General features: G+C 73.4%; 40 protein-coding genes and 1 tRNA gene (1 of these 41 running past the window's edge). 22 read left to right on the top strand and 19 right to left on the bottom strand.

Annotated elements, in window-relative coordinates; genetic code table 11:
* A protein-coding gene (locus ACFQ87_RS10915) for a penicillin acylase family protein (RefSeq protein WP_380610326.1) crosses the window boundary here: on the bottom strand, positions 1-807 show its start. Its footprint begins 1,995 nt before the window's first position; the window shows 807 of its 2,802 coding nt (coding positions 1-807); its start codon is at positions 805-807; the stop codon falls past the left edge of the window.
* A 248-nt stretch (positions 808-1,055) separates the two neighbouring features.
* On the opposite strand from ACFQ87_RS10915, the gene ACFQ87_RS10910 reads away from it, so the two are divergent.
* A complete protein-coding gene (locus tag ACFQ87_RS10910) occupies positions 1,056-2,240 on the top strand; it encodes an SUKH-4 family immunity protein (protein WP_380610325.1) in 1,185 nt (394 codons plus the stop codon).
* A 102-nt stretch (positions 2,241-2,342) separates the two neighbouring features.
* On the opposite strand, the gene ACFQ87_RS10905 is transcribed toward ACFQ87_RS10910, so the two are convergent.
* Together ACFQ87_RS10905 and ACFQ87_RS10900 are read right to left on the bottom strand one after the other, a co-directional pair.
* Positions 2,343-2,939, bottom strand: coding sequence for a DUF1349 domain-containing protein (locus tag ACFQ87_RS10905; protein ID WP_380610324.1), 597 nt, complete (start codon positions 2,937-2,939; stop codon positions 2,343-2,345).
* Positions 2,940-3,018: 79 nt separating this feature from the next.
* A complete protein-coding gene (locus ACFQ87_RS10900) occupies positions 3,019-4,032 on the bottom strand; it encodes a zinc-binding dehydrogenase (protein WP_380610323.1) in 1,014 nt (337 codons plus the stop codon).
* 99 nt (positions 4,033-4,131) lie between these two features.
* Between ACFQ87_RS10900 and ACFQ87_RS10895 the strand changes: the two genes are divergently transcribed.
* From ACFQ87_RS10895 to ACFQ87_RS10885, 3 genes are all read left to right on the top strand, one after another.
* A complete protein-coding gene (locus ACFQ87_RS10895) occupies positions 4,132-4,821 on the top strand; it encodes a TetR/AcrR family transcriptional regulator (RefSeq protein ID WP_380610322.1) in 690 nt (229 codons plus the stop codon).
* Positions 4,822-5,015: 194 nt separating this feature from the next.
* A complete protein-coding gene (locus ACFQ87_RS10890; protein WP_380610321.1) occupies positions 5,016-5,888 on the top strand; it encodes a polysaccharide deacetylase family protein in 873 nt (290 codons plus the stop codon).
* 35 nt (positions 5,889-5,923) lie between these two features.
* Positions 5,924-6,301 (top strand): hypothetical protein, encoded by a 378-nt coding sequence (locus ACFQ87_RS10885; protein ID WP_380610320.1) that lies wholly within the window; start codon positions 5,924-5,926, stop codon positions 6,299-6,301.
* An 85-nt stretch (positions 6,302-6,386) separates the two neighbouring features.
* On the opposite strand, the gene ACFQ87_RS10880 is transcribed toward ACFQ87_RS10885, so the two are convergent.
* Together ACFQ87_RS10880 and ACFQ87_RS10875 are read right to left on the bottom strand one after the other, a co-directional pair.
* Positions 6,387-6,932, bottom strand: coding sequence for a hypothetical protein (locus ACFQ87_RS10880; protein ID WP_380610319.1), 546 nt, complete (start codon positions 6,930-6,932; stop codon positions 6,387-6,389).
* Between the two features lie 98 nt (positions 6,933-7,030).
* On the bottom strand, positions 7,031-7,942 hold the full coding sequence (locus ACFQ87_RS10875) for a LysR family transcriptional regulator (protein WP_380610318.1): 912 nt from the start codon (positions 7,940-7,942) through the stop codon (positions 7,031-7,033).
* A 72-nt stretch (positions 7,943-8,014) separates the two neighbouring features.
* Between ACFQ87_RS10875 and ACFQ87_RS10870 the strand changes: the two genes are divergently transcribed.
* On the top strand, positions 8,015-8,401 hold the full coding sequence (locus ACFQ87_RS10870; RefSeq protein ID WP_380610317.1) for a RidA family protein: 387 nt from the start codon (positions 8,015-8,017) through the stop codon (positions 8,399-8,401).
* An 84-nt stretch (positions 8,402-8,485) separates the two neighbouring features.
* Here ACFQ87_RS10870 and ACFQ87_RS10865 read toward each other — a convergent pair whose 3' ends face one another.
* Both ACFQ87_RS10865 and ACFQ87_RS10860 read right to left on the bottom strand, forming a co-directional pair.
* A complete protein-coding gene (locus tag ACFQ87_RS10865; RefSeq protein WP_380610316.1) occupies positions 8,486-8,854 on the bottom strand; it encodes a DUF4180 domain-containing protein in 369 nt (122 codons plus the stop codon).
* Between the two features lie 135 nt (positions 8,855-8,989).
* Positions 8,990-9,670: a macro domain-containing protein gene (locus ACFQ87_RS10860; RefSeq protein WP_380610315.1), complete on the bottom strand. Its 681-nt coding sequence runs from the start codon at positions 9,668-9,670 to the stop codon at positions 8,990-8,992.
* Positions 9,671-9,865: 195 nt separating this feature from the next.
* Here ACFQ87_RS10860 and ACFQ87_RS10855 point away from each other — a divergent pair, with 195 nt between their 5' ends.
* The gene (locus ACFQ87_RS10855; protein ID WP_380610314.1) at positions 9,866-11,497 is read left to right on the top strand and encodes an ADP-ribosyltransferase domain-containing protein; all 1,632 of its coding nucleotides are present in this window, start codon (positions 9,866-9,868) and stop codon (positions 11,495-11,497) included.
* Positions 11,498-11,682: 185 nt separating this feature from the next.
* Here the strand turns inward: ACFQ87_RS10855 and ACFQ87_RS10850 are convergent, their stop codons facing one another.
* From ACFQ87_RS10850 to ACFQ87_RS10840, 3 genes are read right to left on the bottom strand one after another with little or no spacing between them, the layout of a single operon-like run.
* The gene (locus ACFQ87_RS10850; protein ID WP_380610313.1) at positions 11,683-13,392 is read right to left on the bottom strand and encodes an urease subunit alpha; all 1,710 of its coding nucleotides are present in this window, start codon (positions 13,390-13,392) and stop codon (positions 11,683-11,685) included.
* Positions 13,389-14,102, bottom strand: a complete 714-nt coding sequence (gene ureA / locus ACFQ87_RS10845; RefSeq protein WP_380610312.1) for an urease subunit gamma — start codon at positions 14,100-14,102, stop codon at positions 13,389-13,391. Before ureA ends, ACFQ87_RS10850 begins: the two co-directional genes overlap by 4 nt.
* A gap of 38 nt (positions 14,103-14,140) precedes the next feature.
* On the bottom strand, positions 14,141-15,331 hold the full coding sequence (locus ACFQ87_RS10840) for an agmatine/peptidylarginine deiminase (protein WP_380610311.1): 1,191 nt from the start codon (positions 15,329-15,331) through the stop codon (positions 14,141-14,143).
* A 256-nt stretch (positions 15,332-15,587) separates the two neighbouring features.
* Between ACFQ87_RS10840 and tatA the strand changes: the two genes are divergently transcribed.
* Positions 15,588-15,875, top strand: coding sequence for a Sec-independent protein translocase subunit TatA (gene tatA, locus ACFQ87_RS10835; protein ID WP_380610310.1), 288 nt, complete (start codon positions 15,588-15,590; stop codon positions 15,873-15,875).
* Positions 15,876-15,955: 80 nt separating this feature from the next.
* Positions 15,956-16,621: an RNA-guided endonuclease TnpB family protein gene (locus ACFQ87_RS10830; RefSeq protein ID WP_380610309.1), complete on the top strand. Its 666-nt coding sequence runs from the start codon at positions 15,956-15,958 to the stop codon at positions 16,619-16,621.
* A 203-nt stretch (positions 16,622-16,824) separates the two neighbouring features.
* Here ACFQ87_RS10830 and ACFQ87_RS10825 read toward each other — a convergent pair whose 3' ends face one another.
* Positions 16,825-17,412, bottom strand: coding sequence for a TetR/AcrR family transcriptional regulator (locus tag ACFQ87_RS10825; protein WP_380610308.1), 588 nt, complete (start codon positions 17,410-17,412; stop codon positions 16,825-16,827).
* 160 nt (positions 17,413-17,572) lie between these two features.
* On the opposite strand from ACFQ87_RS10825, the gene ACFQ87_RS10820 reads away from it, so the two are divergent.
* From ACFQ87_RS10820 to ACFQ87_RS10780, 9 genes are all read left to right on the top strand, one after another.
* A complete protein-coding gene (locus tag ACFQ87_RS10820; protein ID WP_380610307.1) occupies positions 17,573-18,820 on the top strand; it encodes an agmatine deiminase family protein in 1,248 nt (415 codons plus the stop codon).
* Between the two features lie 101 nt (positions 18,821-18,921).
* Positions 18,922-19,941 (top strand): agmatine/peptidylarginine deiminase, encoded by a 1,020-nt coding sequence (locus ACFQ87_RS10815; protein ID WP_380610306.1) that lies wholly within the window; start codon positions 18,922-18,924, stop codon positions 19,939-19,941.
* A gap of 77 nt (positions 19,942-20,018) precedes the next feature.
* Positions 20,019-21,674, top strand: a complete 1,656-nt coding sequence (locus tag ACFQ87_RS10810) for an ABC transporter substrate-binding protein (RefSeq protein WP_380610305.1) — start codon at positions 20,019-20,021, stop codon at positions 21,672-21,674.
* A 14-nt stretch (positions 21,675-21,688) separates the two neighbouring features.
* Complete coding sequence (locus tag ACFQ87_RS10805) at positions 21,689-22,654, top strand: ABC transporter permease (protein ID WP_380610442.1); 966 nt, start codon at positions 21,689-21,691, stop codon at positions 22,652-22,654.
* Positions 22,651-23,505, top strand: coding sequence for an ABC transporter permease (locus ACFQ87_RS10800; RefSeq protein ID WP_380610304.1), 855 nt, complete (start codon positions 22,651-22,653; stop codon positions 23,503-23,505). The genes ACFQ87_RS10805 and ACFQ87_RS10800 overlap by 4 nt, the downstream gene beginning before the upstream one ends.
* 37 nt (positions 23,506-23,542) lie before the next feature.
* Positions 23,543-24,499 (top strand): ABC transporter ATP-binding protein, encoded by a 957-nt coding sequence (locus ACFQ87_RS10795; RefSeq protein WP_380610303.1) that lies wholly within the window; start codon positions 23,543-23,545, stop codon positions 24,497-24,499.
* Positions 24,492-25,289 (top strand): ABC transporter ATP-binding protein, encoded by a 798-nt coding sequence (locus ACFQ87_RS10790; protein ID WP_380610302.1) that lies wholly within the window; start codon positions 24,492-24,494, stop codon positions 25,287-25,289. Before ACFQ87_RS10795 ends, ACFQ87_RS10790 begins: the two co-directional genes overlap by 8 nt.
* A gap of 53 nt (positions 25,290-25,342) precedes the next feature.
* Positions 25,343-25,864, top strand: a complete 522-nt coding sequence (locus ACFQ87_RS10785; protein ID WP_380610301.1) for a DUF4436 family protein — start codon at positions 25,343-25,345, stop codon at positions 25,862-25,864.
* A 100-nt stretch (positions 25,865-25,964) separates the two neighbouring features.
* A complete protein-coding gene (locus ACFQ87_RS10780) occupies positions 25,965-27,152 on the top strand; it encodes an agmatine deiminase family protein (RefSeq protein WP_380610300.1) in 1,188 nt (395 codons plus the stop codon).
* Between the two features lie 16 nt (positions 27,153-27,168).
* Here ACFQ87_RS10780 and ACFQ87_RS10775 read toward each other — a convergent pair whose 3' ends face one another.
* Positions 27,169-27,804, bottom strand: coding sequence for a TetR/AcrR family transcriptional regulator (locus ACFQ87_RS10775; protein WP_380610299.1), 636 nt, complete (start codon positions 27,802-27,804; stop codon positions 27,169-27,171).
* A 142-nt stretch (positions 27,805-27,946) separates the two neighbouring features.
* Between ACFQ87_RS10775 and ACFQ87_RS10770 the strand changes: the two genes are divergently transcribed.
* A complete protein-coding gene (locus ACFQ87_RS10770; protein ID WP_380610298.1) occupies positions 27,947-29,128 on the top strand; it encodes an agmatine/peptidylarginine deiminase in 1,182 nt (393 codons plus the stop codon).
* A 213-nt stretch (positions 29,129-29,341) separates the two neighbouring features.
* Here ACFQ87_RS10770 and ACFQ87_RS10765 read toward each other — a convergent pair whose 3' ends face one another.
* The 5 genes from ACFQ87_RS10765 to ACFQ87_RS10745 all read right to left on the bottom strand — a co-directional run bounded on the left by ACFQ87_RS10765 (position 29,342) and on the right by ACFQ87_RS10745 (position 34,941).
* Positions 29,342-30,508 (bottom strand): agmatine/peptidylarginine deiminase, encoded by a 1,167-nt coding sequence (locus ACFQ87_RS10765; protein WP_380610297.1) that lies wholly within the window; start codon positions 30,506-30,508, stop codon positions 29,342-29,344.
* A gap of 50 nt (positions 30,509-30,558) precedes the next feature.
* A complete protein-coding gene (locus ACFQ87_RS10760; protein ID WP_380610296.1) occupies positions 30,559-31,596 on the bottom strand; it encodes an agmatine/peptidylarginine deiminase in 1,038 nt (345 codons plus the stop codon).
* Between the two features lie 241 nt (positions 31,597-31,837).
* Complete coding sequence (locus tag ACFQ87_RS10755; RefSeq protein ID WP_380610295.1) at positions 31,838-32,416, bottom strand: TetR/AcrR family transcriptional regulator; 579 nt, start codon at positions 32,414-32,416, stop codon at positions 31,838-31,840.
* Positions 32,417-32,727: 311 nt separating this feature from the next.
* Positions 32,728-34,122, bottom strand: a complete 1,395-nt coding sequence (locus tag ACFQ87_RS10750; protein WP_380610294.1) for an MFS transporter — start codon at positions 34,120-34,122, stop codon at positions 32,728-32,730.
* Positions 34,123-34,128: 6 nt separating this feature from the next.
* On the bottom strand, positions 34,129-34,941 hold the full coding sequence (locus ACFQ87_RS10745; protein WP_380610293.1) for a glycerophosphodiester phosphodiesterase: 813 nt from the start codon (positions 34,939-34,941) through the stop codon (positions 34,129-34,131).
* Between the two features lie 219 nt (positions 34,942-35,160).
* Here ACFQ87_RS10745 and ACFQ87_RS10740 point away from each other — a divergent pair.
* The 3 genes from ACFQ87_RS10740 (at position 35,161) to ACFQ87_RS10730 (ending at position 39,333) form a co-directional block, all read left to right on the top strand.
* A tRNA-Met gene (locus ACFQ87_RS10740) sits at positions 35,161-35,234 on the top strand.
* 198 nt (positions 35,235-35,432) lie between these two features.
* The gene (locus ACFQ87_RS10735; RefSeq protein ID WP_380610292.1) at positions 35,433-36,854 is read left to right on the top strand and encodes a phytoene desaturase family protein; all 1,422 of its coding nucleotides are present in this window, start codon (positions 35,433-35,435) and stop codon (positions 36,852-36,854) included.
* A 154-nt stretch (positions 36,855-37,008) separates the two neighbouring features.
* Positions 37,009-39,333: a HelD family protein gene (locus tag ACFQ87_RS10730; protein WP_380610291.1), complete on the top strand. Its 2,325-nt coding sequence runs from the start codon at positions 37,009-37,011 to the stop codon at positions 39,331-39,333.
* An 8-nt stretch (positions 39,334-39,341) separates the two neighbouring features.
* Here the strand turns inward: ACFQ87_RS10730 and ACFQ87_RS10725 are convergent, their stop codons facing one another.
* Both ACFQ87_RS10725 and ACFQ87_RS10720 read right to left on the bottom strand, forming a co-directional pair.
* The gene (locus ACFQ87_RS10725; protein WP_380610290.1) at positions 39,342-40,334 is read right to left on the bottom strand and encodes an alpha/beta hydrolase; all 993 of its coding nucleotides are present in this window, start codon (positions 40,332-40,334) and stop codon (positions 39,342-39,344) included.
* Positions 40,335-40,585: 251 nt separating this feature from the next.
* A complete protein-coding gene (locus tag ACFQ87_RS10720) occupies positions 40,586-40,864 on the bottom strand; it encodes a hypothetical protein (RefSeq protein ID WP_380610289.1) in 279 nt (92 codons plus the stop codon).
* A 71-nt stretch (positions 40,865-40,935) separates the two neighbouring features.
* On the opposite strand from ACFQ87_RS10720, the gene ACFQ87_RS10715 reads away from it, so the two are divergent.
* Positions 40,936-57,671 (top strand): SDR family NAD(P)-dependent oxidoreductase (locus tag ACFQ87_RS10715; RefSeq protein ID WP_380610288.1); only part of this gene is annotated, 16,736 nt, incomplete at its 3' end.

The raw sequence follows: 57,671 nt of genomic DNA, 5'->3' as shown, positions 1-57,671 counted from the left end.
CAGCTTGAACGGTTCGATCGAACCGGCGTTGGTGATCGGGTCGATGTGCCCGGTGAGGTCGTACTCGCCGGGGAAGGTGCGGCCGTTGTACGCCTGCGTGACGTACTGGTTGATGCCGTCGAGGTAGGCGTTGGCGTCGGCCAGCGCCTGGGCGGCCCGGCCGCCGCGGGCGGCGAGCGCGTCGATCTGCTGCTGCAACTCGGCCTCGGTGTACGGCGCGGCCTGCCAGAAGCTCTGCTCCAGCTGGCGGTTGGCGGCGGCGCCGCCGGCGAAGCCGGACAGCTCGCCGCGGCCGACGTGCCGGAACAGGTCCATCACCCAGAGCCGGTCCTGCGCGGCGGCGTAGCCCGCGCCGAACTCGGTGCCGTAGCGGGTGGTGCCGGTGATGTGGGGCACGCCGGCGGCCTTGTCGCGCACGATGGTGACGTCCGGGCGCGGGGAGGTGGTGCTGGCCACCTGGTCGGCGGGGACGCCGAAGGAGGCGTCGTTGAAGAAGCCGCGCAGTCCGGCCTCGGTGAGCCCGGGGTAGCCGGAGGCGAGCGCCGCGTACGGGCCGAGCTGGTCGTCGGTGTGCGCGGGGCGGCTGCCGAACATCCGGTTGAGCAGGATCTCGGCGAGCGTCGCGTTGCCGTTCTCGCCGGGCGGGAGGATGTCGGTGCAGTGGCCGCCGCAGTAGTCGGCGGCGGCCGTCGTGGTGCCGGTGGGGACGGCGGTGGCGGTGGTGGGGGTGGTCAGGGCGGCGGTGACGAGTAGGGCCGACGCGAGGGCGGCGGCCGGGAAGCGGAGGCGGTGGGGGCGTGGGCGCAAGGCGAGCTCCTCCGTCGAAGCCACGGGGAGTCGACGGTAGGGGTGCTACTGGACGGTTGGCTAGTGGCGTGCATGCCATTTCGTGGTTTCTGCGCCGGAGTTGACGGTCGGGCGGATCCGGGGTGGGCGGATTGTCAGTGGTGTCGGCTAGGGTCGCTCGCGTCGGTGGAAGATCGTCCGTCGTGAGGGACGGGGCAGGGGGGCGAGCGGTGACGGGGACTGGTGTGGACGTCGGCAGGCTTCGGTTGGTGCCCGAGGGCATCACCCACGGGCCGAGCCGGGAGCTGCTCGCCGCCGGGGAGCTGTGCTGGTCGCACGCGTACCTGGACTTGGAGGCCTCGGGGGACGAGCCGCTCCAAACCGCTGCGTCCTGGTACGAGCGGCAGGGCATTCAGGGCACCGAGGGGCTGTACGTGCTGGGCGAGGCCCGCTACGACGCCTGGACGGTCCACGGGCCGGTCACCGTGCTGTTGGACGGTGCGAGCGGTGAGGTCTACCTGGCCCGCCCGGACGGTGACGACGTCCTCCAGCGGGATCTGCTGGCCACCGGTCCGGACCGCCTGATCGCGCTGGCGACCGAGATCGAGGCGGTCAGTTCGGCCGCCGCCGGCGAACACGACCTGGCGGAGGGTGGGGCGCGGCCACACGGTCCGGCGACCGTCACCGAGATCGGGCGGTTCGTACGGCGGCTGCTGCGCGAGGCCGACCCGGAGCTGTTCCGGCGGACGGGAGACCGGCCCGCGCACTGGGACACGGCGCTGGCGATCCGCTCCCTCGCCTGGGGCGCCGAGCCCGGTGATCCGGGCGAGTTGGCGTACGCCGTCGATCCGGCCCTGGTCGAGGACCTCGCGACGCTGGCCGGCGAGGGCGGCGTTCGCCGGTTCGAGGACGCCGACCTGCCCGCGAGCCTCACTCACGTCCCGACCCGGCGCCTGCTCACCGAGATCGGCCTGCCCGTCTCCGGCCGGTGCATGCTCGACGTCGACGCCGAGGGCCCGCTGAGCACCCTGGCGGAGGACTACCCGGAGAACTTCGACCCCGACGACGAGGGCGAGTTGTCGACCCGCCCGCACCAGGGCGAGTTCCTGGTCGTCGGCGGGTGGATGTACGACTTCGTGGCCGTGCTCGACGGCGCCACCGGCCGGGTCGAACTCCCCGACTGGTGGGACGACGGCGACCCGGCCGCCTACCTGCACCGCGACCTCTCTGCCCTGCTCTACGTGCTCTGGACCTTCGAACGCCTGCGAGCCGAACGGCGCGAGGCGGAACACCCGCGGACCCCGGCGCCGTGGTCGGTGTTCGAGCCGTCCGAACTCCTCGACAGCGCGGCCGAGGCGGTGATGCGGGCCCTCGACCCGGAAGCGTTCGCCACCGAGAGCCACTTCTGGCCGATACGGGTGGACGACGGGCACATGGGCAGCCTGCTGGAGTAGCGGACGAGCGACGCAGCTGCGGACGGTGGAGGGCGCCGGACAGCGGTTGCGGCGCGGGCCGGCAGCCGGGTGCCGGGCTGCCGGTCCGATGCCGCGCCCCGGTCAGGTGGGCAGGTGCAGTGCGGTGTCGGCCGGGCTCTGGGTGAAGCGGGTGAAGCGGACCTGGAGGCCGTCGCGCTCGGGGGAGCAGCAGAAGGGGCCGGCGGTCGCGGTCGCGTCGGGGGCGAGGGGCGCGAGGCGGACCAGGCGCCAGGGGCCGTCCTCGCAGCGGGCGCGGATGGTGATGGCGTCGCCGGTGCGGCTGGCGCGGACGGTGACCGGGCGGGCGTGCCAGTCGGGGACGGGGGCGAGGGACCAGTCGGAGAGGCCGCGGGTGACCACCGCGCCGAGGTGGGGGAGGCCGTCGCTCATCTCGACTCCGGCCTTGATCCAGGTCCGGGGGTCGACCCGGATCAGCAGGCCGGCCTGGTCGTAGAGGGCGGCGAAGTCGGCGACGAAGGTGACCTCGGTGGCGCTGCCCGGCGGGAAGTCGGCGAGCAGTGCGTGGCCGTCGTCGCGGACGAAGCCGTAGCTGGTGGTGCGCCAGAAGTCGCTGCGGGCGCGGGCGGTGACCAGGAGGTCGGTGCCGTCGGTGCGGGTGTCCGCCGGCGGGTTGAGCCAGCTGCCCTCGTGCCAGGGGATGTCGCGGGGCGGGTGCATCGGGCGGTCCTTTCCGGCGGTTGCTGCAAATTTCTGAAAGGACATCCAATCACCCGCCCCGCAGCCCGGGCAGGGGCGGTCAGGGCTTGAGCACCAGCCGGATCGGGTTGCCTTCCTTGCGCTCCAGGGCCTCCACCGCGCGGGCGGCCTCGGCCAGCGGGAAGGTGCCGCTCACCGAACGGGAGAACTCCAGGCGGCCGCCGCGTACCAGGTCGACCAGGTCGATGACGTCCTGGCCCTCGGAGCCGTAGTGGCCGAGGATCTGCTGGCGCAGGTAGCTGACCAGGGTGCCGTTGGTGACGGTCAGCGGCTTGTCGGTGAGGCCGACGAGGACCAGTCGGCCGCGTTCGCCGAGGGTGGCCATGGCCTGCTCGCGCACCGGGGCGACGCCGGCGAAGTCGAAGGCGGCGGAGAGCGGGCGGCCGCCGGTGGCCGCCCGCAGGTGCTCGGTGAACTGGGGGTCGGCCGGGTCGAGGGCGGCGTCGGCGCCGAAGGCGAGGGCGCGCTCGCGGGCGGCGGGGAGCGGGTCGACGGCGACGATCGGGAAGGCACCGACGGCCCGCAGCAGCTGCACGCCGTGGGCGCCGAGCCCGCCGACGCCCCAGACGCCGACCGCCTCGGCCGGGCGGACGGCGCCGGTGGTGGTGATCGCGACCCAGGGGGTGGAGACCGCGTCGGGAATGAAGCAGGCCTGCTCGAAGGGGAGGTCGTCGGGGATCGGCACCAGGGTGGTGGCGGTGGCGAGCGCGTACTCGGCCCAGCCGCCGTCGTAGTCCACGCCCCGGGTGTACACCACGCCGCCGCGGGTCTCGCCGGCCTGCAGCAGGACCCGGTCGCCGACGGCGGCGCCGGTCACGCCCGTGCCGAGGGTGTGGACGGTGCCCGCCACCTCGTGGCCGAGGGTGACCTTGTCGCCCTCGAGGTGGAGCGGCTTGAGCATGCCCTCGATCAGGTGGACGTCGGAGAGACAGACGCCGGCGGCCTCGACCTTGATCAGCACCTCGCCGGGGCCGGGCGACGGGACGGGCACCTCCTCGACGGCGAAAGCACCCTTGGTGACGTCGAGTCGGCCGGCGAGCATCGTGGCGGTCATCGGGACTTCCCTTCTGCCGGGGCGGCGAGGCCGGGAAGCGCCTCGCCGTATCAAACTTGCTTGTTGTCCAACAAGCAAATTCAACCCTAGCATGGTGATATGTCCACGCACGATGAAGCGGTCGCCCCGATGAAGGCACCGCAGGACGCCGTCCGGCAGGAGTCCCCGCCGCAGGAGCCGCCGCCGCGCCGCACCCAGGCCGAGCGGCGGGCCCGCGCCGAGGCGGCGCTGCTCGCCGCCGCCGCCCGGCTGATCGCCGAGCACGGCAGCACCGGGGTCACGCTCGCGAAGGTCGGGGAGGAGGCGGGCTTCAGCCGCGGCCTGGCCACCCACTACTTCGGCTCCAAGGCCGCCCTGCTGGCCCGGCTCCAGGAGGAGGCACTGGCCGAGGCGATGGCGGCGGCCGCGCCGGAGCGCAGCGGCGCCGGGGCGGTGGCGGAGCTGTGCGCCTTCGCGCGCGGCTGTCTGGAGGGGGTGCGCAACCCGACCGACCTGGGCCGGGCCTTCGTGGTGCTGGGCGCCGAGGCGCTCGCCGGCTCCTCGGAACTGACCGCTGCGGTGGCGGAGTTGGACGAGCGTACGCGCGGCTGGGCGGCGGAGGTGGTGGGGCAGGGGCTGGCCGAGGGCGAGGTGCGCGCCGGGGTGGACCCGCGGGCGTTCGCACTGGCCTTGGTAGGCCTGATCAAGGGGCTGGTGGTGCAGGCGGCGGCCGCTCCGGAGGCCTTCGACGTGCCGGTGGCGGTGGGGGAGGCCGAACGCTGGATCCGGTTGGCGCTCACCGGGGTCTGACGGGGCGTTCCAGCGGCCTTGTTGAGCCAAGTGCCCGCTCGGGGGCGTCCCCGGGACGCACTCTCCGGCCCGGGATCACAGCAGCGAGTCGCCACCGACCGGCTACGCGCGTCAAACTGAGGGAACCCTTCCGATTCAGTTGACGTCATGGACCTTGGAGAACATGCAGTTGCAGTCGGGGGGAGTGGCCGTTGATGGACTTCAAGGCGCGCATGGGGAAGCTGGGCAACCGTTCGAGGGTGGCCCTTGCTGTAGCGGTCGCCGTCGTGGCGGCGACCGCCTGGGGGGTTCCGACGGTCACCGGGTCGATTCCCGCCTCCCACCAGAACGCCGCACACGGGCAGGACGGGACCGCCGACGGCCACGGCGGCCAGGACGGCTCCCAGGACGGCTCCCAGGGCAGCTCCCAGGGCAGCTCCCAGGGCAGCAGTGGCGGTACGCAGCAGGGCGGCATACCGGACGGCATAGCCCACGCCTCCGAGGCCGGAGGCAACGCCGTCAACATCACCATCGACGACGGACCTGACCCCGTCTGGACCCCGAAGGTCCTCGACGTGCTCAAGCGGTACGGCGTGAAGGCGACGTTCTGCATGATCGGACCGCAGGCCAAGGCCCACCCCGACCTGGTCAAGCAGGTCGTCGCGGGGGGCCACCGGCTCTGCGACCACACCGTGGACCACGACACGTCCATGGACAAGAAGCCCGTCGCCTACCAGGAGAAGGAGATCCTGGACGCGAAGAAGATGATCGAGGAGGCCGCGGGCGGCGGCGCGAAGGTGATGTACTACCGGGCTCCCGGCGGCTCGTTCACCCCCGACAGCCGGCGCATCGCCGCCGCGAACGGCATGCGTCCGCTCGGTTGGAACGTCGACTCGAAGGACTTCACCAGGCCCGGCACGGCTGCCATCGTCGACACGGTCAAGAAGGAGATCGGCAACGGCCCGACCATCCTGTTCCACGACGGCGGCGGAGACCGTCAGCAGACCGTCGACGCCCTCGGCCAGGTGCTCGGCTGGCTGAAGGAGCAGGGCCGCCCCACCGGCTTCCCGGTCCAAACCGCACCGTGACACACCGTCCGGCGGCGAACCGCGAAGATGAGCGCATGCCTGTCGTGCCCATCGAACCTCGTCCGCTGAACGACTCCGAGCGAGCCGTGCCGGAACACCTCCTGGCGGCCGACTTCGTCGGTGCCTCGGCGCTGCGCAGCCAACTGGACCGGACCGAAGTGGTGGCCACCTGGGGAGCGGAGTCGGCGAGTGTCGACCTTCGGGTGCGCGGTTCGGTGCGCCGGCCCGCCTTGGCATCCACGCCCCTGCCGGTCGATGCTCCCGTCCACGACGGCTCCGGCGAATACATCGGCGAACTGCTGGTGTGGGCCGAGGGCGGCACGACCCTGTCGGCGCTGGAGTACGCCTGGGTCACCGACGAGATGCCGACCTCCCTGCCGTCCGTCGACCGGATCCGGCTCACGGCCGAGTGACCTCGTAGGGGCTGGTCAAGCTTCGTCGGGATCGGTGAAACCTCAGCTGGACGGGTCACCCTTCGACCATGCGCGATGCCGCACGTCAGCCCCGGTCCGCCTGGGACAGGGCCTCGGCGATCAAGCGGGTGGCGAAGCCGGGGTCGTCGCTGCCGGACACCCGGTTGACGTGCTCCGCGAGCAGGACGGTCACCGCCTCCAGGGGATTCATCTCGGCGGCGGTCCAGTCCCCGTACTGCGCGCGCCACAGGTTCGGGCTCAGGCCGGTGCCCGCGGCGATGAGCAGGCCGGCCATGGTGGGGATGACCTCGGGACGGAAGGTCTTGGGCATCATGCGCATCGTGGCCACCAGGGTGGGCACCACGTACTCGACGACGTCCTCGTCGTGCTGCTCGAACGCCGTCCGCAGCCAGTTCATGTACATGTAGATGAGCGTGCACGCGCCGTCCAGGAGCGCGGTGAGCCCGGCGGCGCCGCCCAGGGAGGCGGCGAGCTCCTCGACCATCCGCTGCTGTTCGGGGTCCGACTCACTCCTGCTGTCGTGGATGGCCTTGAGCCGGGAGTCGATCATCATGAGCGCTGCGCTCACGTCGCCGGCGGGAGCGAATTGGGGATCACAGGGAGACGACACGGGACTCCTTCTCAGTTGGCTACAGAAAGTAGCGCGGTACGTCCGCAGGGTAGTCCGTCGATCCGGGCGGCGTCAGGCGAATCGGGTGGATCCGGTGGCTAGCCGACGGTGGGGCCGGCCTGGCTGACGGCCGTCAACAGGTGGGCCACCAGGGGGTTCCGGTCGTTCCGGCGCCAGGCGACGGCCACCCGGGTGCCGTCGGTGGCGGGCTCGATCCGGCGGAACGCGACGCCCTTGAGCCGGATGCGGCGGATGCTCGCCGGGGCGAGCGAGACGCCGAGGCCGGCCTCCACCAGCGCGCACACGGTCTGCCACTCCACCGCGTGCTGCCCGATCCGCGGGGTGAAGCCCGCCGCGGTGCACAGGCCGGTGATCCGGTCGTACAGCTGCGGGCCGACCGCGCGGGGGAGCAGCACGAACGGTGAGTCCGCCAACTGGGCGAGCAGGACGCTCCGTTGGGCGGCGAGCGGGTGGGTGGAGGGGAGTACGGCGACGAAGCTCTCGCTGAGCACGGTGCGGAAGCAGAGCTCCGGCTCGGTCTCGGGCGGTTCGCGCAGAAGGCCGAGGTCGATGCCCCGGTCGTGCAGGGCGGCGAGCTGCGGCGCGGTGGTCATCTCGCGGATGTCCAGATGCACGCCCGGGTGTCGCTCCCGGAAGGTGTGCAGCAGGCCGGGCAGGACGGTGAGCGCGAGCGAGGCGGAGAAGCCGATCCGCAGCCGGCCCGTCTCGCCGCTGCCGACGGCGCGGGCGGAGGCCAGGCCGTCCGCGAGCTCGGTCAGTACCCGGCGCGCGGTGGGCAGCAGCTCCCGGCCGGCCGCCGTCAGCGTGATGCCGCCGGGTTCGCGGTGGAACAGCGGATGCCCGACCTTCTCCTCCAGGCGGCGGATCTGCTGGCTCAGCGGCGGTTGGGCGATGCCCAACCGGGCGGCCGCGTGGCCGAAGTGGAGTTCCTCGGCGAGGACGGTGAAGGCGTACAGCTGGCGGAGGGGGAGTTCGGGGAGCTGCTCCATACGCTCAGGGATATCATGTCATGCCCAATCGCGTATTGGACGTATCGGTGCAGGCCACCTAGCGTTCCGCGCATGACAGAGCGACGTGCGATCCTCAGCGGTTCGATCTTCGAGGAGCAGATCGGTTACGCCCGTGCCGTGGTGGACGGTGACTGGGTGCATGTGTCCGGCACGACCGGGTTCGACTACGCCACCATGACGATCTCCGAGGACGTGGTGGAGCAGGCCGAGCAGTGCCTGCGCAACATCGGGGCCGCGTTGGCCGAGGCGGGGTGCGGCTTCGGCGACGTGGTGCGGGTGCGCTACCTGCTGCCCGAGCGCGCGGACTTCGAACCCTGCTGGCCGGTGCTGCGCCGCTGCTTCGGCGACGTCCGGCCGGCCGCCACCATGATGGTGTGCGGTCTGGCCGATCCTCGGATGAGGATCGAGATCGAGGTGTACGCGCGGCGGGCCGCCTGACCGCAGGCCCCGGTTTCGGCGACGTCGACGACGGGCCCGGATCCGACGGCTGTCGTCGGATCCGGGCCCGCGGTCGGGGTGCCGTCAGGCGCGGCCCGTCAGGCGGGCGGCGAGGGCCTCGGTGTCCGGGAGGAACCAGATGTGGTCGGCCGTGTTGGACTCCTGGACCAGCGAGCGCAGCGCCGAACTGGCCTCCAGGTGGCGGGAGATGTCGCCGATGACGGCCAGCCGGACATGGTAGTTGACGAACTTCTGCATGACCTCGCCGGCGAACCCGGTGCTCAGGACGAAGAACTTGTCGTCCAGTCGGTCGACGGGCACGGCGACGATCCCGGCGCCGACGTAGGTCGCGCCGATGAGATCCAGTGCGTCCTGCACGGTGGTGATCGCGGGCCCGGCCGCGTCGCACACGAGCACCTTCACCCCGCTCAGTTCCTGCACTGTGTCTGCCATGGCGCTCTCCTGCCGGTCGGGCGTGACGATCCGGATGTGATCATCCGTGTACGAGCCCCAATGTAGGTGGAGGGGCCCGGCGCCCGGAACCGATTTACCGGCCCGCCGCGGGTCGCGTACCGGGGGCCGCCGCGGCTACCGCCCGGACCGGCTGCGGCCCGTGGGCGCGGAGATGCGCACCCGCTGGGTGGCGGGAGCCTTCTCGATGTCGTCCAGCTGGGCGAGGATGGTGGCGCGCAGCTCCTCGTCGCTCTCGAAGCTGTGGTCGTTGAACAGCGTGTAGCCCGTCCACATCAGGTTGGCGCACACCCGTGCCGGGACCCGGCCGGTCTGGGCTCCCATGCCGACCAGTGCCACCGACCGGATGCTGCCCGGCGCCAGCCGGTTCTGCCGGTGCACGGCCTGGAAGGCGGCGGCGCAGGCGAGCGCCACGTTCAGTGTCTCGCTCACGTTCTGCGAGGAGGCCTGCATCGTGGGCGCCGAGATCAGGAACTTCGGGTTGACCGCTCCGGACGGCACGCAGACCGCGCTGCCGACCGGCAGCGTGCCCGCGTAGCGGTCGCGTATCGCCCGCTGCACCCGCAGCTGGATGCCCGCCCCCAGGTGCCGCTTGATCGCCGCGTCCGTCCCGCCGTCCATCCGGCCACGGGAGTTGGTCGGGCTGACCCAGGCGTCGACCTCCTCGGCGAGGATCGAGCCGTGCCGGATCTCGATGCCGGGGGTGTCGGCGAAGGCCGCCCGCCACGACTCGACCACCGTCGTGTTGAGGTCGGTCAGCACCACCCTCAGCGGGGACTGCGCGCGGTCCGTCGTCATGTAGGAACTCCTGTCGTTCGTCGAGCTGTTTCCCGCTGTCGATCAGGACGTTAGCGCGCACCACTGACAATCCGTCCGCCGCCGACCGGCGGCCCGGGACTGTCGGTCCCGGCTGCTAGGAATGTGCTGTCCGCCGGAAAGCTGACGGACAGTCATCTCCATTTTTCCGTGATCCGATCCAGCCGGAGTACCACCATGAGCGCTGCCGACACCACCGCTGCTGCCCAGTCCGAGCCGAACGACCCGAACGACCCGCTGGCCCTCGCGGAGCTGTTCCGGGGCGGCGGCGAGCCGTGGCTCCCGCTGCTGAAGCCCGTCATCGAGGCGCAGCCCGGCGCGGCCTCGTTCATCGGTCCGGGCCGCAGCCCGGAGGTCGTGCCCGTCCGTGAGCTGACCTTCCAGGCGCTCAAGCCGCACGCGCCGCACAAGTGGAAGGTCGTGGTCTTCGGCCAGAACCCCTACCCGCGGCCGGAGAGCGCCACCGGCATCGCCATGTTCGACAACACCTTCCACGACTGGAAGGACAGCCAGTTCGGCCGGGTGATCAGCATCCGCTGCCTCATCAAGGCCGCGGCGATGTGGAAGTACGGCATCCCCAAGAAGACGCCGATCGCCGACATACGGGCGCTGCTGAAGGAGCGGGAGACCGTCCAGCCGCCGGAGTGGTTCCAGGCGATGCTGACCCAGGGCGTGCTGTTGCTGAACGCGGCCCTGACCGCCAGCGCCGACGGCGCGATGGGGCCGGACCAGCACACCGGGTTCTGGCGGCCGGTGGCCGAGCGGATCATCGAGGAGATCCTCCGGGCCAAGCAGCAGGCCGACGAGGAGGACCGGGGCGTCGTCTTCGCCTGGTGGGGCGCGCACGCGCGCAGCCTGAAGAACATGGTGCTGCGGCTGCAGAAGAAGTACCCCGAGGTCGAGGTCCGCCACATCGACCACGCCAACCCGGCCGCCCAGGGCGACATCTTCTGCGACGGCGACCACTTCGCCACGGTGAACGCCGCGCTCGCCTCGCTCGGCTCCGAGGAGGTCGACTGGCTCCCCAGCACGGGCTGGAACGCCGGTGCGGCGCAGGGCGGGGGTGCGGACGGCGGGGTCGCCGAGCGGATGGGCGCGTTCATCGCCTCGACCATGGAGCTGCACCAGCTCTACCTGGACCGACTCGCGAGCGTCAAGGACGAGGGCCTCGAACTCCCGGCGATCAGCGGGGTGTTCGACACGCCGCTGATGGACTTCCGGGGGGCCGTGGCCCCGGTGGCCGAGCTGCTCCGGGGCCTGGACCGGCACGTCGCGCTGTCGCACGACTTCGGCAAGCGGCGCGCCGACGAGGGGGAGTCCGGCCTGTCCGCCGACGCGATCGCGGCGCTCTACCTCTACACCTGCGAGTCCGCGTTCTACCGGGAGATCAACGCGGTACTGCGCTCGCCGGACCGCGGCCGGCTGGTGCCGTACCTGCCGTACCTGCGGCTGCTGTTCGCGGCGGTGTCGCAGCTTCCGGTGCGCACCGAGCCGCTCTGGCGCGGGGTCTCGCTGGACCTGCGCAAGCAGTACCCGCTCGGGCGGACGGTGACGTGGTGGGGCGTGTCCTCCTGCACCTCCAAGCTCGGCGTGGCCCAGTCCTTCCTGGGCAGCCGGGGCAAGCGGACGCTGTTCGAGGTGCGCCCGCTGCGGGCCACGGGCATCCAGCGGTTCTCGGCGTTCACGGGGGAGGAGGAGTTCATCCTGCTGCCGGGCACCCAGCTGAAGGTCACGGACGTGCAGGCCCAGCGCGGCGGGCTGTGCACCGTGACGCTGACCGAGGTCGAGGAGGCGCCCCTGGTGTCCTGAGCCGACCACAGCGCCCCCAGTGTCTTACCCGGTTAGGGCTCCGCCTCGGCGATGGCGGCGGGCTCTACGTGGTGCTGACCCGGGCGGTGTTCCGGCTGGACGTCCTGCACTCCCGGCCGCTGCCGGTCCACCTGAGCTGACGAACCGGCGGTTCGGCACTGTGCTTGTAGTCAGATGACTTGACGTCAGAGGAAGTAGAGCCGGCTCAGGGCGACCTCCTGGGCGGGCTCGGAGCGCAGCGGGGTGCCGTCGAGGGTGACCAGCCCGGTCCGCGCATCGACCAGGACCTCACCCAGGCGGCTGTTGCGGACCATGTCGGCGGGCCCGATGCCGCGGGTGTTCCGGACGGCGACGCGGCGGCGGCGCGTCGTCATGCTGTCGTACGGGCGGTCGCCGCTGCCGGACTCGGCCGCGGCGCGGCTGGTGAAGGCGACCGAGAGGTCGGCCGGGGTCGCGCCGTGGGCGCCGAACAGTGGCCCCAGGACCAGGGGCTGGCAGGTTTCGGTGGCCGCGTTCGGGTCGCCGGTGACGCCGTACGCGGGGAACCCGGCCTTGAGGACGAGCTGCGGCTTGGCGCCGAAGGAGGCGGGGCGCCAGAGCACGATGTCGGCGAGCTTGCCGACCTCGATCGAGCCGACCTCGTGGATGAGCCCGTGCGCGATGGCCGGGTTGACGGTCAGCTTGGCGATGTAGCGGAGCACCCGCTCGTTGTCGTCGTCCGGCCCGTCGCCCTCCAGCGGCCCGAGTTCGGCCTTCATCTTGCCGGCCATGGCGAAGGTGCGGCGCACCGTCTCGCCGGCCCGGCCCATGCCCTGGGCGTCCGAGGAGGTGATGCCGATGGCCCCCAGGTCGTGGAGGACGTCCTCGGCCCCCATCGTCCCGGCCCGGATCCGGTCGCGGGCCATCGCGGCGTCGCCGGGCAGGTCGGTCTTGAGCCCGTGGACGGAGACGATCATGCCGTAGTGCTCGGCCACCGCGTCCCGGCCGAAGGGCAGGGTGGGGTTGGTGGAGGAGCCGATGACGTTCGGCACGCCCGCCATCTTCAGCACGTTGGGGACGTGCCCGCCGCCGCAGCCCTCGATGTGGAAGGCGTGGATGGTCCGGCCCTCCAGCACCCTCAAGGTGTCCTCCACCGACAGGCACTCGTTCAACCCGTCCGTGTGCAGGGCCACTTGGACGTCGTGCACCTCGGCCACGGACAGTGCGGTGTCCAGCGCGCGGGTGTGGGCACCCATGTCCTCGTGTACCTTGAACCCGCAGGCGCCGCCCTCGGCCAGGGCTTCCACCAGCGGAGCCGGGTGCGAGGACGAACCCCGTCCCAGGAAGCCGATGTTGACGGGCCAGGCGTCGAAGGCGTTGAACGCGTGGCGCAGCGCCCAGGGGGAGTTGACGCCCACGCCCCAGGCCGGGCCGACCTCCTGGCCGATGATGGTGGTGACGCCGGAGGCCAGCGAGGCCTCCATGATCCGCGGCGACATCAGGTGGACATGGGTGTCGATGGCGCCCGCCGTGGCGATCAGCCCTCCGCCGGAGACGATCGTGGTGCCGGTGCCGACCACCACCTCCACCCCGTCGAGCGTGTCGGGGTTGCCCGCCCGCCCGATCGAGGTGATCCGGCCCTCCCGGATGCCGATCGAGGTCTTGCGGATGCCCTGGACCGCGTCGATCACCAGCACGTTGCTGATCACCACGTCGCAGGTGTCACGGACGGCGGCGGCCTTGAGGTGCAGGCCGTCCCGGGCGGTCTTGCCGAAGCCCACCAGGAACTCGTCCCCCGGCCGCTGGGAGTCCGACTCGACCCGGACGACCAGCCCGCTGTCGCCGAGCCGGACCCGGTCCCCGGCGCGCGGGCCGTGCACGGCCGCGTACTCGGACGCCTCGATGCTGCTGCTCATCGCTCGGTCTCCTCTGCGTCGTCGTCACCGCTGACCCCGAGGTAGCCCTGCACGGCGGCCCGCCGCAGGGCCTCCCGCCGGACCCGGGGCGAGTCCAGCGGGCCGTCCACCAGCCCCGCGAAGCCGATCGCGACCCGCTCGCCGCCGATCGGCACCAGGCCGACCTCGACGACGGCGCCCGGGTCGAAGCGCACCGAGGACCCTGCCGGGACGGCCAGGTGCATCCCGTACGCGGCCGCCCGGTCGAAGTCCAGCCGCGGGTTGGCCTCGAAGAAGTGGAAGTGCGAGGTGACCGAGACCGGCACCTCGGCGGTGTTGCGCACGGCCACCGTGCGCTCCGGCCGCGGGGCGGGGTCGCAGTGGTCGGCGAGGAGGACGGCGCCGGGTGCCGCCTCGCCGAGGCCGCCGCCGCCGAACGGGTCGGCGATCACGGCGAGGCGGGTGCCGTCCTCGAACACCGCCTCGACCTGGATCTCGGTGACCAGGTCCGGCACGCCGGGCAGCACGTCGTCGGGGGAGAGGACGGACCGCCCGCGCGCCACGGCCTCGGTCAGTCGCAGGCCGTCGCGGGCGGCCTCGCAGACGGTGTCCGAGATCAGCGCGGTGGCCTCGGGGATGTTGAGCCGCAGGCCGCGGGCGCGGCGGGCGCGGGCGAGTTCGGCGGCGGTGAAGATCAGCAGCCGGTCGCGTTCGGTGGGGGTCAGCTGCACGGGGGTGGGCTCTCCCTCGGGGTGCGGGGTGGTCGGTGTCAGCCGGCGGGCTGGTCGTGGGTGGAACAGTGGATGCCACCGCCGCCGGACGCGATGGTGTCGATCTGCAGCGGGACGATCTCGCGGTCGGGGAACTGGTCCTTGAACACCTCCTGGGCGTGCCCGTCGGCCCGGGAGTCGCCGAACAGCGGCAGGTAGACGCCCTTGTTGCCGATGTAGAAGTTCATGTACGAGGAGACGAAGGAGTCGCCACGGCCGGTGATCTTGTCCGGGTCCGGCTGGCTGATCTCGACGACCTTCAGCTTCTTGCCGGTGGCGTCGGTCGCCTCCGCCAGCACGGCCCGGGCCTGGTCGGCCGAGCGGGACCAGACGTCGGCGGGGGTGCCGGGGAAGGCCCGGTCCAGGAAGACCACGCCGGGCGCGGCGAAGCGGGCCAGGCAGTCGACGTGGGCGTCGGTGATGTCCTTGCCCTTGACGCCCGCCAGCCAGATCACCTTGGTGACGCCCAGGGCCTGCTTGAGCTCGGCCTCGACCTGGTCGCGGTCGCGGCCCGGATTGCGGTTGTCGTTGACCACCGAGCTCTCGGTGACCAGCAGCGTCCCCTGGCCGTCGCTCTCGAAGGAGCCGCCCTCGGCGACCAGCTGGGTCGCGACCCGCTCGATCCCGTACTTGTCCAGCACCGCCCGGGCGATCCGGGCGTCATTGCCGTGCTCCTGCTTGCCGCCCCAGCCGCTGAAGTTGAAGTCGACGCCCTTGACCTTCCCGCTCTCCTCGACGAACACCGGAACGGTGTCGCGGGCCCACAGGTCGTCCACCGGGACGGACAGCAGCTCGACGTCCTTGCCGCAGGCGTTGCGGGCCGAGTCCTCCTGGCCGGGACGGACCAGCAGGACCAGCGGCTCGCGCTGACCGATGGCCCGGGCCACGGCGGCGATGTCCTTCCGGACGGCGCCGAGCTGCTCGCCCCAGACGTTCTCGGAGGCGGGCCAGGCCATGAAGGTCCGCTCGTGCTTCTCCCACTCGCCGCCGAGCCGGCGTCCGCGCGTCGGGGCGGGCGCCGAGGGGTTCGCCGAGGCCGGCCCGGACGGCTGCTCGGCGGCACCGGAGGACGGGGCGGCCGGATCGGCCGGGTCCTGGTCGGCGGCGCAGGCGGTCACGCCGAGGGCGAGCACACCGGCACCGGCGAGCGAGCGCAGCACCGTGCGGCGGGCGAGGGAGGACTGGGACACGGTGATCTCCGGTGGGGCCGAGGGTGGATCGAGGTGCGGTGGCGGCGTGCCGGCGGCGGTCGATGGCGGATCGGCGGACGCGAGTGGTCGGGGGCCGTGAGTCGACGGGAGTGGTCGGCAGCGCCGGGAGTGAACTCTCGCATTGACTGAAAAATCAGTCAAGCTCTACGGTGAAGCCACCCAAACCACCCCGAGACGACCCGGGCCGCCCGCACGCGGCTCCGGTCCCGACGATGAAAGGCCGGGTGAGGCGGCGATGCTGCGCAATGGTCTGGAGCCCTGGCACCTCCTGATAGTGCTGGCGGTCGTGGTGCTGCTCTTCGGATCCAAGAAGCTGCCCGACATGGCGCGCGGACTGGGCAAGTCGATGCGCATCCTCAAGGCGGAGACGGCGGCCATGCGGGAGGAGGACCCGCCCGCTGCCGGAACGGCGGCCACCGGGACGTCTGTCGGAACGGCCACCACCGGAACCCCCGCGGCCGGCATGCCCACCACTGGAATGTCCGCGGCCGGAACGGCCGAGTCGGCCCGGCGGTCGGCCTGACCGGTCGCGCAGCGACCCCGGAAGCACCGAGAGCCCGTCGGCCCCCCACCAGCCGGTGGAGGGACGACGGGCTCTCGGCCGTGCCGACCGGGTCAGCCGTTGCGGTGGTAGTGGTCCAGCGACACCCTGACCGGCCCGTCCGCGCCGGCCGTCGACAGCACCCGGACCACGGCCAGCTCCCGGCCGTCCGCGGTCAGCTCCTCGAAGACAGGCTGGAGGGCGAAGGGTTGCCAGCTGTTGTCAATTTGTTGACGACCGCGCTGGCTCGCGAGTACGGCACGGTCGTGGTGGAAGACCTGAACGTCGCCGGGATGGTCAAGAACCGCACACTTGCCCGTGCGGTCTCCGATGCCGGGTTCGGCGAGATCCGCCGCCAGCTCACCTACAAGACGGTGTGGAACGGTGGCCGTCTTGAGGTCGCCGATCGGTGGTTCCCCAGCTCCAAGACGTGCTCCGGATGCCAGGCAGTGAAACCCGAACTGCCGCTGCGGGTACGTACGTTCAACTGCGGGGCGTGCGGACTGGTCATCGACCGGGACGAGAACGCCGCGCTCAACCTCGCCGCGCTGGTGAAGTGGCACGTCGCCGGGAGTGGCCCGGGGACGGTAAACGGACGTGGAGCCGACCGTAAGACCGGGCCTCGCCCGGCAGGTGGCAGTGAAGCGTCCATCCCGCACCGGGCGGCCCCCGCCCGGATCAGACGGGGACCTTCGCCCAGCAATGGGCGAATCACTGGGATTCACTGAATCCCAGTGCAACGGGATCGGTCAGCGGACATGCGGGCTGCCTCTCTCGGCGGACAGGGACGGGACACGGAGCCGTCCGGGCCCTGGGTGGGCAGGCGACGGCCCGCTGGCGCCGCAGAGTTTAGAGGCTTCGTCAGGATCCGCTGAATCCGACCCCGCCGGGGCACCGGAGGGCGCGCTCCCGGCCGCGCTCCGACTCCGCCTCAGCCGCGTGCCAACTCCGTCTCGACGGCGCCGCGCAGCAGGCGGCGGGCGTGCTCGATCGGCAGCGAGCCGCTCAGCCAGCGCACGCTGAGGCCCTCGACCAGGGCGGTGAGCCGTTCCGCGGCGGCCGCGTGCGCCGGGGCGGTGCCGCTCGGGTCGGCACGGGCGAGCAGCTCGGCGACGTCGTGCACCCAGCTGTGGGTGCTCCGCGCCAGTTCCTCGCGCAGGTCCGGCTCGAACACGGCGGTGGCCCGCAGCTCACCCCAGGCGGTGCTGTTCTCGCGCACCTCGACGGTGTCCTGGAGCTCCAGCAGCAGGACCTGTTCGAGGTCGGCGCGCGGGTCCCTGGCCTGGCCGGGGGCCCGGTCGGGGGCGGGGCGGTCCTCGGCGGTGTAGTGGTCGGCGCGGTCGCCGATGTACTCCAGCGTCTGCCGCAGGATCCCCGCCCGGTCGGTGAAGTGGTAGTAGATCAGTGCGGTGGACACGCCGGCCTCGGCGGCCAGCTCGCCCATCCGCAGGCCGCGCACGCCGCGTCGGGCGATGACGCGGGTGGCGGCCTGGAGTATCCCTGTCCGGCGGTCTGACATGGACGCTCACTCTACCCGTCCTGGATGCGGTCTTGACGAAATCCTGATCAGTTTGTCAGGTCGTTTCGCTTTACCCGGCTCACAGGGTTGACTGGATTTTCAGTGAGGTACAGGATGCGGGGCAACCCCCACACCTCCCACCTCTTCCAGGGAGCGTTTCATGACCACCTCCACGCCTTCCGAGGCCACCCCCATGCCCTCGCGTCGAAGGCTGCTCCAATACGGCGCGGCGGCCCTGCCGGTGCTGGCACTCGGTGCGGCCCCGCCGGCCGCCGCCCACGCGGCGGCGGCCGACGCGGCGACCACCGACTGCGCCCCGAGCGTCGATTCCCAATCAGTCTCGGCCGCCCCCGGGCTGCGGATGCCGGCCGAGACCGACCGGCACGACCGCACCTTCATGGCCTGGCCCGCCCTGTCCTCGATCTGGGGCAGCCAGCTGTCCGCCGTCCGCGACGACATCGCCCGGGTCGCCTACGCGATCTCCCGGTACGAGCCGGTCGTCGTGGTGGCCCGCCCCGGCCAGGCCGCCGATGCCCGGTACTGGCTGGGCCGCGGCGGCGCCTACGGCATCACCGTCCTGGAGATCCCCAACGACGACCTGTGGATCCGGGACTTCGGCCCGACCTTCCTCACCGCCCCGGGTGCCGTCGCCGGGCTCGACACCAACTTCAACGGCTGGGGCAAGAGCGGTACGTCCTACTACCAGCCCTACGCCGAGGACGCCGCCGTCGCGGCCACCCTCCTCTACGACTATGGCGTCGACCGCGTCCGCGCGCCGTTCACCGGCGAGGGCGGCGCACTGGAGACGGACGGCCAGGGCACCCTGCTGGCCACCGTCAGCTCGCTGGTCAACCCCAACCGCAACCCCGGCATGACCCAGGACCAGGTCGAGCAGGCCCTCAAGTCCAGCCTCGGCCTGAGCAAGGTCATCTGGCTCCCCGGCCTGGCTGGCCAGGACATCACGGACGACCACATCGACTGCCTGGCCCGCTTCACCGCGCCCGGCCGGGTCATCCTCGACCAGCCCGGCCCGGGTACCGCGCAGATCTGGATCGACGTCTACCAGCAGTCCAAGCAGATCCTGGCCAACGCCACCGACGCGCAGGGCCGCCCCCTGGTCGTCACCGAACTCCCCGGCCCCGACCGACAGTTGATCAGGGGCAGGGGCAGGGGCAGGGGCAGGGGCAAGGACTTCCTGTCCAGCTACACCAACTACTACACCGCCAACGGGGCCGTGTTCGTGCCCCAGTTCGGCGACGGCTACGCCGATGGCACGGCCTACGCCATCCTGCAGGCCGAGTTCCCGGGCCGCGACATCGTCCAGGTCAACATCGACAACATCGCCTCCGGCGGTGGCGGCATCCACTGCGCCACCCAGTCCCAGCCCAGCGTCCCGCCGGTCGTCTGAGCCACCACCCGAGACCCCCGGCGGCCCGCGGGCCAACCCCACGGAGGCGGGCCGCCGGGCCCACCGCTCCACCCGCACACCCGATCCCGAAGAGGTATCCCGTGACCGTCACGTACCGCATGCCCGCCGAGTGGACCGAACACGAGGGCTGCCTGATGGCCTGGCCCGTCCGTGCGGACCTGTGGGGCGACACGCTCGCCGAGGTGAAGCGGGAGTACGCCGAAGTCGCCCGCGCCATCGCCGAGTTCGAGCCGGTGACGATGGTCGCCCCGCCCGGCCACAGCGAGGAGGCGCGCGCCCTGTGCGGCGCGGGCGTCGCCGGCGTCACCGTCGTGGAACTGCCGCTGGACGACTCCTGGTTCCGCGACTCCGCGCCGATCTTCGTGCTCGACGCCGAGGGCCGCCGGGCGGGCGTGGACTTCCGCTTCAACGCCTGGGGCCGCAAGCACCACCCCTGGGACACCGACGACCGGATCGGCGCCCTGCTGCTGGAACACCTCGACGTCCCGGCGATCCGCTCCGAGATGATCCTCGAAGGCGGCGCGATCACCGTCGACGGCGAGGGCACCCTCATCACCACCGAGCAGTGCCTGCTGCACCCCAACCGCAACCCCGGCATGAACCGCGAGGAGATCGAGGCCGAGCTCAAGCAGCGCCTCGGCGTCACCAAGGTGATCTGGCTGCCCTACGGCGGCTTGCTGGACACCGAGACCGACGGCCACGTGGACGGTGTCTGCGCCTTCGTCGCCCCAGGCAAGGTCGTCGTGCAGTTGCCCGCAGACCCCGGGCACCCGGACTACGTGCGGATGCGGGCCAACCGCGCCGTCCTGGAGCACTCCACCGACGCCCAGGGCCGGCCCTTCGAAATCGTCGAGGTCCCGCAGGCCGCGTTCGTCGAGGTCGACGGCAGCCGCATCGAGGTCGGCTACCTGAACTTCTACCTGGCCAACGGCGGCGTCGTCGTCCCGGTCGCCGACCACCCCGAGGACGAGGGCGCGCTGGCCGTGCTCGCCGCCGCGTACCCCAACCGCAAGGTGGTCGGCGTGCGCGCCCGCGTGATCGCCTACGGCGGCGGCGGTGTCCACTGCATCACCCAGCAGATCCCGGCCGCCCGCGCCTGAACCGGGCCGGTGCCCGCGCCCGACCCCGGGTACGAACCCTCGCCCGAACCCTCGTCAGTGAACGGAAGACAACCCTCATGAATCCCGCCGTCCCCGCGAGACGAACCCCACCCCGGCGGCGCCGCGCCCTCGCCACCGCCGCCCTGCTCTCCGCCGCGGCCCTGGTCGCCGCCTGCTCCGGCCCGCCGCACGGCGGCGGCTCCGGCCAGGCGGACTTCCAGCTGTCCGCCACCACCCCGCAGGCCAAGGGCGAGATCGACTCCTTCACCTGGGCCACCTACGCCGAGCCGCCCACCCTGGACTACATCCAGGCCTTCGACTACCCGCAGAACACGATCCTCTCGAACGTCTGCGAGAGCCTGATGCGCTGGACCCCCCAGCTCACCCTGGCGCCCGGCCTGGCGGAGAAGGCCTCCAACCCCGACCCGACCACCTGGGTCTACGACCTGCGCTCCGGGGTGCACTTCCACGACGGCACGGTGATGACCGCCGACGACGTCGTCCACAGCCTCGGCCGGCAGACCAACCCCGACAACGCGGCAGCCTGGGCCCAGGTGTTCCAGAACGTCGACTCCGTCACCGCGACCGGACCGCTCCAGGTCACCGTCAAGCTCAAGCAGCCCGACTCCCAGTTCCCGCAGTACATGGCCACCGCCGCCGGCGTCGTCGCCGCCAAGTCCGGCGTGGAGGCCGCGGGCAAGGACTACGGCACCACCGGCAGCCTCGACTGCACCGGCCCCTTCAAGCTCGGCACCTGGGCCAAGGGCCAGTCGATCGGACTGGAGCGCTTCGACGACTACTGGGGCACCAAGGCCAAGGCCAAGAAGGCCGTCTTCCGCTTCCTCACCGACCCCTCCGCCCGCACCAACGCGATGCTCACCGGTGACGTCGACGGCGGCTACCTGATCCCCACCGAGAGCTACGACCGGCTGAAGAAGAGCGGTCCGGGCACGCTCTACTTCGGCGAGGGCCTGAGCACCGTCAACGTCAACGTCACCAACATGCGGGGCGCGCTCGGCGACGTGCGCGTGCGCCAGGCGCTGTCGCTGGCCCTGGACCGCTCCGGCTTCATCAGGACCGGCCTGGCCGGTGCCGGCACCGTCACCGGCTCCCTCACCACCAAGGCCGCCTGGGGCAGCGCCCCCGACGACGTCCGCAAGACGGCCTTCGACGGCCTCACCCCCACCGCGCAGGACATCGAGAAGGCCAAGGCCCTCGTCAAGGAGGCCGGCGCGAACGGCAAGACGCTCGTCATGGCCACCAGCACCATCGGCCAGGACGTCTCCCTGCTCGCCACCGCCGTCCAGGCAGCCGGGACGAAGATCGGGCTCGACATCCAGCTGAAGACGATCGCCCCGAACGCCTTCACCGCGCTGTTCACCGACGCCAAGGCGCGCGAGGGCATCGACATGTTCCCGGAGACGTACTACGACTCCATCACCGACCCGCTCGACCTGCTCGTCAACTTCCGCACCGGCGCCTACCAGAACTTCGCGGGCTACAGCGACAAGGCCTACGACGACCTGGTCGACCGGGCCACCGCCGAGTACGACCCGGCCAAGCGCGGCGCGATCGAGGCCGAGCTCCAGCAGGCCGCCTCCCAGCAGCTGCTGTGGATCCCGGTCGCCGAGTGGCCCACCGCGGTCTTCCTCAACAAGCGGATCACCGGCGCCCCGACCACCATCTCGTACATGTACTACCCGTGGGCCGCCGACGTGGGGGCCGCCCGGTGAACTCCCCCGGAGCGATGGGCTTCCTGAGGTTCGCGGCCCGGCGCCTGCTGGAGATGGCGGTCACCCTGCTCGGCGCGTCCTTCGTGGTGTTCGGCGCGATGTACCTCGCGCCGGGCAACCCGGCGAGCTTCCTGCTGTCCGGCCGGTCGGCCTCCCCGGAGGCCCTCCAGGCGATCAACGAGCAGTACCACCTGGACGACCCGTTCCTGGTCCGCTACTTCCGGTGGCTCGGTCAGGTCCTCCAGGGCGATTTCGGACGCTCCATCACCTACCGCACCGACGTGTCCCAGTTGCTCGCCGACCGGCTCCCGGCGACCATGCTGCTGGTGGCCATGGCCATGGCCCTGGTGGTCGTGGTCGTCGTCGGCCTGGTGCTCGGCCGGCTCGGCGCGGTGCGCGGCGGCGCGACCGACTCCACGATCCTGGTCACCACCACGCTGGCGCTGGGCACGCCCTCCTTCGTCGCGGCCGTCCTGCTGCAGGGCCTGTTCGCGGTGAAGCTGGGCTGGTTCCCGACCAGCGGCGCCGGCGAGGGGTTCGGTGACATGCTCTGGCACCTCACCCTCCCGGCGATCGCGCTCGCGCTGTACCTGATCGGCATGCTCGCCCGGGTCACCCGCTCGGCGATGCTGGAGGCCCTGGAAGGCGAGCACGTCACCGTCGCGCGCAGCCGCGGCGTCCCGGAGCGCGAGGTGATCCGCCGTCATGTGTTCCGCAACTCGCTGGGCACCGTGCTGACCACCGGCGGCCTGATCGTCTCCACCCTGCTGGTCTGCACGATCCTGGTGGAGTCCGCGTTCAGCATCGGCGGGCTCGGCCAGCTGCTCGAACTGTCCACCACCACCAAGGACTTCCCGACCGTCCAGGCCATCTCGCTGATCATCGTCGCCCTGTTCATGACCGTGAACCTGATCGTCGACCTGCTCCACCCGCTGGTCGACCCCCGGGTCACCCTGGGTTCCAGGAGGTCCGACGCATGAGTGTCGCCCTCACCCGCCGCCCCGGCCTCGCCCGGATCAAGGCCGCCGGTGGCCCGCTCCACCTGCTCTGCCTCGGCTTCGCCGCGCTGGTGGTGCTCGCCGCACTGCTCGCGCCCTGGCTGGCGCCGTACGACCCGAACGGGGTCGACCTCGCCAACGCGCTGGCGGGGCCCTCGCCCGACCACCTGCTCGGCGTCGACGCCGCCGGGCGCGACACCCTCTCCCGGCTCCTGCTCGGCGCCCGCACCTCGCTGCTCGGCCCGCTCGGCGTGGTCGCCTTCTCCACGGTCGCCGGCATCGCGGTCGGCCTCGCCGCCGGCTGGCGGGGCGGCTGGCTCGACTCCGTCCTGTCCCGCAGCACCGAACTGGTCTTCGCCTTCCCCGGCATGCTGCTCGCCATCCTGATCGTCTCCGTGTACGGGGAGGGCCTGCTCGCCCCGGTCGTCGCCCTGGCGATCGCCTACCTGCCCTACGTCTCTCGCCTCACCCGCTCGCTGGTGCTGGCCGAACGGACCAGGCCCTACGTCTCCGCGTACCAGGTCCAGGGCCACTCCGCGGTGCAGATCTGCCTGCGGCACGTCCTGCCCAACATCGCGCCGATCGTCCTCGCCCAGTCCGCGGTCAACTTCGGCTACGCCCTGATGGACCTCGCCGGCCTGTCCTTCCTCGGACTCGGCGTCCCCGCCCTCACCCCCGACTGGGGCCGGATGGTCTTCGACGGCCAGACCGCGATCCAGCACGGCTACCCGCTCTCCGCGATCCTGCCGTGCGCCCTGATCGTGCTCACCGTCGTCGCCTTCAACGTGGTCGGCGAGCGCTGGGCCGACCAGGTCGCCCGGAGGTCCGCATGAACGACCGCATGAACGACCGCATTATTGGAAGGACCGCGTGAACGCCCTCGACATCCAGGGCCTCCGGCTCCGACTGCCCGGCACCGCCCGCCCCGTCCTCGACGGCGTCGACCTCACCGTCGGCGTCGGCGAGACCGTCGCGCTGGTCGGCGAATCCGGCTCCGGCAAGACCCTCACCTCCCGCACCGCCCTCGGCCTGCTGCCGCCGGGCGCCGAGACCGAGGGCAAGGTCCTGGTCGACGGCCAGGACGTCCTGACCATGGACCCCGACCGGCTGCGCGCCCTGCGCACCGGCCAGGCCGCGATGATCTTCCAGGACCCCCGGGCCGCCATCAACCCGCTGCGCCGGATCGGCGACTTCCTCACCGAGAGCGTGCGGCTCACCGGCACGATGAGCGCCACGGACGCCGACCGGCGGGCCGTGGAACTCCTCGACGCCGTCGGCCTCGGACCGGAACTGCTGCGCCGCTACCCCGGACAGCTCTCCGGCGGCATGCTGCAACGCGTCATGATCGCGGCCGCCCTGATGGGCGATCCGGTCCTGCTGCTCGCCGACGAGCCCACCACCGCGCTCGACGTCACCAGCCAGGCCGAGGTGGTCGCCCTGCTCGGCCGGCTGCGCGAACGCTTCGGCACCGGCCTGCTGTTCGTCACCCACGACCTCGGCCTCGCCGCCGCGATCAGCGACCGGGTCTACGTGATGTACGCCGGGCGGATCGCCGAACACGGCCCCGCCGCAGCGCTGTTCGAGCGGCCCCGCCACCCGTACACCGCCGCCCTGCTCGCGGCCACCCCCGCGCTGGACGCCCCGGCCGGCCGACTCGCCGCCATCGACGGCCAACCGCCCGACTTGCGAAGGGAGTTGACCGGCTGCGCGTTCGCCGAACGCTGCCGCCACGCGACCGGGATCTGCCGCGAGCAGGTGCCCGCCCAGCAGGGCGAGCACCCGGCCTCCTGCCACCACCCGCTCGAAGGGGGCCGCACCGATGGCTGAGCCCGTACTGCGGGTCAGCGGACTGCGCCGCACCTTCGGCAGCGTGCAGGCCGTGGACGACGTCTCCTTCACCCTCGACGCCGGCGGCTCGCTCGGCATCGTCGGTGAGTCCGGCTCCGGCAAGACCACCACCGCCCGGATCGTGGTCGGCCTCGAACAGGCCGACGCGGGCGAGGTCCTGGTCCACGGCCGAGCCCGGAGCGGCCGGGCGCGCGGGAGGGCCGAACGGCTGGCCCGCGCCCGCGAGGTCCAGATGGTCTTCCAGGACCCGTACCTCTCCCTGGACCCGCGCACCAGCGTCGAGGCCGTGCTCCGCGAGACCCTGCGGCTGCACTTCCCCGACACCGACCACCCGGCCCGGATCCGGGAACTCCTCGACCAGGTCGGCCTGGGCACCCGGGCCGCCGAGGCGCTGCCCCGGCAGCTCTCCGGCGGCCAGCGCCAGCGCGTCGCCATCGCCCGGGCGCTGGCCGTGCGACCGGCGGTCCTGGTCCTGGACGAGGCAGTCGCCGCCCTGGACGTCTCGGTCCAGGCGCAGGTGCTCAACCTGCTCGCCGACATCCGCGAGGAGACCGGCATCGGCTACCTCTTCATCACCCACGACCTCGGCGTGGTCCGCTGCGTCACCGACGAGGTCGTCGTGATGCGCCACGGACGGATCGTCGAATCCGGCCCCACCGCCCACGTCCTGGACTCCCCGGAGCACGCCTACACCAGGCTGCTGCTGGAGTCCGTCCCCCGGCCCGGCTGGGATCCCGACCGGATCGCCGCCGCGCGCCGCGCACTGTAAGACGGCCCGGGCCCCGGCAGGTGGTGGGACCTGCCGGGGCCGGGAGAACGAGCATGTACGAGGGCACCAAGACCGACTATCCGTTCGACCGCTACCGCACCGAGGCCGGGTTCAGCGCCACCAGCGCAGGCACGGCCGTCCCGGTCGGCCTGGTCTTCACCGACACCGACCCGTTCTTCGTGGTGCGCCCGCAGGCCAAGGCCTCGGCCACCGGCAGCGTCACCCTGGACGCCAGGATCACCCGCTCCCGCAGCACCTTCATCCTCTCCTGGTTCATGATCGCCGCGATGTGGGCCATCGCGCTGGCCGTCCTCGGCGCCACCGAGGTGCTCTTCCGCAAGCGCGAGGGCCTGGTCTGGCCCTCCCTGGGCTGGATGGCGGCGAGCCTCTTCGCCCTGATCGGCATGCGCAACGCCGCCCCCGGCTCGCCGCCGATCGGCTCGCTGATGGACTACGTGGCGTTCTTCTGGGCCGAGGGGATCATCGCCGCGAGCCTGGCCTGCACCGCCTGGTCCGGCATCCGCACCGAACACCGGCTGCGCCGGGAGCGGGAAGCGGCCACCGACGGCGTCTGAGCGGATTCCCACGAACGGCGGAGGCGTGCCGCTCCGGATCCTGACCTTCCTGTCAGTAGCCTGCGGAGCCGAACCCCGGCACCTACCGGAACGAGGCTCCATGGCTCACCCCCGGCCGTCCCGCCGCGCCCTCCTGCAGTCCGGGGCCGCGCTCGCCGCCCTGGCGCTGGCGGGCGGCTGCTCCTCCGACGGCGGCGGCGCGGAGGAGCAGCCCGGCCCCAACGCTACGGCGTCGGGCGGTTCGGCCGCCTCGGGCAGCCCGGCCGCCAACGCCCGGGCGATGCCCACCGAGTCCGGCCCGCACACCCGCACCTTCATGGCCTGGCCGGCCCTGGAGGAGGTGTGGGGCGACCAGCTCCCCGGCGTCCGCCAGGACATCGCCTCGCTGGCCCAGGCCGTCGCGGGCTTCGAACCGGTCGTCCTGCTCGCCCGCCCCGACCAGGCCGACCAGGCCCGCCAGGCCTGCGGCTCCTCGGTCGAGGTACTGGAGCTGATGGTCGACGACCTGTGGGCCCGGGACACCGGCCCGACCTTCGTCACCGGCTCCCAGGGCCTTGCCGGGGTCGACTTCAACTTCAACGGCTGGGGCGGCAAGCAGACCCACGCCAACGACGCCAAGGTCGCCCGCACCCTCCTCGACCACTACGGCATCACCCGCCTCCAGGCCCCGATCACCGGCGAGGGCGGCGGCATCGAGGTGGACGGCGAGGGCACCCTGATGGCCACCGAGAGCTCCTGGGTCAACGACAACCGCAACCCCGGCAAGAGCCGCGACCAGATCGAGGCGAGCCTCAAGGAGCTGCTCGGCGTCGAGAAGGTGATCTGGTTCAAGGGTGTCGCCGGACAGGACATCACCGACAGCCACGTCGACGCCCTGGCCCGCTTCGCCGAGCCCGGCACCGTCGTGCTGCACCGCCCGGCCGCCGACACCCCGCCGGACGTCTGGACCACCGCCTCGGCGCAGGCCCTTCAGGTGCTGCAGTCCGCGACCGACGCCAGGGGCCGCACGCTCAAGGTGGTCGACCTCCCCGAACCGGACCTCGACCTGATCCCGGGCGCGGGCAAGAACTTCCTCGCCACCTACATCAACTACTACGTCTGCAACGGCGGCGTCATCGTCCCGCGCTTCGGCGACAAGGCCGCCGACGACCGCGCGGCCGGCGTCATCGGCGACTTCCACCCCGGCCGCAAGGTCACCCAGCTGACCATCAACCACATCGCCGCGGGCGGCGGCGGCATCCACTGCGCCACCCAGCAGCAGCCCGCCGCGGCGGCCACCCCGACCTGAGGGGTCCCGCCCGGCGTCACGCCCTGGCGGACAGCGAGTCCAGCAGGGTCCGCAGCACCCGGCCGGCGTCCACCGTCCCGTCCAGCGAGCCGATCGCGGCGAGCCCGTCCACGGCGGCGGCGAAGGCCTCGCCGAGCGGCACCGGGTCGGTGCCGGTGCCGCTCTCCTCGACCAGGCACCGGAACAGCCGGACGAAGGAGGAGCGCCAGCGCGCGTACTCGGCCTCCAGGGCGGTGCGGACGCGTTCGTCGTTCAGGGCCAGCCAGTGCAGGGCCGCGTGCAGCCGCGCCAGGTCGGGGCTCTCCGGCCGGGTGAGCAGCGCCAGGACCCGGTCGGCGCGCTCGGCGTAGCCGCCCGGTTCGGCGACGGCCTCCTCGAGCGGCGTGATCCACTCGGGCCGGATGTCCTGCACCACGGCGACGATCAGCTCGGTGCGGTCCGCGAAGTGGTAGTGGCACATCCCGTGCGAAACCCCGCACAGGGCAGCCACGTTGCGGGTGGTGAACCGCCCGGCGCCGTCGCCCGCGAGGAGGGTGCGGGCGGCCGCGATCAGTCGGGCCCGGGTCTGCTCGCCCTTGGCGGAGGCGCGCGCCCGGCCGCCGCCCGGTCCGGAGCCCGGTCGCGGGGCCGCGCCGGTTGCCTGTGTCGCCATGGTCGTCACTGTAGCCACCCCGGGGGCGGCGGCAGGGCGGATCGGTGCGGATGCCTGCGCGAAGTATTGACCGAGCGCTTGGCCAGTTTTATCTTTCCGGTCAACTCATCTACCCCAGAAGGATGTTGACAGGGAGGCAGTGATGGAGGAAGGCTTCAGAACCCACACCACCGACGACCCCCAATCGACCGTCGAGGCCCGACTCGGCCGCCGCGGGTTCCTGACGGCTGCCGGGCTCGCCGTCGCCGGCACCGCGCTGACCGCCGCGACCGCCGGCCGGGCCCGGGCCGCCACCCGGGCCCGCGGCACCGCGGCCGCCCTGCGGGTGCCGCTGGACACCGTCCCGCACACCCGGACCTGGATGGCCTGGCCGGACAGCAGCACCATCTGGCGCGGCAAGCTCGGCGGCGCCCAGTCCAACATCGCCCTCGTCGCGCGGACCATCGCGAAGTACGAGCCGGTGACCATGTGCGCCAACCCGGCCAGCGTCGCCAAGGCACGCTCGATGTGCGGCTCGGCCGTCACCGTCATCGGGGACATCCCCGTCGACGACTGCTGGATGCGGGACACCGGCCCGGTCTTCCGCACCGACGGCCTGGGCGGCCTCGACACCATCGGCCTCAACTTCAACGGCTGGGGCAACCATCAGAACCCGCACGGCAACGACGCCCTGGTCGCCCAGCGCGTCGCCGCCTACCTCGGCCTACCGTTCACCGCCGCCGGACTGGTCTCCGAGGGCGGCGCCATCGAGACCGACGGCTCCGGCACGCTGATGGCCACCCGGAGCAGCATCATCAACGCCGACCGCAACCCCGGCATGTCCCAGGTGGCGATCGAGAACGCCATGTGCGCCGCCTACGGTGCCACCGAGGTGGTCTGGTTCCCCGGCATCGCGGGCCAGGACATCACCGACGACCACGTGGACGCCACCTCGCGCTTCCTCGGCGCCGGTACGGCCGTCGTCCAACTGCCGCTGCCCGGCGACACCGACGTCTGGTCCCAGGACGAGCGCCAGCAGTACGCGATCCTCGGCTCCGCCACCAGCGCCCAGGGAGCCCCGATCTCGGTCAGCACCATCCAGGGCCCCGACTACTACCGGATCCGCTCCACCGACCCGAACTTCGTCGGCTCCTACGCCAACTACTACCTCTGCAACAACGCGGTGATCTCGGCCCAGTTCGGCGACAGCCAGGCCGACGGCGCCGCCCGCGCCGCCCTCGCCCGGCTGTTCCCCGGCCGCACCGTCGAACAGCTCAACATCGACTACCTCGGGGCGGGCGGCGGCGGCATCCACTGTGTCACCCAGCAGCAGCCCGCCGCCTGAAGCCGCGCGCGAGCCCGACGGGGCCGGGTCCGGTCCGCCGACCGGACCCGGCCCCGAACGGGTCCCGGGCCGGCCCGTCGTTGCTCCTCCGCTCGCCTCCGGCCGCTCCGGATCCGACGCCGACGGTCGTCGCTCCGGCGCTCCCTCCTTCGTCGGTCGCTTGTCGCTCCTCGCTTTCGGGGTCGGCGCGGCCTCCGGCTCGGGAGGCGGCGGTCAGCCGAGCGCGGGGATGTCGTGGGTGGCGCAGTGAATGCCGCCGCCCCCGGCCGCGATGGCGTCGATCTTGACCGGGACGATCTCCCGGCCCGGGAAGTACTGCTTGAGGATCTGCTGCGCCCGGTCGTCGGCCCGGGCGTCGCCGAACTTCGGCAGGTAGACGCCCTTGGAGCCGATGTAGAAGTTCATGTACGAGGAGACGAAGGCGTCGCCGCGCCCGGTGATCTTGTCCGGGTCGGGCTGCTGCAGCTCCACCACCTGCAGCTTCTTGCCCGTCGCGTCGACGGCGTCCTTGAGCACGCCGCGGGCCTGGTCGGCCGAGCGGGACCAGACGTCCGCCGGGCTGCCGGGGAAGGCCTGGTCGAGCAGGACGACCCCGGGGGCGACGAACCGGGTCAGGCAGTCGACGTGGGCGTCGGTGATGTCCTTGCCCTTGACGCCCGCCAGCCAGATCACCTTGGTCACGCCGAGGACCTTCTTCAGCTCCGCCTCGACCTGGTCGCGGCTCATCCCCGGGTTGCGGTTGTCGTTGACGACGGAGCTCTCGGTGACCAGGAGGGTGCCCTGGCCGTCCGTCTCGAAGGAGCCGCCCTCGGCGACCAGCCGGGTCTCGACCCGCTCCACGCCGTACTTGGCCAGCACCGTCCGGGCGACCTTGGAGTCGTTGCCGCGCTGCTGCTTGCCGCCCCAGCCGTTGAAGTTGAAGTCGACGCCCTTGACCTTGCCGCCCTCCTCGACGAACACCGGCAGGGTGTCCCGGGCCCACAGGTCGTCGACGGCGATCGGTACCACCTCGACGGCCGAGCCGCAGGCCTTCTGCGCGGCGTCCTTCTGTTCGGGGCGGGCCATCAGCACGACCGGCTCGCGCGCGGCGATGGCCTGGGCGAGCCCCGCGACGTCCCGGCGGACGTCCGGGAGCTGGTCGCCCCAGACGTTCTCGGAGGCGGGCCAGGACATCACCGTGCGCAGGTGCTTCTCCCACTCGGCGCCGAAGCGGCGGGCGCCGGCGCCGCCCGGAGCGGTACCGCCGGGCTGGGGGGAGGCCGAGGCGGCGTCCCCGGCGTCGAGGTCGTCCAGGTCGTTGCAGGCGGTCAGGCCGAGGGCGAGGACGCCCGCGCCAGCCAGGGAGCGCATCAGGGTACGGCGGGACACGGCGGTGGTCATACGGCTACTCCTGCTGTGGTCGGGGTCTGCGGAAGGAGGGGGCGGGGCGGCTACGGCAGCGGCTCGTGCATGGTCGAGCAGTGGATGCCGCCGCCCCCGGTCATCAGCCGGTCGACGTCGAGCTGCACCACCTCCCGGCCGGGGAAGGCCGCGGCGAGGGTGTCCCGCGCGGCGGCGTCCTTGTAGGCGTCGCCGAACTGGGCGGTGATGACCCCGCCGTTGACGAGGTGGAAGTTGAGGTAGGAGTCCACGAACTTGGAGCTGCGGGAGCGGACGGTGTCCGGGCCGTGCACCACGATGACGTGCAGCCGGCGGCCCCGGGCGTCGGTCGCGGCGGACAGGATGGCGAACTGCTCGCGAGCGTCCCGCGCCCAGGCGTCATTGCGGTCGGCGGGCGGCAGCTGCACCATCACCACACCGGGACGGATGAAGCGGGAGGTCACGTCGACGTGGTCGTCGGTGATGTCCTGGCCCTTGATCCCGGGCAGCCAGATCATCTTGTCCGCGCCGTAGGCCTCCAGGACGGCGTCCTCGATCTCGTCCCGGCTCATGCCGCGGTTGCGGTTCTTGTTGACCAGGCTGCTCTCGGTGGCCATCACGGTGCCGTCGCCGTCGGTCTCGATCGCGCCGCCCTCGCCGACGAAGTCCGCGTAGGAGTAGCGCAGGCCCCGGCGGGTGGCGAGGCGTTCGGCGACCCGGGCGTCGTCGTAGTGGACCTGCTTGTTGCCCCAGCCGTTGAAGTTGAGGACCACGGCCTCCAGACCGCCGTCGCCGTCCCGGCGGAAGACCGGGGCGGTGTCGCGCATCCACAGGTCGTCGGTGGGGATGGCGGTGATCACCTCCACGGAGGGGCCGCACCACGAGCGGGCCTTGTCCGCGGTGTAGTCGTCGGGGGCGCACATGACCACTGGCTCGAACCGGGCGACGGTGCGGGCGATCAGGGCGATGTCCTCCTGGACGCCGCCCAGGCGCAGCCCCCAGACGCCCCGGCGGGAGGGCCAGGACATCCAGGTCCGCGCGTGCGGGACGTCGTCCGCCGGCACCCAGGGGCCCGACTCGGTGGAGTGGTCGTCGTGGTAGTAGCTCATGAGGGTCTCCAGATCGTGCGGCGGCGCCGGGAAGGGCGCACAAGGCCGCCAGGTCCACTCTTCGCGCCGCAACGCACCGGCGCACCACGGGTACGGGCCGGCGGCAGCGCCCTGCCCGCGGTTCAGGCTCCGGGTTCAGGCTGGCATTGACTGAAAAATCAGTCAAACTCATCGGCGCGCCATGACTCCCATGCCGGGGAGTCTGTACGGAGCGTGACCGTTCGCCCGGGGGTGGGCTCGATCAGGAGCCGAGTCGGGCCACCTCGGCGTCGATCGCGTCGACCATCAGCGTGCGGGCGTGCGCCAGCGGCAGGCTGCCGCTGAGCCAGCGCGTGCTCAGCCCCTCCACCAGTGCGGTCAGCCGTTCGGCGGCGCCGGCCAGCGCGACGGCCGAGGACATCGGTCGTACGGCGCCGAGCAGTTCGGCGATCTCCTGCACCCAGATCCGGGTGGCCCGCGCGAGGTCCTCGCGCAGGGTCTCGTCGAACACCGCGCTCGCCCGCAGCTCGCCCCAGGCGGTGCTGTTCTCCCGCACCTCGACCGTGTCCTGGAGCTCCAGCAGCAGCGTCTGCTCCAGCTCCTCGCGCGCGGTCGGCGGCGGTGCGTCCGCCGCGCGCTCGGTCGTGTAGCGCCCCGCCCGGTCGTTGATGAACTCCAGCGTGTGCCGGAGGATCCCCGTGCGGTCCTTGAAGTGGTAGTAGATGAGCGCGGTGGACACACCCGCCTCCGCCGCGAGCTCCTCCACCCGCAGCCCGCGCACCCCGCGCCGGGCGATCACCCGGGCCGCTGCTTCCAAGATCGACGTTTTACGACTGGCCACGATCCACCACCTTACCCGGGTACCCCCGGCCAAGATCGGGCCGGTCGCCTGAAGGGCCCGTAGGCCCCGGCGGCGCCGGGTGGTCCGACCGGTGGAGACCAAATCCGATCAACCATCAAATGCCGTGTGAAGGCATTGCTTTGCCGAGATGAATCCTGCCGGCTTCGCCGTGTGTCATCGCCCTGCCGGTCGATCCTCGCGGAGCGCCGGCCCTGCCGGCCGCGACCTCGCCCGTACCGCCCTCATGGGACCGGGCCCTGCCGCTCTCCTGAGGTGTCAGGAGAGCAGCGGTTCCGTTACAGCGGCTCCGTTCACAGCCGCTCGGGAACCGGGTTGCCCACGGCCTCGATGGCCCGGCGCAGCGGCACCTTCACCAGCACCGCGAAGCCGATCACGAAGAACACCAGCAGCGAGATGATCGCCGAGCGGTAGCTGCCGGTGACCTGGTACGCGAGGCCGAAGACCAGCGGGCCCATCCAGCTGGTGCCGCGGTCGCTGACCTTGTACAGGCTGAAGTACTCCGCCTCCCGGCCCGCCGGGATCAGGTGCGAGAACAGCGAGCGGGAGAGCGCCTGGCTGCCGCCGAGCACCAGGCCGATCATGCAGGCCAGGGCGTAGAACCAGGCCGGCTGGTGGGCGGGCATGAAGTAGCCGAGCGCCAGGGTGACCACCCAGCCGACCAGCGAGCCGAGGATGGTCCGCTTGGCGCCGTACCGCTGGGCGATCCGGCCGAGCAGCAGCGCGCCGCCGATCGCCACGACCTGGACCATCAGCACGGCGGTGACCAGTGAGGTCTGGTCCATGCCGAGTTCCTCGCTGCCGAACAGCGAGGCCTGCGAGACGACGGTCTGGATGCCGTCGTTGTAGCAGAGGAAGGCGGCGAGGTAGAGCAGCGTCAGCGGGTGCTTGCGCATGCCCTTCAGGGTCCGGCCGAGTTCCCGCAGGCTGCCCGCAGCGGGTTGGTCGGCCGCGGCGGCGGCGCGGCTGGGCGCGACACCGGCCCGGGAGGGCAGCCGCAGCAGCGGGACGACGGTGAACAGCGCCCACCACAGTCCGGCCGAGGCCAGGCAGATCCGCACGGCGGTGCCGGAGGACAGTCCCAGCGAGTCGCAGTTCTGGAACAGCGCCAGGTTGGCGATCAGCAGCAGGCCGCCGCCCGCGTAGCCGTAGGCCCAGCCCTTGGAGGAGACCTTGTCACGCTCGTCGGGGGAGGCCAGGCCCGGCAGGTAGGCGTAGGAGAGGGCGACCGACACCGCGTACGCGATGTTGGCGACCACCAGCAGCGCGCCGCCGAGCAGGTACTTGTCGCCGTCGAGGAAGAACATCCCCATCGTGGCGAGCGCGCCGACGTACGCGAAGCCGCACATCAGCTCCTTGTGCCGTCCGGTGCGGTCGGCGACCGTGCCGGTCAGCAGCATCACCGCGACCGAGATCAGCACGGAGAAGGAGACGGTGTACGGGAAGAACGATCCGGCGCGGATCGACAGGCCGAGCGGGTGCACGTCGCCGGACGCGTCGGCGGCCCTCTTGGCCACCTCGGTCAGGTACGGCCCGAGGAACACCGTCAGGACGGTGGCGGAGAAGGCGGCGTTGGCCCAGTCGTTGATGTACCAGCCGAACTGCGCCCGGCGCAGGGCGCGGCCGTCGTCGGTGGCGCGTGGCGGGTCCTCCGCCACGTGGTCCTGCAGGTGGTCCGTGGTGCTCATACGGCCCTATCTCCCCGTGCTGGAGCCGGTGCTGCCGTCCGTCCAGCAGCCGCGCTCGCTGAGGACGTCCCGGAGGACGTCGATGCGATCGGCCATGATGCCATCCACACCGAGGTCCAGGAGAGAGCGGATCCGTGTGGGATCGTCCACAGTCCACACGTGAACCTGCAGGCCGAGCCGGTGCGCGGTCCGGACGAAGGCCCGGTCGACCACCGGAACGCCCCGGTGCCGCTCCGGCACCTGCGCGCACACCCCGAGGTACGGCGCCGCCCCGCGCTCCGGCCGCGGCGACCTCGGCAGCACCAGCTCGCCCAGCGAGCGCAGCCGCAGCCGCGCCACTTCGCGGGGCCCGAGCGAGGTGGCCAGCCGGGGCCCGGCGGCGGCCCGGACGGCGGCCAGGCGGCTGTCGGAGAAACCGCCGACGCAGACCCGGTCCCAGGCGTTCGTCCGGCGGATCGTCTCGACCAGCGGACCGACGGCCGGCGCCGCCTTGACGTCGATGTTGAACCGGGCCGCCGGGAACGCCCCGAGCAGGTCCTCCAGCAGCGGCACCGGCTCCGTCCCGCCGATCCGGGCCCGCCTGACGCTCTCCCAGGGCAGTTCGGCCACGGCCCCGCCGCGGTCGGTGACCCGGTCGAGCCGGGAGTCGTGGAAGGCCACCAGCACCCCGTCGGCGGTGGCGTGCACATCCGTTTCGAGGTAGCGGTACCCGAGCGCCACGGCGGCCTCGAACGCGGCGAGCGAGTTCTCGGGATGCCCGAGCTCACCACCCCGGTGCGCGAAGGCGAGCGGCCCCGGATGGTCGAGGAAGGCGTGCATGTGGTGCTCCGAGCTGCGGGGAACAGGAGGCAGCGCTGCCCGTTCCGCGGCCGTCCCGGATCGCGCGCGTTACAGTATTACGCACCCTGTCAAGCAGTAACGATCACTGCCTCGCCCTCCCCGGGAGAGCGGCGCGGTACGGGCCGGCGGCGTGAGGGCTACCGTCCCGTAAACCCGATTTTGTGATCACCGGGTTCTCGCATATGGTGGTCACACCGACGCGGGGTGGAGCAGCTCGGTAGCTCGCTGGGCTCATAACCCAGAGGTCGCAGGTTCAAATCCTGTCCCCGCTACTACGGAGGCCGGGGCCGACGCGTGATCGCGTCGGCCCCGGCCTCGTTTCGTTCCGTGTGGCCGCCGTGAACCGCGGGTCGCATGTCGTTCGTATGAGGCGCCGTCAATCCGCCACCGGCATCTAGGCTGACCCCCGTGTGCCGGGTGGGCCGACCCGTTCGCCCCCCGATGGCCCCGGCGAGAGGTGGGCTGACGGCATGACGACGGCCGTGGTGGTCGGCAGCGGACCCAACGGGCTTGCCGCCGCGATCCGCCTCGCCCAGCAGGGCGTCAGGGTGCGGGTGCTGGAGGCACGGGAGACGATCGGCGGCGGCACCCGGTCCGGTGAGCTGACGTTGCCGGGGCTGATCCACGACGACTGCTCCGCCTTCCATCCCACCGGCGTCGCCTCGCCGTTCCTGCGGTCGCTGGGCCTGGAGGAGTACGGGCTGCGGTGGCTCTGGTCCCAGGTGGAGCTGGCCCACCCCCTGGACTCGGGAGCCGCCGGGGTGTTGTGGCGCGACGTGGACCGGACGGCCGAGCTCATGCCGCCGGCGGACGGCAGGACGTGGCGGCGCGTGTTCGGTCGACTGTCGAGCCGCTTCGACCGGCTCGCGGAGGACGTCCTTCGTCCCGTCCCGCACGTGCCCGGTTCGCCGCTCGCCTTCGCCGAGTTCGGCGCCCAGGCCCTGCTGCCCGCCTCGTGGACGTCCAGGAGGTGGAGCGGTGAGCAGGCCCGGGCCCTGTTCGGCGGTGCGGCGGCCCACGCCTTCAGCTCGCTCCGCACGCCGTTCAGCAGCGCCATCGGCCTGATGCTGATCGCCGTCGGTCACGCCCACGGGTGGCCGGTGGCACAGGGCGGCTCGCAGGCGATCACCACCGCGATGGCACGGCTGCTGGAGCGGCTGGGCGGCACCGTCGAGACCGGAGTGGAGGTCCGCGAGCTCGACCAGCTCGACCGGCCCGACCTCGTCCTGCTGGACACCGGCCCGCAGGCCGCCGTCCGGATCCTGGGCAACCGCCTGCCGCACCGGACCGCCCGCGCCTACCGGCGGTACCGGTACGGCCCCGCGGCCTTCAAGGTGGACCTGGCGGTCGAGGGCGGCGTCCCGTGGGCCGACGAGCACTGCCGGTCCGCGGGCGCCGTCCATCTCGGCGGGACGTTCGAGGAGGTCGCCGCCGCCGAGGAGGCGACCTTCCGCGGCAGGATGCCCCGCCGGCCCTTCGTGCTCGTCGGTCAGCAGTACCTGGCCGACCCGTCCCGCTCGGTCGGGGACCTGCACCCGGTCTACGCCTACGCCCATGTCCCGCACGGCTATCGGGGCGACGCGACCGAGCCGGTCCTCGACCAGATCGAGCGGTTCGCCCCCGGCTTCCGGACGCGCGTCCGCGCCCGGTCCGTCCGTACGGTGGCACGGATGCGGTCGGACAACGCCAATCACGTCGGCGGCGACATCGTCGGGGGAGCCAACACGGTGCGCCAGCTCGTCCTGCGCCCCCGCCTCGCCGTGGACCCGTACGCGACCGGGGTGCCCGGCGTGTACCTGTGCTCCGCCGCCACCCCACCGGGCGCGGGGGTGCACGGGATGGCCGGCTTCCACGCGGCGGAGTCGGCCCTGAGGTGGCTGGCGAAGCGGTGACGGCGAGTTCCCGGATGACCGGGGCGTTCCCGGATGGTCGAGGCCGACCTCGAACCGGCGAAGTGGAGAGGGCAGGCAAAGCTGAGTATGCTTCAAACTCAGCGAACGCAACTGAAAACCATCTCGCCTCATCTTAGCACGGAGGGCTGGTAGGTTGTCAAATCCCGACGCGGAGACCCGGCGTGAGCAGGAGTACGTGTCCATGCTCTACGGACGGCTCGACGAACTCAGGCAGCAGTTGTCCGAGCGGATGGCGGCGGTCCTCAAGGCCTCCGGCGGCACGGACCAGGCGAGGCTGGAGCGCAACGTCACCCACACCGTGTACTCCGGCCGCCTGGCCCAGCTCGAAGCCGCCGACCACGGGCTGTGCTTCGGCCGGCTGGACCTGCTCGACCACAGCCGGCTGTACGTCGGGAGGGTCGGCCTGTTCGAGGACTCCGAGGAGTCCGAGGAGTCCGAGTCACTGCTCGTCGACTGGCGGGCGCCGGCCGCCCGGCCGTTCTACCTGGCCACCGCGGTGAACCCGGACGGCGTGCGGCTGCGCCGGCACATCAAGGAACAGGGCCGCGTCGTGGTCGACGTCCACGACGAACCGCTCACGCTGGACGGACTCGACACCGCGACCGCCGGGGCCGGCTCCGGCGGGCTGACCAGCGAGACCGCCCTGTTCTCCGCGCTCAACACCGGCCGCACGGGGCGGATGTCGGACATCGTCGAGACCATCCAGGCCGAGCAGGACCGCATCATCCGGGCCGAGCACGGCGGGGTCCTGGTCGTCCAGGGCGGCCCGGGCACCGGCAAGACGGCGGTGGCGCTGCACCGCGCGGCGTACCTGCTCTACACCCGCCGTCAGCAGCTCACCCAGCGGGTCGTGTTGGTGATCGGGCCGAACCCGTCCTTCCTGCACTACATCGGCGACGTGCTGCCGGCCCTGGGCGAGACCAGCGTCCTGCTCGCGACCGTGGGCGACCTCTACCCGGGGGTCCGGGCCGACGCCCCGGAGCCGGCCGAGGTCGCCGAGGTCAAGGGGCGGCTGGTGATGGCCGAGGTCATCCGGGCGGCCGTCCGGGACCGCGAGTACGTGCCCGACGAGCCGATCGAGATCGACTACGAGGGGCAGGCGCTGACGCTGGACCCGGCGACCGTCGCGCGGGTGCGCGACCGGGCCCGTGGCGCACTGCTCCAGCACAACGTGATCAGGCCGCTGGTGGTCCGGGAGATCACCTCGGCGCTGGCCGACCAGTACGCCGACATCATCGGAGCCGACCCCTTCGGCGGGCCGCGCCTGCTGGAGGACGAGGAGGTGGAGGACATCCGGCGGTCGATGCTGGAGGACTTCGCGGTGCGGGACGTGCTCGACCTGCTGTGGCCCGAACTGACCCCGCAGCAGCTGCTGGCGGACCTGTTCTGCTCGCCGGAGCGACTGGAGTCGGCGGCTCCGGGCCTCGACCGGGAGGACCGGGCGTTGCTGCTGCGGGACGAGGACGGGGAGGGCCCCTGGTCGGCGTCCGACGTCCCGCTGCTGGACGAGGCCGCCGAACTCCTCGGCGAGGACGACCGGGCGGAGCGCCTGCGCGAGGAGGCGGCCCGGCGGCAGCGGATCGAGTACGCCCAGGGCGTCCTGGACGTCGCGGCGGGCTCGCGGTCCCTGGAGGCGGAGGAGGGAGCGGTACTGACCGCCTCCGACCTGGTCGACGCCGAATGGCTGGCCGAGCGGAACGAGGAGACCGACCGCCGTACCCCCGCCGAGCGGGCCGCGGCCGAGCGCACGTGGACCTTCGGCCACGTGATCGTGGACGAGGCCCAGGAACTGTCCGAGATGGCCTGGCGGTTGCTGATGCGACGCTGCCCGACCAAGTCGATGACCGTCGTGGGCGACACGGCGCAGACCGGAGACCTGGCCGGCACCGGGTCGTGGGCGCGGGTCCTCGACCCCTACGTCGCCGGCCGGTGGCAGCTCGAACAGCTCACCCAGAACTACCGGGTGCCGGGCGAGATCATGGCCGTCGCGGCCGAAGTGCTGGCCGAGCTCGACCCGGAGCTGGACGCGCCCTCCTCCGTGCGGGACTCGGGCGAGCGGCCCTGGCGCCTGCGGGTCGAGCCGGGGCGGCTCGCGGAGCGGCTGGCCGAGGTGGTCGCCGAGGAGGCGGCGGGACTCGGCCAGCGGCGGCTGGCGGTCATCGTGCCGGACCAACTGCTGCCGGACCTCGCGGAGGCGGTGGTGGCGGCGGTGCCGAAGGCGTCCGTGGGTGAGGACCCCGCGGCGCCGAGCCCGGTGGCGGTCGTGGACGTCAAGCAGGTCAAGGGCCTGGAGTTCGACTCGGTGCTGATCGCGGAGCCGGGCCTGATCGTCGACGACTCGCCGCGCGGACTGAACGACCTGTACGTCGCGCTCACCCGCGCCACCCAGCGGCTGGGCGTCGTGCACAGCGGCGAGCTGCCCGCCGCGCTGTGGCGGCTCGCGCCCAGGGCCGGGTGATCACCGGTTCACCGCTGCAGGATGCGTCGTAGCCAGCGGGTGCGGGCGGCGTGGGCGTCCCGGCTGAGGGTCGCGTGCGGGGCGAGGGTGTCGAAACCGTGGCAGGCACCGGGCCACACGTGCAGTTCGGCCTCGCCGCCGGCCCGCCAGATCGCGTTGGCGTAGGCGACCGCCTCGTCGCGGAAGGTCTCGGCCGACCCGGCCTCGACGTAGGCGGCGGGCAGCCGGGCGAGATCGGTGGCGCGGGCCGGGGCGGCGTAGGGGGAGAGGTCGGCAGCACCGTACCGGTCGCCGAGCAGGGCCTGCCAGGCGGTGGCGTTGGAAGCGCGGTCCCAGGTGTCGTGGCCGACCATCTGGCGGCTGGAGAAGGTGTCGCCGCGGTCGTCGAGCATCGGGCTCAGCAGCAGCTGGCCGAGCGGCGCCGGGCCGCCACGGTCGCGGCTCAGCAGGGCCAGGGCCGCGGCGAGCCCGCCGCCGGCGCTCTTGCCGCCGACGATCAGGCGCCGCGCGTCCACGCCCAGCGCACCCGCGTGCTCGACCGCCCAGTCGAGTGCGGCGTAGCAGTCCTCGACCGCTCCGGGGAAGCGGGTGCGCGGCGCCAGCCGGTACTCGACGGACACGACCGCCAACCCCAGCGGCAGCGCCCACCCCCGCAGCAGCCGCGGCAGGACCGACCACGCGTTGCCCGTCACCATCCCGCCGCCGTGCAGGTAGTACAGCAGCGGCAGCGCCCCGCGGACCCCGGCGGGCCGCGCGCTGACCAGCGTGACGTCGCCCTCGCCGTCGGCCCGAGGAACGCTCAGCTCCGCCACCTCGAACCGGCCGCCGTCGCGTAGCCGTTCGAGCGTCGGGCGGGGCCGGTCGGCGCGATCCCGCTCCTGCCACGCCGCCAGGCCCTCCGCGGTGAGCACCTCCCGCGCCCCCGCGCCGGCGGCCGCCACCGCCGCCGCCACCTGCGGGTCCAGCGGAGGCACCTGCCGCGCCGCCGATCCATCCGTCATCGAAGACCCCCTTCGCCCGATCAACGCCCGGCCTCACCCCCCGGGCCCCTGCCACTGCGGCAAGTCTCTCGCGCCTGGACCAGCCGGTAGCTGAAGAGGGCCTGGCGAAGGCGGGCCGATGGGGCCATCCCAGTGATCTTGGCGCCCGGGTTCCGTTGGGTCGGTGGTAAGTTCTCGATTGGCCGGAATTCGCCGACGCGTCGGAAGGTTTTCACCTTTGAATTCCGCCAGGCGTTCGAACGGATGGGAATTCAGCATTCCGGTCGAGGTGGGATCGCTTCATCGAGTGACAGGAGTGACTCCAGTGAATCGATGTCGAACGGTCTTTCGATTTCTGATGGTTTTTTCGCATCGGAATCGGACGTGTGGGTGCGATGTTCGCGGTGGCGAAAACCAGACCGGTGATCTCGTCGGGTGATCGCATTTCTGCAGTTCCAGGCCGTGTTCCAGGAGAGCATCGAGTGGCTTTGGGTGATTTCGGTGCCCTTCTGCGGCGTCGGGCTGGCCGAAAGCCGGTGCTTGCGGATCATCGATCTCCCGATTCAGAGTTCTGCTGCCTGCGCTCGCCCGTGCTAATCGACTCTGGACGTGATGGAACGGTATGCCCGATTCGGATGCTGTCGCGATCGTCGGTTTCGCCTGCCGTGTGGCGGGAGCCGACACCCCGGACGGGTTCTGGGAACTCCTGCGTACCGGCGTCGATTCCGTCCGGGAATTCCCCGACGGTCGCCGCACTGCGACACCGCCGGAACGCCCCGGCGCCACGGGCGCCGTCGGCGGGTCGGACCGGCCCCGGCGCGGCGGCTACCTGGACGAGGTCAGTGGCTTCGACCCGGAGTTCTTCGGCATCGGTCCGGGCGAGGCGGCGCTCATGGACCCGCAGCAGCGGCTCATGCTCGAACTGTGCTGGGAGGCCCTGGAGCGCGCGGGCATCCCGCCGCACGGGCTGAGCGGCGCCCCGGTCGGTGTGTTCGCCGGGGCGATCTGGGACGACTACGCCGTGCTGCTGCGCCGCGCGGGCATCGCGGCCGGTGCGCGCCAGGTGACCGGCCTGCACCGCAGCATGATCGCCAACCGGGTCTCCTACACGCTCGGCCTGCGCGGCCCCAGCATGACGGTCGACGCGGCCCAGGCCTCCTCGCTCGTCGCGGTGCACGTGGCGTGTGAGAGCCTGCGGCGCGGCGAGTCCGAACTCGCCCTGGCCGGCGGCGTCAACCTCGACCTCGTCCCTGACGCCCCGGACGACGCGGGCAAGCTGGGAGGCCTCTCTCCGGACGGGCGGTGCTTCACCTTTGACGCCCGCGCCAACGGCTACGTGCGCGGCGAGGGTGGCGCGGTCGTCGTGCTCAAGCCGCTGGCCCGAGCGCTCGTCGACGGCGACACCGTGTACTGCGTGGTGGCGGGCAGCGCGATGAACCACGACGGCGGCGGCGCGGCGCTCACCTCGCCCGAGGCCGCGGCCCAGGAGCAGGTGATTCGCGCGGCCCACCGCCGGGCCGGGTTCCGCACGGCCGACGTGCAGTACGTCGAACTGCACGGCACCGGAACCCCCGTGGGCGATCCGGTGGAGGCGGCGGCCCTCGGCGCCGCGCTGGGCACCGGCCGCCAGGCCGGGGCGCCGCTACGGGTCGGCTCGGTGAAGACCAACCTCGGGCACCTGGAGGGTGCGGCGGGAATCGTCGGGCTGGTCAAGACGGTCCTCGCCATCCGCCACCGGGAGCTGCCGCGCAGCCTCAACTACGAGACCCCGAACCCCCGCATCCCGCTGGGCGAGCTCGGCCTGCGCGTCCAGGACGTGACGGGCGCCTGGCCGCAGCCCGAGCGGCGGCTGGTCGCCGGGGTGAGCTCCTTCGGCATGGGCGGCACCAACTGCCATGTGGTGCTGGCGGAGCGGCCGCCCGGTGGGAGCGGGCGGGCCTGGGCGGTGCCGGCCGCCGCCGGTCCCGCCGCGCCGGTCGCGGATCCCGGGGCCCCGGTCCTCGTCCCGCTCTCCGGCACCACACCCGAGGCGGTGCGTGCCCAGGCGGACCGCCTGCACGACCACCTGCTGCGACACCCCGATGTCGAGCCGGCGCACCTCGGCTGGTCGGCCGCCACCACCCGGAGCCACCTGTCCGCCCGCGCCGTCGTCCTCACCCCCGACCGCGCGGGGCTGCTGGCCGGCCTCGACGCGCTACGCACCTCGGGCGCCGCCCCCGGCGTGGTGAGCGGCGAGGTCAGGCCCGGCCGCACCGCCTTCCTGTTCACCGGCCAGGGCAGCCAGCGCCCCGGTATGGGCCGCGAACTGCACCACCGGTTCCCCGAGTTCGCCGCCGCCTTCGACGAGGTCTGCCGCCACCTCGACCCGCACCTCTCGCGCCCGCTGCGCGAGGTGCTGTTCGCGCCCGGGGGCAGCCCGGAGGCGGAGCTCGTCCACCGCACCGAGTTCACCCAGCCGGCCCTGTTCGCCGTCGAGGTGGCGCTGCACCGGCTGCTGGCGCACTGGGGCGTCGTCCCCGACCTGCTGCTCGGCCACTCGATCGGTGAACTCACGGCCGCGCACGTGGCCGGCGTCCTCGACCTGCCCGACGCCTGCGCCCTGGTGGCCGCCCGAGGCCGGTTGATGCAGCAACTGCCCACGGGCGGCGCGATGGTGGCGGTCCGCCTGGGCGAGGCGGAGGTCGTGGAGGCGCTCGCCGACCTCCGGGACCGGGTCTCGATCGCGGCCGTGAACGGGCTGGCGGCCACCGTCGTCTCCGGCGACGAGGAGGCCGTGCTCGCCCTCGCGGAGCAGTGGCGGGCGCAGGGCCGCAAGGTCCGGCGACTGCGGGTCGGCCACGCCTTCCACTCGCCGCGGATGGAGCCGATGCTCGACGCCTTCGCGGAGGTCGCGCGGGGGCTGGCCTTCCGTCCGCCGACGACGCCCGTGGTGTCGAACGTGACCGGCCGCGCGGCGACCAGCGAGGAGCTGTGCTCGCCCGACTACTGGGTGCGGCAGGTGCGCGGGGCGGTGCGCTTCGGGGACGGCGTCGACCGGCTGCGCGAGGCCGGCGTGACCGTCCTGGTCGAACTCGGGCCGGACGGCAGCCTGTCCGCGCTGGCCCGCGAGTGCCCGGTACCCGAGGGCGGCGAGGCCTTCGCCACCGCCGCCACCCTACGGGCCGGCCGGCCGGAGGCGGACGCCCTGGCCGAGACCGCCGCCCGGCTGCACACCCTGGGCGCCGCGCTCGACTGGACCGCGCTGTTCGAGGCCCCGGCGCGGCGCCGGGTCGAGCTGCCCACCTACGCGTTCCAGCGCACCCGGCACTGGCTGCGCGCCGCCGCCCCCGAGGACGTCGCCCCCGGGGACACCGTGCTCGGGGACGTCGCGCCCGAGGACACCGCGCCCGGGGACACCGTGCTCCGGGACACCGCGCCCGGGGCCGCGGGCCCGGTGCCGTCGTCGCCGCTCGCCCGCCGGATCGCCGGGCTGCCGGAGGCCGACCAGGCGCGGGTGGTGCTGGACCTGGTCCGCTCGCACGCGGCCGCCGTGCTCGGCCACGCCACCAGGGACGCCGTCCGCCCGGACCTCGCCTACCGCGAGTCGGGACTCGACTCGCTCGCCACCGTCGAACTCCTCCAGCGGCTGTCCGCCGCCACCGGCCTGGACCTGCCCGCGAGCGCCGGCTACGACCACCCGACGCCCGCCGACCTCGCCCGCCACCTGCGCTCCCGGGCCCTGGAACTGCCCGCGCGGGAGCACCGGGCCGAGCCGTCCGCGTCGGCCGGCGGGGACGGCGACCCGATCGCCGTCGTCGCCATGGGTTGCCGCTTCCCCGGCGGCGCCCACACCCCCGAGCAGCTGTGGCGCCTGGCCGCCGAGGGCGTGGACGCGATCGGACCGTTCCCCCGGGACCGCGGCTGGGACCTCGACCGGCTGCACCACCCCGCCCCGGGCGGGCTCGGGACCACCTACGTGCGCGAGGGCGGATTCCTCGCCGGCGCGGGCGAGTTCGACGCCGAGTTCTTCGGCATCAGCCCGCGCGAGGCCCTCGCCATGGACCCGCAGCAGCGCCTGCTGCTGGAGACGTCCTGGGAGGCGCTGGAGCGCGCCGGGCTCGACCCCGCCGGGCTTCGCGGCGACCGCGTCGGGGTGTTCGTCGGCGCCACCGCGCAGGACTACGGCCCGCGCATGCACCAGCCCGTCGACGGTCTGGACGGCTACCTGCTCACCGGCACCACGCCGAGCGTCGCCTCCGGCCGGATCGCCTACGAGCTCGGCCTCGAAGGCCCCGCCGTCACCGTGGACACCGCCTGTTCCTCCTCGCTCGTCGCCGTGCACCTGGCCGCTCAGGCCCTGCGCAACGGCGAGTGTGCGCTGGCCCTCGCGGGCGGTGCCACCGTGATGGCCGAGCCCGGCATGTTCGTCGAGTTCGCCCGACAGCGCGGCCTCGCCCCGGACGGCCGCTGCAAGCCGTTCTCCGCCGACGCCGACGGCACGGCGTGGGCCGAGGGCGTCGGCGTCGTCCTGCTGGAGCGGCTGTCGGACGCCCGACGCCACGGCCACCCGGTGCTCGCCCTGCTCGTCGGTTCCGCCGTCAACCAGGACGGTGCCAGCAACGGTCTCAGTGCCCCCAGCGGGGCGGCCCAGCAGCGGGTGATCCGGCAGGCGCTGGGCTCCGCCGGGCTGGCGCCCGGCGACGTCGACGTGGTCGAGGCCCACGGCACCGGCACCGCCCTCGGCGACCCGGTCGAGGCGCACGCCCTGCTCGCCGTCTACGGCCGCGACCGCGCCCCCGAACACCCCCTGCTGCTCGGCTCGGTGAAGTCCAACATCGGCCACACCCAGGCGGCGGCCGGGATCGCCGGGCTGATCAAGACCGTGCTCGCGATACGGCACGGACTGGTACCCGCCACCCTGCACCTGCGCGAGCCCTCGCCGAAGGTGCGCTGGGCGGACGGCGCGGTCACCGTGCCGACGGCCGCGACCCCGTGGCCCTCACCGGTCGGCCCCGAACGCCCCCGGCGGGCCGGCATCTCCTCGTTCGGTATCAGCGGCACCAACGCCCACGTCATCGTGGAGCAGGCCCCGGCGGACACCGAGCGGGCGGCGGAGGCCGAGGGCGCCGGATGCCCGGACCTGCCCGCGCCGCTCACCGTCTCCGGCCGTACCGAGGCGGCGCTGCGCGCCCAGGCCGCCCGGCTGGCCCGCCACCTCGCGACGGCCGGAGCCGGAGCCACGGCCGGAGCCGGGGCCGGTGGGGCGGACGGGCTCGCCGACCGGCACGCGCTCGGCCACGCCCTGCTGCGCAGCCGGACCAGGTTCGACCACACCGCCGTCGTCCTCGCCCGCACGCACGCCGACGCGCTGCGCGGGCTGACCGCGCTCGCCCACGGCGAGCCGGCCGACAACCTCGTCCGGGCCCAGTCCACCGCCCGCGGCGCGACCGCTCTGGTCTTCCCCGGCCAGGGCTCGCAGTGGGCCGACATGGCCGTCGAACTCCTCGACGCCTCACCGGTGTTCGCGGCCGAGCTGGAGGCCTGCGCGGCGGCGCTGGCCCGCTGGACCGACTGGTCCCTGCACGACGTCCTGCGCGGTCGGCCGGGCGCGCCCGACCTGTCCCGGGTCGACGTCGTCCAGCCCGTGCTGTTCGCCGTCATGGTCGCGCTGGCCGGGCTGTGGCGGTCCGTCGGCGTCGAACCGAGCGCCGTCGTCGGCCACTCGCAGGGCGAGATCGCCGCCGCGTACGTCGCGGGCGCGCTCACCCTGGACGACGCCGCCAAGGTGGTCGCCCTGCGCAGCCGCGCCCTGCTCGGCCTGGCGGGCACCGGCGGCATGGTCTCCCTACCGCTGCCCGCGGAGGAGGTCGGTGAGCTCCTCGCGCCCTGGGACGGCAGGCTCGGCATCGCCGCCCGCAACGGCCCTGCCACCACCGTCGTCTCCGGGGACGCCGACGCCCTCGACGCCCTCCTCGCGCACTGCGAACGGGCCGGCGTGCGCGCCCGCCGGATCCCGGTGGACTACGCCTCGCACTCGGCGCACGTCGAGTCGCTGCGCGAACCGCTGCTCGTCGCGCTCGCCGACCTCGCGCCCCGCGCCGCGCGGATCGCCTTCTACTCCACCGTCACCGGCGGGCTGCTGACCGACACCACGACGCTCGACGCCGACTACTGGTACCGCAACCTGCGCCAGGAGGTCCGCTTCGAGCCCGCCGTGCGCGCCCTGAGCGCGGACGGCCACCGGCTCTTCGTCGAGGCGAGTCCGCACCCCGTCCTCAAGATCGGCACCCAGGAGACGCTGGACGCCTGCGGCACCGACGGGGCCGACCGCACTGACGGCTCCGGCGGCACCGGCGGCACGGCCATCGGCACCCTGCGGCGCGACCACGGCGGCCTCGACCAGTTCCTCGCCTCCGTCGCCGAGGCGATCGTCCACGGGGCGGACCCCGCCCCCGACGCGCTGCTCCCCGGGGACCACCGCGGCCGGCACGTCGACCTGCCCACCTACGCCTTCCAGCGGCGCCGCTACTGGCTGACCGCCGGGCCCGCGCGGACCGCCCCCGCGGACCTCGGCCTCGACGCCGTCGATCACCCGCTGCTCGGCGCCGTCACCACCACCCCCGACGGCACCACCCTGGTCACCGGCCGACTCGCCGCGGACACCCAGCCCTGGCTGCCCGACCACGCGGTGACCGGCACGCCCGTGCTGCCCGGTACGGCCTTCCTCGACCTCGTCCTCCGGGCGGGCGCCCTCGCCGGCTGCTCGCACGTCGAGGAGCTCACCCTGGAGGCTCCGCTCGTGCTGCCCGCCACCGGGCGGACGCAGCTGCGGGTGGCCGTCGCCCCCGCCGACCCTGCGGGCCGGCACGTCGTCACCGTGGACTCCCGGCCGTCCGGCCCCGAGGGCGAGCCGGGCCAGGAGCCCGCCGAGCGGCCCTGGACGCGGCACGCCTCCGGCACCCTGACAGCGGCCGAGGAACCCGTCGAACCGGCTGCCCAGGGCAGTTGGCCGCCGCCGGGCAGCGAGCCGCTCGACCTCGCCGACGCCTACCACCGCCTCGACCGCCTCGGGTACGGCTACGGCCCGTGGTTCCAGGGCCTCGCCGCCGCCTGGCGCGCGGGAGACCACCTGTACGCCGAGGTCCGCCTACCCGCCGAACCCGGCCGGGGCGACGCCGCGCACGGCGTCCATCCCGCCCTGCTCGACGCCGCGCTCCACCCGCTGCTCCTGGCCGACGCCGCCGCCGAGGCACCGGTCTCCGGGGCACCGTCCTCCGAGGCACCGGCCGCCGCGGCCCCGCGCATCCCGTTCTCCTTCACCGACGTACGGCTGCACGCCACCGGCGCCACCGCCCTGCGGGTCCGGCTGTCGCCCGCGCCCGACGGCGCCACCGCATTCGCCGTCGAGGACACCACCGGAGCGCCGGTCCTCACGGTCGGCGGCCTCAGCCTGCGCGAACTGCCCGCCGACCGCCTCGAAGCGGCCGATCCGACCCCGCGCGACGCGCTGTTCGAGCTGCGCTGGACGGAACTGCCCGCCCCCGCCACCGCCGCGGACCCGGACTGCGTGGTCCTCGGCGCCGACGACCTCGGCCTCGACCCGCAGGGCGCGTTCCCGGACCTCGCCGGCCTCGACGCCCACACCGCCGCCGGGCACCCCGCACCCGCCGTGGTGGTCACCACCGTTCCCGCAGCGTTCGGCGGCAGCACCGCCGAGGCCGCGCACGCCGCCGCCCGCTGGGCCCTCGACACCGTCCGGGCCTGGCTGGCCGGTGACCGCCCGGAAGCCGCCAGGCTGGTCGTCGTCACCCGGGGCGCGGTCGCCGTCCGCCCCGGCGACGCCGTGTCGGGCCTCGGCCAGTCCCCGGCGTGGGGCCTGCTGCGCACCGCGCAGTCCGAGCACCCGGGCCGCTTCGCCCTGATCGACCTCGACGACTCCGCGCGCTCCGGCCGGGCCCTGCGGGCCGCCGTCACCGCCGACGAGCCCCAACTCGCGCTGCGCGACGGGATCCTGCACCGCCCCCGGCTCGTCCCGACCCCGGCCCCGCGCGCCGGGCGCCCGCTGGACCCGGACCGCACGGCGCTGATCACCGGCGGCACCGGCACCCTCGGCGCGCTGATCGCCCGCCGGCTGGTCACCGAACACGGCCTGCGCCACCTGCTGCTGGTCAGCCGGGCCGGGCAGCGGGCCGAGGGCGCCGAGCGGTTGCGGGCCGAACTGGCCGCGCTCGGCGCGCGGGTGACGATCGCCGCGTGCGACGTCTCCCGCCGCGAGGAGCTGGCGACGCTGATCGCCGAGCTGCCCGCCGAGCACCCGCTGGGCGTCGTCGTCCACGCCGCCGGCGTCCTCGACGACGGCACGGTGGAGACCCTCGCCCCCGAGCGCCTGGACGCCGTCCTGCGCCCCAAGGTGGACGCGGCCTGGCACCTGCACGAGTTGACCCGCGAGCAGGATCTGGACGGCCTCGTGCTGTTCTCCTCCGTCACCTCGGTCACCGGCAACGCCGGTCAGGGCGCCTACACGGCCGCGAACGCCTTCCTCGACGCGCTGGCCGAGCACCGCCGCGCGGCCGGGCTGCCCGGCAACGCGCTCGCCTGGGGGCTGTGGGCCGAGGGCAGCGGGATGACCCGCCACCTCGCGGCCGCCGACCTCGCCCGACTCGCGCGCGGCGGCATCGGCCTGCTGTCCACCGAGGACGGGCTCGCGCTCTTCGACGCGGCGCTGCGGTGCGATCTGCCGTACGCCGTCACCGCCCGCCTCGACCGAGCGGCGCTGCGCGACCTCGCGGCGGCCGGCACCGTGCCACCCGTGCTCCGCGGACTGGTCCGCGCCCCGCTGCAGCGCGCGGCCGGGGCCGCGACGGGCCCGGCGGACGCGCCCTCCTGGGCGCGCCGGATGGCCGAGCTGCCCGAGGACCGCCGCGCCCGCGCGGCACTCGACCTCGTCCGCACCCAGACCGCCGCCGTACTCGGCCACGGCGAAGCGGACACCGTCGACGTCCAACGCGCCTTCCGCGAGCTGGGCTTCGACTCGCTCACCGCGCTGGAACTGCGCAACCGGCTCAACTCGCTCACCGGCCTGCGGCTGCCCGCCACCGTGGTGTTCGACCACCCCAGCGCGACCGCCCTCGCGGCACGGCTGATCAGGGAGGTGGTCGGCGCCCCGGTGACGGCCGCCCCGGCGCCCGCGGCCGCCCCGGTGGACGACGAGCCGATCGTGATCGTCGGCATGGGCTGCCGCTACCCCGGCGGCGTCACCGGGCCCGAGGACCTGTGGCGCCTCGTCGCCCAGGAGACCGACGCGGTCGGCGCCTTCCCGAGCGACCGCGGCTGGGACGTCGACGCCCTGTACGACCCGGACCCGGACCGCACCGGCACGGTGTACACCCGGCACGGCGCCTTCCTGTACGACTCCGGCGACTTCGACGCCGAGTTCTTCGGCATCTCGCCGCGCGAGGCACGCGCGATGGACCCGCAGCAGCGGCTGCTGCTGGAGACCTCCTGGGAGGCGCTGGAGCACGCGGGCATCGACCCCGCCGGGCTGCGCGGTTCCCGGACCGGCGTCTTCACGGGCGTCATGCACCACGACTACGCCTCCCGTCTGCACCGGGCCCCGGACGGCTACGAGGGCATGCTGCTCGCGGGCAACGTCGGGAGCGTCGTCTCAGGCCGGGTCGCGTACTCGCTGGGCCTGGAGGGGCCGGCGGTGAGCATCGACACGGCGTGCTCGTCGTCGCTGGTCGCGCTGCACCTGGCGGCGAACGCGCTGCGTTCGGGGGAGTGCGACCTCGCGCTCGCGGGCGGTGTGACGGTCATGTCGACGCCGCACGTGTTCGTCGAGTTCGCGCGCCAGCGCGGGCTGTCGGTCGACGGTCGGTGCAAGCCGTTCGCGGCGGGCGCGGACGGTACCGGCTGGGGCGAGGGCGTCGGCCTGCTCGTCATCGAGCGGTTGTCGGACGTGGTGCGCAACGGGCACCGGGTGCTGGCGGTGGTGCGGGGTTCGGCGGTGAACCAGGACGGTGCGTCCAACGGGTTGACGGCGCCGAACGGTCCGTCGCAGGAGCGGGTGATCCGGGCGGCGTTGGCGAGCGGGGGGCTGGCCGCGTCCGATGTCGACGTGGTGGAGGCGCACGGGACGGGGACGACGCTGGGTGACCCGATCGAGGCCCAGGCGCTGCTGGCCACCTACGGACAGGACCGTCCCGAGGACCGGCCGCTCTGGCTCGGGTCGGTGAAGTCGAACATCGGTCATACCCAGGCGGCGGCGGGTGTGGCGGGTGTGATCAAGATGGTGATGGCGTTGCGGCACGGGGTGTTGCCGAAGTCGTTGCACGTGGACGCTCCTTCGCCGCACGTGGACTGGTCGGCGGGCGCGGTCGAGCTGTTGGCGGAGGCGGTGGAGTGGCCGGAGACGGGTCGGCCGCGCCGGGCCGGGGTGTCCTCCTTCGGGATCAGCGGCACCAACGCCCACGTGATCCTCGAACAGCCCGCCTCCGTCGAACGCGGGGGCGCTCCGGCGGAGCCGGTGACGACTGCGGGAACGGGCGGGGTGGTGCCGTGGGTGGTGTCGGCGCGGTCGGGGGCGGCGCTGCGCGCGCAGGCGGATCGGTTGCGTGGCTGGCTGGCCGATCACCCGGAGGTCGATCCGGTGGATGTGGCGCGGGCGTTGGTCTCGGGTCGGGCGGTGTTGGAGCACCGGGCGGTGGTGTCGGGGCGGGATCTGGCTGAACTCGTTGGTCGGCTGGGTGAGTTGGCGGAGGGTGAGTCGGTTGCTGCGTCGGGGTCGGGTGCGGTGTTCGTGTTCCCGGGGCAGGGGTCGCAGTGGGCGGGGATGGCTGCTGAACTCCTCGTGTCCAGCCCGGTGTTCGCCTCCGCGGTGGAGGAGTGTGCGTCGGTGATGGATCCGCTGACGGATTGGTCGTTGGTGGAGGTGTTGCGGGACGGTTCGGGCGGGTTGCTGGACCGGGTGGATGTGGTGCAGCCGGCGTTGTTCGCGGTGATGGTGGGGCTGGCTCGGTGGTGGGAGTCGTGTGGGGTGCGGCCGGCCGCCGTGATCGGCCATTCCCAGGGGGAGATCGCGGCCGCGTATGTGGCTGGTCTGCTGTCGCTGGAGGACGCGGTCCGGATCGTGGTGTTGCGGAGTCGGGCGCTGCGCGGGGTGTCGGGTGGGGGGATGCTGTCGGTCGGTGTCGGTGCCGGGCGGGTGGCTGAACTCCTGGCCGGGGATGGTCGGTTGTCGTTGGCGGCGGTCAACGGCCCGTCGAGTGTGGTGTTGTCCGGGGACGTCGAGGCGCTGGCCGGGGTGGTCGAGCGGTGTGAGCGTGAGGGTGTGCGGGCGCGGTGGATTCCGGTCGACTACGCCTCGCATTCGGCGTACATGGATGCGGTGCGTGATGAGGTCGTCGAACTGTCGTCGGGTGTGCGGCCGTTGGCGGGTCGGGTGGCGATGTACTCGACGGTGACGGGTGAGGTGGTGGATGCGCCGGAGCGGTTGGCGGGTTCGTACTGGTTCGACAATCTGCGTGGCACGGTGCGTTTGGATGCGGCGGTGCGGGCTGCGGTCGGGGACGGGCACACGCTGTTCGTGGAGTGCAGCCCGCATCCGGGTCTGGTCGTCCCGATCGCCGATCAGCTGGAGGACGTCCCGGGTGCTGTGGTCCTGGAGACCTTGCGTCGTAACGAGGGCGGTCCCGGGCGCCTGGTGACGGCGCTGTCGGCGGCTTTCGTCGCGGGCCTGCCCGTCGACTGGAGCGCCCTGCTCCCCGCCGGCCGGCACGTCGAACTGCCGACCTACGCCTTCCAACACCGCCGCTACTGGCTCGACGCGCCGCCCGTCGCGGGCGCCGCGCACGACCTCGGACTCACCGCAGTCGGCCACCCGCTGCTGGGCGCCGCCGTGCGCTCGCCGGAGGACGGCGGGACGTCGTTCACCGGACGGCTGTCCGTGCCCGCCCACCCCTGGCTCGCCGACCACGCCGTGCACGGCACCGCCCTCGTGCCGGGCACCGCGTTCCTCGACCTCGCGGCCTGGGCCGGCGCCGAGGCCGGCTGCCCGGTGGTCGACGAACTCACCCTGCACGAGCCGCTCGTGCTGCCCGAACACGCCGGCGTCCGGCTGCACGTGGCACTCGCCGCGCCCGACGCGGCCGGCGTCCGGACCCTCGCCGTCCACTCCCGACCCGAGGACGCCCCCGAGGACGAGCCGTGGACCCGGCACGCCACCGGCAGCCTCTCTGCCGCCCCACCGCAGGCCGCCGCCGACGACCTGCTGCCGTGGCCGCCCCCGCAGGCCGAGGCCGTCGACACCACCGCGCTGTACGACCGCCTCGCCGAGTTCGGCTACGACTACGGCCCGGCCTTCCAGGGCCTGCGAGCCGCCTGGCGGCACGGCGACGACCTGTTCGCCGAGGTCGAACTCCCGGACGGACCGGCCCGGGACGAGCACGGCTACCACCTGCACCCCGCGCTCCTGGACGCCGCCTTGCACCTCGCCGCGCTGGACGCGGTGGAGGCCTCGGGTCGCACCTTGCTGCCCTTCGCTTGGGCGGGTGTGACCAGGGAGAGGACCGCCGAGCCCGTCACCGCCCTGCGGGTGCGGCTGCGGAGCACCGGCGGCGATGCGGTGTCCCTGCTGGCCACCGACCACGCCGGCACACCGGTGGCGCGCGCCGAGTCGCTCGTGCTGCGGCCGCTGGCCCCCGGGCGGTTCGCGGGTCCGACCGCCGCCGACCCGGCCTGGCTGCACCGGGTGGACTGGACGCCGGCGGCTCTGCCGGAGGAGGAGCCCGACCCGCACGTGCGCTGGGCGCTGCTCGGCGCCCCGTCGCCGGACCGGCCGGCCCGCCCGGACCTCGGCCTTCCGGCCCACCCGGACCCGGTCGCAGCCGCCGAGGCCGGGACCGACGTCGCCGTCCTGCCCTGCCCGCCCGCGGACGGCACCGGGCCCGCCGCCGTCGCGGCCGCCGTCCACACCGTCCTCGGCGCCCTCCGGGGCTGGCTCGCCGAGGAACGCCTCGCCACCGCCCGCCTGGTGGTCGTCACCCGGGGCGCGATCGCGTCCGACCCGTCCGAGGACGTCCCCGGGCCGGCGCACGCGGCGATCTGGGGCCTCGTCCGCAGCGCCCAGACCGAGCACCCGGACCGCTTCGTCCTCGTCGATCTGGACCACGACCCGTACAGCGCCGACACCGCTCTCCCGGTGGACCTGCTGCGCGCCGTCCTGGCGGCGGGTGAGGCCCAGGCGATCGTCCGGGACGGCACCGTGCTGATCCCGCGCCTGGTCCGCGCCGGCGCCCACCAGGCGCTCGTGCTGCCGGACGGGCCCGCACCCTGGCGCGTCGAGTCCGGCCCGCGGCAGACCATCGACGCCCTCGCCGTCGTCGATCACCCGGCCGCGGCCGAGCCGCTCGCCACCGGGCAGGTCAGGATCGCGGTGCGCGCGGCCGGGGTGAACTTCCGCGATGCGCTGATCGCGCTCGGCATGTACCCCGGCCGGGCGGTCGTCGGCGCCGAGGCGGCGGGCGTCGTGACCGAGGTCGGACCGGGCGTCACCACGCTCGCGCCGGGCGACCGGGTGATGGGCCTGTTCGACGGCGCCTTCGGCCCGCTGGCCGTCACCGACCACCGCCTGCTGGCCCGTATGCCCGCCGGCTGGTCGTACGCCCGGGCGGCCTCCGTGCCGGTGGTCTTCCTGACGGCGCTGTACGGGCTGCGCGACCTCGGCGGGCTGCGGTCCGGCGAGACCGTCCTCGTCCATGCGGCGGCCGGCGGCGTCGGCATGGCCGCCGTCCAGCTCGCCCGGCACTGGGGTGCCGAGGTCCTCGCCACCGCGAGCCCCGCGAAGTGGCCGGTCATGCGCGGGCTCGGCGTGTCCGACGAGCGGATCGCCTCCTCCCGCGACACCGGCTTCGAGCAGCGCTTCGCCGGGCCCACCGGTGGCCGGGGCGTCGATGTCGTCCTGAACTCGCTCGCCGGGGAGTTCGTGGACGCCTCGCTGCGCCTGCTCGCGGACGGCGGCCGGTTCGTCGAGATGGGCAAGACGGACGTGCGCGGCCCGGAGGCCGTCGCGGCCGACCGCCCGGACGTCCGCTACCGGGCCTTCGACCTGATCGACGCCGGCCCGGACCGGATCGCCGAACTGTTCGCCGAACTCGTGGAACTCTTCGAGGCGGGCGCCCTGCACCCGCTGCCCGTCCGCACCTTCGACCTGCGCCACGCCCGCGAGGCGGTGCGCTTCGTCAGCCGCGCCCGGCACATCGGCAAGGTCGTGCTGACCGTGCCCCAGCCGCTCGCCGACGACGGGACCGTGCTGATCACCGGCGGTACCGGGACGCTCGGTCGCCAGCTCGCCCACCACCTGGTCACCCGGCACGGCGTCCGGCACCTTCTGCTGCTCGGCCGGTCGGGTGCGGACGCCCCTGGCGCGGCCACCCTGGCCGCCGACCTCGCCGACCTGGGTGCCGACGTGCGCATCGAGGCCTGCGACGCGGCCGACCGCGAGGCCCTCGCCCGGGTGCTCGCCGCGATCCCCGCCGAGCACCCGCTCACCGCCGTCGTCCACGCCGCCGGCGTGCTCGACGACGGGCTGGTCGAGGCGCTGACGCCGGAGCAGGTCGACCGCGTCCTGCGCGCCAAGGCCGAGGCCGCCGCCAACCTGGACGACCTCACCCGGGGCACCGAGCTGTCGGCCTTCGTGCTGTACTCCTCGGCGGCCGGCGTCCTCGGCACCGCCGGCCAGGCCGGCTACGCCGCCGCCAACGCGTACCTCGACGCCCTGGCACACCACCGCCGCGCCCGGGGCCTGCCGGCCACGTCCCTGGCGTGGGGCCTGTGGGCCGAGCGCACCGGACTGACCGAGCACCTCGCCGCCGCAGACCTCAAGCGGCTCGCCCGCGGCGGGCTGCTGCCCTTCTCGACGCCGCAAGGGCTCACCCTGTTCGACGCCGCGTGGCAGCGCCCCGAGCCGGTACTCGTCCCGGCGCGGCTGGACCTCGCCGCGCTGCGCACCTCCACCGGGCCCGTGCCGCCGCTGCTGCGGACGCTCGCCGGTCCGGCGTCACCACGCCGCGGAGCGGCCATGGACGGCGCTCTGCCGTGGGCCCGGAGGCTGGCCGGCGCCTCGGCCGAGGAGCGCCTCGACCTCGCGCTGCGCCTGGTGCGGACGGAGGCGGCCGTGGTGCTCGGCCACGACTCGGCGCAGAGCGTGCGCCCCGAGACGGCCTTCCGCGACCTCGGCTTCGACTCGCTGACCGGTGTCGAGCTGCGCAACCGGCTCAACGGCGCCACCGGTCTGCGGCTGCCGTCCACCCTGGTCTTCGACCACCCGACACCGCTCCGGCTCGCGGGCCACCTCCTGGAACGGCTGACCGCCGCCGCGCCGGGCGGGACCGCGTCCGCCGAGGCGCCCTCCGCCGCGAGCACGGCGGTCCGCGCCGACGACCCGGTGGCGATCGTCGCGATGGGCTGCCGCTTCCCGGGCGGCGTCGCGTCGCCCGAAGACCTCTGGGAGCTGGTCGCCGCCGGGCGCGACGCGATCGGCGACTTCCCGACCGACCGGGGCTGGGACGTCGAGTCGCTGTTCGACCCCGACCCCGAACGGCCGGGCCACAGCTACGTTCGCCGCGGCGGATTCCTGTCCGGCGTGGCCGAGTTCGACGCCGAGTTCTTCGGGATCTCGCCACGCGAGGCGCTGGCGATGGACCCGCAGCAGCGCCTGCTGCTGGAGACGGCGTGGGAGACCTTCGAGCGGGCCGGGATCGACCCGCGGTCGCTGCGCGGCAGCAGGACCGGCGTCTTCGCCGGGATGGCCGGGCACGACTACGCGACGGGCGGGATGCCGTCCAGCGTCGAGGGACACGTGCTCACCGGCAACGCCACGAGCGTCGCCTCGGGCCGCGTCGCTTACACGTTCGGGCTGGAAGGCCCGGCGCTGACCGTCGACACGGCGTGCTCGTCGTCGCTGGTCGCGCTGCACCTGGCGGCGAACGCGCTGCGCTCCGGGGAATGCGACCTCGCTCTGGCCGGCGGGGTGACGGCGATGTCCACCCCGGACTTCTTCGTGGAGTTCTCCCGCCAGCGCGGCCTGGCACCGGACGGGCGGAGCAAGGCCTTCTCCGCGGCGGCCGACGGCATGGGCGCGGGTGAGGGCGTGGGACTGCTGCTCATGGAGCGGCTGTCGGACGCGGTGCGCCACGGGCACCGGGTGCTGGCGGTGGTGCGGGGTTCGGCGGTGAACCAGGACGGGGCGTCCAACGGGTTGACGGCGCCGAACGGTCCGTCGCAGGAGCGGGTGATCCGGGCGGCGTTGGCGAGCGGGGGGCTGGCCGCGTCGGACGTCGATGTGGTGGAGGCGCACGGGACGGGGACGACGCTGGGGGACCCGATCGAGGCCCAGGCGTTGCTGGCGACGTACGGGCGGGAGCGGGCCGGTGAGCCGTTGTGGCTCGGGTCGGTGAAGTCGAACATCGGTCATACCCAGGCGGCGGCGGGTGTGGCGGGTGTGATCAAGATGGTGATGGCGCTGTGCCACGGGGTGCTGCCTCGGACGCTGCACGTGGATGAGCCCTCGTCGCACGTGGACTGGTCGGCGGGCGCGGTCGAGCTGTTGGCGGAGGCGGTGGAGTGGCCGGAGACCGGTCGGCCGCGCCGGGCCGGGGTGTCCTCGTTCGGGATCAGCGGCACCAACGCGCACGTGATCCTGGAGGAGGGCCCGGCGGGCGTCGCCCCGGCCGCCCCCGGAGCCGAGGAACCGGCGGGTGGCGGCGGGGTGGTGCCCTGGGCGCTGTCGGCGGGGTCCGAGGCCGCGCTGCGCGCGCAGGCGGATCGGCTGCGTGGCTGGCTGGCCGATCACCCGGAGACCGACCCGGTGGCCGTGGCGCGGACGCTGGCCTCGGGTCGGGCGGTGTTGGAGCACCGGGCGGTGGTGTCGGGGCGGGATCTGTCCGAACTCGTGGATCGGCTGAGCGGGTTGGGCGCGGAACCGTTGCCCGTGGCCGGACAGGCCGGAGCGCCGGGTGCGGTGTTCGTGTTCCCGGGGCAGGGGTCGCAGTGGGCGGGGATGGCTGCTGAACTCCTGGTGTCCAGTGAGGTGTTCGCCTCCGCGGTGGAGGCGTGTGCGGGGGTGATGGATCCGCTGACGGATTGGTCGTTGGTGGAGGTGTTGCGGGACGGTTCGGGCGGGTTGCTGGACCGGGTGGATGTGGTGCAGCCGGCGTTGTTCGCGGTGATGGTGGGGCTGGCTCGCTGGTGGGAGTCGTGCGGGGTGCGACCGGCCGCGGTGATCGGGCATTCCCAGGGGGAGATCGCGGCCGCGTATGTGGCCGGTCTGCTGTCGCTGGAGGACGCGGCGCGGGTGGTGGTGTTGCGGAGTCGGGCGCTGCG

Origin of the sequence: Kitasatospora sp. NPDC056531 (assembly GCF_042794375.1) — a bacterium.
Lineage (GTDB): Bacteria > Actinomycetota > Actinomycetes > Streptomycetales > Streptomycetaceae > Kitasatospora.
Note: the sequence above shows the minus strand (reverse complement) of the source record. Positions and strands in the feature narration are given on the sequence as shown.

Bases quoted from the DNA above. Each gene is read 5' to 3' on its own strand.
- ACFQ87_RS10780 (WP_380610300.1), top strand. From the start codon at position 25,965: ATGGCTCACCCCCGGCCGTCCCGCCGCGCCCTCCTGCAGTCCGGGGCC.
- ACFQ87_RS10810 (WP_380610305.1), top strand. From the start codon at position 20,019: ATGAATCCCGCCGTCCCCGCGAGACGAACCCCACCCCGGCGGCGCCGC.
- ACFQ87_RS10760 (WP_380610296.1), bottom strand. From the start codon at position 31,596: ATGAGCTACTACCACGACGACCACTCCACCGAGTCGGGCCCCTGGGTG.
- ACFQ87_RS10850 (WP_380610313.1), bottom strand. From the start codon at position 13,392: ATGAGCAGCAGCATCGAGGCGTCCGAGTACGCGGCCGTGCACGGCCCG.
- tatA (WP_380610310.1), top strand. From the start codon at position 15,588: ATGCTGCGCAATGGTCTGGAGCCCTGGCACCTCCTGATAGTGCTGGCG.
- ACFQ87_RS10725 (WP_380610290.1), bottom strand. From the start codon at position 40,334: ATGACGGATGGATCGGCGGCGCGGCAGGTGCCTCCGCTGGACCCGCAG.
- ACFQ87_RS10820 (WP_380610307.1), top strand. From the start codon at position 17,573: ATGACCACCTCCACGCCTTCCGAGGCCACCCCCATGCCCTCGCGTCGA.
- ACFQ87_RS10900 (WP_380610323.1), bottom strand. From the start codon at position 4,032: ATGACCGCCACGATGCTCGCCGGCCGACTCGACGTCACCAAGGGTGCT.
- ACFQ87_RS10860 (WP_380610315.1), bottom strand. From the start codon at position 9,670: ATGACGACGGACCGCGCGCAGTCCCCGCTGAGGGTGGTGCTGACCGAC.
- ACFQ87_RS10855 (WP_380610314.1), top strand. From the start codon at position 9,866: ATGAGCGCTGCCGACACCACCGCTGCTGCCCAGTCCGAGCCGAACGAC.
- ACFQ87_RS10745 (WP_380610293.1), bottom strand. From the start codon at position 34,941: ATGCACGCCTTCCTCGACCATCCGGGGCCGCTCGCCTTCGCGCACCGG.
- ACFQ87_RS10870 (WP_380610317.1), top strand. From the start codon at position 8,015: ATGACAGAGCGACGTGCGATCCTCAGCGGTTCGATCTTCGAGGAGCAG.
- ACFQ87_RS10890 (WP_380610321.1), top strand. From the start codon at position 5,016: ATGGACTTCAAGGCGCGCATGGGGAAGCTGGGCAACCGTTCGAGGGTG.
- ACFQ87_RS10765 (WP_380610297.1), bottom strand. From the start codon at position 30,508: ATGACCACCGCCGTGTCCCGCCGTACCCTGATGCGCTCCCTGGCTGGC.
- ACFQ87_RS10770 (WP_380610298.1), top strand. From the start codon at position 27,947: ATGGAGGAAGGCTTCAGAACCCACACCACCGACGACCCCCAATCGACC.
- ACFQ87_RS10895 (WP_380610322.1), top strand. From the start codon at position 4,132: ATGTCCACGCACGATGAAGCGGTCGCCCCGATGAAGGCACCGCAGGAC.
- ACFQ87_RS10720 (WP_380610289.1), bottom strand. From the start codon at position 40,864: ATGATCCGCAAGCACCGGCTTTCGGCCAGCCCGACGCCGCAGAAGGGC.
- ACFQ87_RS10735 (WP_380610292.1), top strand. From the start codon at position 35,433: ATGACGACGGCCGTGGTGGTCGGCAGCGGACCCAACGGGCTTGCCGCC.
- ACFQ87_RS10875 (WP_380610318.1), bottom strand. From the start codon at position 7,942: ATGGAGCAGCTCCCCGAACTCCCCCTCCGCCAGCTGTACGCCTTCACC.
- ACFQ87_RS10825 (WP_380610308.1), bottom strand. From the start codon at position 17,412: ATGTCAGACCGCCGGACAGGGATACTCCAGGCCGCCACCCGCGTCATC.
- ACFQ87_RS10865 (WP_380610316.1), bottom strand. From the start codon at position 8,854: ATGGCAGACACAGTGCAGGAACTGAGCGGGGTGAAGGTGCTCGTGTGC.
- ACFQ87_RS10775 (WP_380610299.1), bottom strand. From the start codon at position 27,804: ATGGCGACACAGGCAACCGGCGCGGCCCCGCGACCGGGCTCCGGACCG.
- ACFQ87_RS10800 (WP_380610304.1), top strand. From the start codon at position 22,651: ATGAGTGTCGCCCTCACCCGCCGCCCCGGCCTCGCCCGGATCAAGGCC.
- ACFQ87_RS10790 (WP_380610302.1), top strand. From the start codon at position 24,492: ATGGCTGAGCCCGTACTGCGGGTCAGCGGACTGCGCCGCACCTTCGGC.
- ACFQ87_RS10905 (WP_380610324.1), bottom strand. From the start codon at position 2,939: ATGCACCCGCCCCGCGACATCCCCTGGCACGAGGGCAGCTGGCTCAAC.
- ACFQ87_RS10785 (WP_380610301.1), top strand. From the start codon at position 25,343: ATGTACGAGGGCACCAAGACCGACTATCCGTTCGACCGCTACCGCACC.
- ACFQ87_RS10805 (WP_380610442.1), top strand. From the start codon at position 21,689: ATGGGCTTCCTGAGGTTCGCGGCCCGGCGCCTGCTGGAGATGGCGGTC.
- ACFQ87_RS10750 (WP_380610294.1), bottom strand. From the start codon at position 34,122: ATGAGCACCACGGACCACCTGCAGGACCACGTGGCGGAGGACCCGCCA.
- ACFQ87_RS10885 (WP_380610320.1), top strand. From the start codon at position 5,924: ATGCCTGTCGTGCCCATCGAACCTCGTCCGCTGAACGACTCCGAGCGA.